We start from the raw sequence: 57,368 nt of genomic DNA, 5'->3' as shown, positions 1-57,368 counted from the left end.
CCTCCAGCCGCAGCTTTTCCGCCAACCAGCCAGCCGTTCCGGCACCTGCATCCAGCCGTTCCAGCCGGCGCGTCAGGGCGCGGTCCAGCAGGCCGATGGACTTATCCAGGCGCTCCAGCGCGGCGGTGAGGCTGTCCAAGGCGGGGCTCATTCAGGGCGGGTGGACGGATGCCGGCACCATATACGGCACAGACGACAGACCTTAGGGGCCGCCCTCCCCCTACGTCAACATTCGCACCGCGAAAAACGCTGGAATCCGCCTTTTGGACCACCCCCATGGCCGGGCATCCGCCATGCTTGGCTGTCGCTTGACCCCCCCGATGCTTTTGGCCAATTTGCGGCCACCATTCGGGGGGTATTGGCCGTCGGACCGGGACGGTTGCCGCCGCCCGTCCGTCCTGTTGCGACACAGCACCAAGTACAGCGCTTTGTTAGAGCAATGTCCGGCCAGACCCAAAGGCCGGCGCCCCGCATGAAAGGCCCTTCGCGCAATGTCGTCCGATCTGACCGCTGGCGTGTCCCACGCCGATCTCGCCAACGCCATCCGCGCCCTGTCCATGGACGCGGTGGAAGCCGCCAAGTCCGGACATCCCGGCATGCCGATGGGCATGGCCGACGTCGCGACCGTCCTGTTCACGCAGTTTTTGAAGTTCGATCCGAAGCGCCCCGACTGGGCCGACCGCGACCGGTTCATCCTGTCGGCGGGCCACGGCTCGATGCTGCAATACAGCCTGATGTACCTGACCGGGTATGAAGACATCACGCTGGACGAGATCAAGCGGTTCCGTCAGATGGGCGCGAAGACCGCCGGCCACCCGGAATTCGGCATGGCGCGCGGCATCGAGATGACCACCGGCCCGCTCGGTCAGGGCATCTCCACCGCCGTCGGCTTCGCCATGGCCGAGCGCATCCTGAACGCCCGCTTTGGCGACGATCTGGTCGATCACACGACCTATGTCATCGCCGGCGACGGCGACCTGCAGGAAGGCATCAGCCACGAAGCCTGCTCGCTGGCCGGCCATCTGGGCCTGTCCAAGCTGATCGTGCTGTGGGATGACAACCGCATCAGCATCGACGGTTCCACCGACCTGTCCTTCACCGAGGATGTGAAGGCCCGCTACGCCGCCTATAACTGGGACGTGTCCGCTGTTGACGGTCATGATCCGGTGGCGGTCGCCAAGGCCATTGCCGCGGCCAAGCTGACGGACAAGCCGTCGCTGATCGCCTGCCGCACCACCATCGGCTATGGCGCGCCGACCAAGGCCAACACCGCCGGCAGCCATGGCAGCCCGCTGGGCGCCGCCGAGATCGAAGGCGCGCGCAAGGCCCTGAACTGGCCGCATGCGCCGTTCGAGATCCCCGACGCCATCCTGCATGCGTGGCGCCATTTCGGTGACCGTGGCCATGTGGCCGTCGATGCCTGGGTTAAGCGTCTGGCGCGTTCGCCCAACCGTCTGGCCTTCAAGGCCGCCATCGCCGGCGACCTGTCGGCAGAGGCGCGCGCCGCCCTGCACGCCCATAAGAAGGCCGTGTCGGAATCCCGCCCGAAGATCGCCACCCGCCAGTCGTCGGGCAACACGCTGGACGTCATCGTCCCGCTGATGCCGGAAATGATGGGCGGTTCCGCCGACCTGACCGGGTCCAACAATACCCGCGTCAAGGCCCTGTCCAAGGCCGTGCAGAAGAACAGCTGGGATGGCCGCTACGTCCATTACGGCGTGCGTGAGCATGGCATGGCCGCCATCATGAACGGCATGGCCCTGCATGGCGGCATCATCCCCTATTCCGGCACCTTCCTGGCTTTCTCCGACTATAGCCGCCCGGCCATCCGCCTGGGCGCGCTGATGAAGCAGCGGGTCATCCATGTCATGACCCATGACAGCATCGGTCTGGGCGAAGACGGCCCGACGCACCAGCCGGTGGAACATATCCCCGCCCTGCGCTGCATCCCCAACCTGCTGGTCCTGCGCCCCGCCGACGCCGTGGAAGCGGCGGAAGCCTGGGAAATCGCGCTGGATGCCAAGACCCGGCCCAGCGTCCTGGCCCTGACCCGCCAGAACCTGGCGACAATGCGCGTGGAGCACACGGACGAGAACCTGTCCGCCAAGGGCGCCTATGTCCTGCGCGAGGCGACCGGCCCCCGCAAGGTCACCCTGCTGGCCACCGGGTCGGAGGTGGAGATCGCCTTCAACGCGCGCGAAAAGCTGGAGGCCGAGGGCATCCCCACGGCCCTGGTCTCCATGCCGTCCTGGGAACTGTTCGCTGAACAGCCGGAGGCCTATCAGAAGGCCGTGCTGGGCGATGGTCTGCGCATCGGCGTGGAAGCCATGGTCCGTTTCGGCTGGGATCGCTGGATCGGCGAAAAGGGCGTGTTCATCGGCATGCCCGGCTTCGGCGAAAGCGCGCCCTACCAGGAACTGTATGCGCATTTCGGCATCACGGCGGATGCCATCGTGAAGGCGGCGAAGGAGCGGCTGTAAACAACACACTTAATTCGCAACGGCGCCGGATTTTCCAATCCGGCGCCGTTCGCACTTTATAAGCATCACTTCAGCCAATACGCGACATCACCATGTCAGTCAGATAGCGGCATCCTTCGCCCTGTGGGTCAAGGTGATCGAAATCACCGAAATGTTCATATTGGAAAAACGGGTCGTCGTAGAAATCGACAATGTCGAAATTTCCGACAAGCTTGAACTGCTCACGAACCCAATGAAGCTCCTGAAAATAGCGGTTCTTGTCGTGTAGAACGGCCCTTAAATCATGCCGGCATGGCGGAATCACGACGAGAACACGATGCCCCATTTCACGGGCTTGCAGCAATATCCGCACTAAATGCAGCGCCTGACCTGCAGTCCGCTTACTCGTGAAATGATTTTCCGCGCGGCGCTCTACGCCATATTCGTTATTGAAGTATCGGCCATTGCCATATTGCTGCGTGAACCCGAACTGATCGTTCGGCGTTAGGTATCCGGATGACCAATTGGAAATAATTGGACTTATTGCGTCTATTTTTTCATCGTAATATTTATAATCTATATCAAAAACTTCCTTTATGGGCGCAACCCGCCAGCGGTCTTCTGATTTCTGCAAAAGAAAGTAAGAAGAAAAAACAGAATAGAAAATAACGACAGTTCTTAGCTTCGACAGATGCCGCGCACCCCAATCATAAACACACGCCGTATGAAACATATCCTGTGAAGTATAACATAAATTTACGGACCCTTTCGCCCTGATCGAGTCAAACGCATGATCGCCATGCGAAGAACCAATGACAAGATTAAATATTCCATCCCTATTGACCAGAGCCGATGATTTCTTGATATTCAGAATCTTCAAATCCTGAATAACACTACCAGCGATGCCAGCCTCAGGGCCAATGTTCTCAATTATTGATTTCTCAAAATTATTCCGGATATTTGCATCAGCGACATTAGCTTGCACGGCACGACGAAAGAACTCAAGGCCATCCCTGTAACCCAGAATTAACCCCAAATTATTAAGCGCACCGCTGTGATGCGGATACCGCTCAATGACAACTTGGTATTTTTGTGCAGCCTCGAAAAATTGCCCTTCGATATGCAATTTTATTGCACTTGCAAAAACATCCGCAACCATATTCGCCCTCCCCACAAGACAGACTAAATTTTTGCAGGTTTTCATTTTTCCCAGGGGGCATCAAGCGCGATCTGGAACGCGCCAACTCCTGCCAAATCTGAGGGATGAGTATTGTTACAAACGCCCGTTGACGCTAATCTGCCATTTCAATAGCTGACTTTACTGCATAAACCATCCCGGCAAAGAGTCATTCAGGTAACGCCGTTACCTGAATTGCGCCCTTCCTGCAAAAAAACTAAGCTGCAACCCGTGCGCTTCACGCATGGCGGAAGGGACGGTTGCGCCCTTGTATGCGGGGGGTTCAAGGGTTAATTCGGCTTTGGAACATGGGTCGTCACGCGGCCCATCGGCCCCCGCGCCAGAGCCGGCGCGGGCGTCGTTCAATCGGAGGAAAGCATGGCTGTCAAAGTTGCGATCAACGGGTTCGGGCGTATTGGCCGTCTGGTTCTGCGCGCGCTCATCGAAAGCGGCCGCAAGGATATCGTGGTCGTCGCCATCAACGATCTGGCCGACGCCAATTCCAACGCCCACCTGCTGAAGTATGACAGCGTCCATGGCCGCTTCCCCGGCACGGTCGAGGTTGTAGACGGCAATCTGGTCGTCAATGGTCACACGATCCGCTCCGTGCAGCAGCGCGACCCGGCCCAGCTGCCCTGGGGTGAGCTGGGTGTGGACATCGCGCTCGAATGCTCCGGCATCTTCACCAGCCGCGACGCCGCGTCCAAGCACCTGACCGCCGGCGCCAAGAAGGTGCTGATCTCGGCCCCGGCAACGGATGAAGACCTGACGGTCGTCTATGGCGTGAACCATGACAAGCTGACGGCCGATCACAAGATCGTGTCGAACGCGTCCTGCACCACCAACTGCCTGGCGCCCGTCGCCCATGTCCTGAACCAGGGCATCGGCATCGCCCATGGCTTCATGACCACCATTCACAGCTATACCGGCGACCAGAACACCGTGGACACGTTCCACAAGGATCTGCACCGCGCCCGTGCTGCCGCCCTGAACATCATCCCGACCAGCACCGGTGCGGCCAAGGCCGTGGGCAAGGTTCTGCCGGAACTGAAGGGCAAGCTGGACGGTACGTCGCTGCGCGTGCCGACCCCGAACGTGTCGGTCGTCGATTTCAAGTTCGTGGCCAAGCGCAACACGACCGTCGAAGAAGTCAATCAGCTGATCAAGGACGCCGCCGCCTCTGGCCCGCTGAAGGGCATCCTCGGCGCCTATGCCGAGCCGCTGGTTTCCACCGACTTCAACCATGACAGCCACAGCTCAATCTTCGCTCTGAATGAGACGAAGGTCATGGAAGGCAACTTCGTGCGTATCCTGACCTGGTACGACAATGAATGGGGCTTCTCCAACCGCATGGGCGACACCGTCATTGCCATGGCGAACGCGGGCTGATTTCCCGACTGGTCTTTGCCAGCGATCTGGTTATCCTGATCGCTGGCCGGATCGACAACAGGGGCGCCGTTCCGGCGGGAGCGGCGCCCCTGGCATTTTGTGAAACCTGCAAACCACAGCCACAAGAAAGGGCGGATGGACATGACCCCCAATGAAATCGCGCGGCTTCAGACCTATCTGCGCAAGAACTTCGGCAACGACAAGATCACCGTGAACCCGCCAGCCAAGAAGGGCCAGCCGGTCGAAGTGACCATCGGGGAGGAATTCATCGGCACCCTCTACCGCGACGAGGATGATGGCGACGTGTCCTACGCCTTCAACATGACGATCCTGTCGGAAGATCTGCCGAACATCGCACCGGCGAAGAAGTAAGGCCCGTGTTTTGTCGCATGCGCTTGCGCTTATGCGACCTACGAAAACGTATGCCGTCGTAGGTCGCATAAGGACGAAGCCCGCATGCGACATCCCGTTTACATCACACCCAGATCCTTGGCCGTGAGGTCCAGCGCCAGCTTGGCCAGCCGCGCCACCTCATCCGCCTCCTCCTTCATCATGGTGAGGGCGGGGGCGTAGACCAGACTGTCGCGGATGCCCCGCATGATCAGGTTATTGTGAAAACAATGGTCGCGCGCCATCAGGCCGACCTTGCCGCCGCCAGGGAACCGCTCCCGCGTCCGGCGGTCCTTTACAATCTCAATGGCGCCGATCATGCCTTCGGAGCGGATTTCACCCACGATTGGGTGACCGACCAAAGCCTCCTCCAGCTTTTCGCGCAAGTACGGCCCGATCTCCGTTCGCGCGCGGTCCACCAGCCCTTCCCGCTCGATCACCTCCAGATTGGCCAGCGCCACAGCGCAGGCCACGGGGTGACCGGAATAGGTGAAGCCGTGGTAGAACTCCCCACCTTCATTGATCAAGGTCTCCGCCACCCGGTCGCCGACCATAACGGCGGAGAGCGGCACGTAGCCGGACGTGATGCCCTTGGCCAAGGTCATGAAATCCGGCTTGATGCCGTACCGCTGGCTGCCGAACCAATGGCCCAGACGGCCAAAGCCGCAGATCACCTCATCCGCGATCAGCAGGATGTCGTGCTCCTTGCAGATGCGGTTGATCTCCGGCCAGTAGCTGTCGGGTGGGATGATCACGCCGCCAGCCCCCTGCACCGGCTCCCCGATGAAGGCGGCAACGTTCTCCGGCCCGATCTCCAGGATTTTCTCTTCGACCGCGCGGGCCGCCAGCCGCCCGAACGCCTCCGCGCTCATCTCCCCCTGCCCTTCGAACGGGTAGGGCGCCATGACATGGGTGAAGCCGGGCAGCGGCAGGCCGCCCTGTTCATGCATCACCTTCATGCCGTTCAGCGAGGTCGCGGCCATGGTGGTGCCGTGATAGCCATGTTCGCGCCCGATGAAGACGCGCTTTTCCGGCTTGCCCTCCAGCGCCCAGTAATGGCGGGCCATGCGCACGATGGTATCATTGGCCTCCGACCCGGAATTAGCGAAGAAGGCGCGGTTCAGGCCCGGCGGAGTCAGTTCCGCCAGCTTGGCGGCCAGCCGCACCGTCGGCTCCGTCGTGGTCTTGAAGAAGCCGTGATAGAAGCTGAGATCGGTCAGCTGACGATAGGCGGCATCGGCCAGTTCCCGCCGGCCATAGCCGACATTGACGCACCACAGCCCGGCCATGGCATCCAGGATGCGGGCACCCGTACTGTCGGTCAGCCACACCCCCTCGGCATGGGTGATGATGCGCGGCCCGCCCAGGGCGGCCAGTTCCTGATGGTCGGTGAACGGATGCCAGTGATGGGCACCCGAAAGGCGCTTCAACGCGTCGGTATCGATGGTGGACACAAGTCGTCCCTCCCCAGGATCAAGATGCAGATGACGGACAGGCGGCGACCGTCAGACCGGCGGGTTGAACCCGATCCGGGCGCAGAGCAACAGCATCACTTCCTTGGGGCACGGGCCATGATAGATCATGCAGAGAGCATAACGCCGACACACGCCGGCGTCACGGCCCCTCCTATCCGAAACAGCATTAGCTGCGCAGGCCCGGCGCTTCCTGTCCGGTGCGGGCCACATATTCGGTGTAGCCGCCGCCATATTGATGGATGCCGTCCGGCGTCAGCTCCAGCACGCGGTTGGAGAGCGTGGCCAGGAAGTGCCGGTCGTGCGACACGAACAGCATGGTGCCTTCATAATTGGCCAGCGCGGTAATCAGCATCTGCTTGGTGTCGAGATCGAGATGGTTTGTCGGCTCGTCCAGGACCAGGAAATTCGGCGGGTTGTACAGCATCATCGCCATCACCAGCCGCGCCTTCTCACCCCCTGACAGCACCCGGCAACGCTTTTCCACATCATCGCCGGAAAAGCCGAAGCAGCCGGCCAGCGCCCGCAGCGAACCCTGGCCCGCCTGCGGGAAGGCGCTTTCCAAGGCTTCGAAAACGGTCTGCTCACCATCCAGCAGTTCCATCGCGTGCTGGGAGAAATAGCCCATCTTCACGCTGGCGCCGACATTGACGGTCCCGGTATCGGGCCGGTCGGCGCCAGCGATCAGCTTCAGCAAGGTCGACTTGCCAGCGCCATTGACGCCCATGACGCACCAGCGTTCTTTACGGCGGATGGTGAAGTCGAAGCCCTTATAGATGCTGCGGCTGCCATAGCCCTTGTGGACATTCCGCAGGACCGCGACGTCATCGCCCGAGCGTGGTGCGGGCGGGAAGTCGAACATCACCGTCTGGCGCCGCTTGGGCGGCTCGACGCGTTCGATCTTGTCCAGCTTCTTGACGCGGCTCTGCACCTGGCTGGCGTGGGAAGCGCGGGCCTTGAACCGCTCGATGAACTTGATTTCCTTGGCCAGCATGGCTTGCTGGCGTTCGAACTGCGCCTGCTGCTGCTTCTCGTTCAGGGCGCGCTGCTGTTCATAGAAGGTGTAGTCGCCGGAATAGGAGTTCAGCGACCCGCCATCGATTTCGATGATCTTGTTGACGATCCGGTTCATGAATTCCCGGTCGTGAGAGGTCATCAGCAGGGCACCCTCATAGCCCTTCAGAAACCCTTCCAGCCAGATCAGGCTTTCGATATCCAGATGGTTGCTGGGTTCGTCCAGCAGCATGGCATCGGGCTTCATCAACAGGATGCGGCCCAACGCCACGCGCATCTTCCAGCCGCCTGACAGGGCGCCGACATCCTTGTCCATCATCTCCTGGCTGAAGCTGAGGCCGGCCAACACCTCGCGTGCGCGGCCCTCCAGCTCATAGCCGCCCAGCTCGTCGAAGCGCGCCTGCACCTCGCCATAACGCTCGATGATCGCGTCCATCTGGTCGGCCTGATCGGGATCGGCCATGGCTTCTTCCAGGCTCGCCAGTTCCTTGGCAACCTCGCTGACCGGCCCGGCGCCGTCCATCACTTCCTGGACCGCGCTGCGACCGGACATCTCACCGACATCCTGGTTGAAATAGCCAATGGAAACCTGCTTCTCCACCGACACTTGGCCGGTATCCGGCTGTTCCTCACCCGTGATCATCCGGAACAAGGTGGTCTTACCAGCCCCGTTGGGTCCCACCAGACCCACCTTCTCCCCCCGGTTCAGGGCCGCGGAGGATTCCAGGAACAGAATGCGGTGACCATTATGTTTGCTGATATTTTCAAAGCGGATCATGGGGCCGGGTTCCAAGGGGCGTGTTCGGCCCCCTTATGCCACAAGATGCCGGGCGCGACAGTGGTCTGATCAGCCCTTATGCCGACTGACGATGCAGGCCTGCCAAGCGCATGACCAGAGCTACGCGGTTGATCCGCCGCGCGTGGAGACGACACCTGCGGGTCGTTTTTAAGTGAGGTTGAGGTTTTGGATTTCGCCTAACCACAAACACCACGCCTGTTGACACTAGCATGTAATTGCAGAACCATATGGCCATGCAATCATCGATCGCCCCCCTCACCTATGCCGAGCGTATCGACCGTGTCCGCCTGATCCGGGCGGAGAATGTCGGGCCGGTGACGTTCCTGCGGCTGATGGAACGGTTCGGGACCGCCACCGCGGCCCTGAACGCCCTGCCGGAACTGGCCAGGCGCGGCGGACGGACCGCGCCCTTGCGCATTCCGGGTAAGGCAGAGGTGGAGCGGGAGGCCGTGGCGCTGGACCGGATTGGCGCGCGGTGGCTGTTCCGGGGAGAGGCTGAGTATCCGGGGCCGCTGGCCGTGCTGGATGATGCGCCGCCGGTGCTGACCCTCCTGGGCTTTCCGGCGTTGCTATCACGACCCTGCGTGGGGATTGTGGGTGCCCGTAATGCCAGTATTGTGGGCCGCAAGATGGCGGAAAAGCTGGGCCGCGATCTGGCCGAGGCTGGGTTTACAGTGGTGTCGGGTCTGGCGCGCGGCATTGACACGTCGGCGCATCAAGGCGCCCTGGCCGGTGGGGCAACGGGTGGCGGGACGGTGGCCGTGGTGGCCGGCGGTGTCGACATCATCTATCCGCCAGAAAATGACGGCTTGTACCGGGAGATTGCGACGCGCGGTGCCATTCTGGCCGAATCACCCCTGGGCACGGAACCGCAGGCGCGTCATTTCCCCCGGCGCAACCGCCTGATTTCCGGCCTGTCGCTGGGCGTAGTGGTGGTGGAGGCGGCGGTGAAGTCAGTATCCCTGATCACCGCCCGGTTTGCCGGCGAACAGGGGCGCGAGGTGTTTGCCGTGCCGGGATCACCGCTGGACCCGCGCGCCCAGGGCTGCAACCGCCTGATCAAGGAGGGGGCGGGGCTGGTGGAGAATGCTGATGATGTCATCAACCACCTGCAAGGAGCCCTGCGCCGCCCCTTCAGCGAACCTAGCAGCGGGCTGTTCCGCCCCACCACACCGGCCCGCGAAGACGAGATCGAACTGGAAAAAGCGCGCCGTCTGGTGGCCGAGTGCCTGTCCCCCTCCCCGGTTCTCATTGACGAAGTGGTCCGCGGCTGCCAATTGTCTGCCGGAGTGGTGTTGACTGTCCTGCTGGAACTGGAACTGGCGGGACGGCTGCAGCGTCATCCCGGTGGGCAGGTCAGCCTGATCTGATCCTGTTCTGCCGTCCGGTCGTCCATCGTTCTTGCAAAGGCGGGTCCTTCAGTGGCTGGCAGTGTCGTCATCGTCGAATCCCCGGCCAAGGCCAAGACCATCAACAAATATCTGGGGTCGGACTTCACCGTCCTCGCCAGCTTCGGGCATGTGCGCGACCTTCCGCCCAAGGATGGGTCGGTGCGCCCCGAAGAGGATTTCGAGATGGATTGGGAGCTGGGTGACCGCTCCAAGCGCCATGTCGACGAGATCGCCCGCGCCGTGCGCGGTGCAAACCGTGTCTTCCTGGCCACTGACCCGGATCGCGAAGGGGAAGCCATCGCCTGGCATGTGCATGAGCTGCTGAAGGAAAAACGGCTGGCCGGCAAGGCGGAAATCCGCCGCATCACCTTTAACGAGATCACGAAAAGCGCCGTCCTGGACGCTATTGGCAAGCCGCGCGATGTGGATCAGGAACTGGTTCAGGCCTATCTGGCCCGCCGCGCCCTGGATTATCTGGTGGGTTTCAACCTGTCGCCGGTTCTGTGGCGCAAGCTGCCGGGGTCGAAATCGGCGGGGCGTGTGCAGTCGGTGGCCCTGCGCCTGATCTGTGAGCGTGAAGCCGAGATCGAAGCGTTCAAGCCGCAGGAATACTGGACCATCGAGGCGGAGTTCAAAACGCACGACGGCTCCACCTTTACCGCCCGCCTGACGCAGTTGGACGGCAAGCGACTGGAGAAGTTCAGCCTTGGCAACAAGGCCGCTGCCGAGGCTGCCCTGGCCCGCATCCGCCCCATGCTGTTCAAGGTGGGCCGGGTGGAGCGCAAGGAGGTGAAGCGCAACCCCTATGCGCCCTTCACCACCTCCACCTTGCAGCAAGAAGCCAGCCGCAAGCTGGGCTTTGGCGCCGTCAAGACCATGCGCACCGCCCAGAAACTGTATGAGGGCGTGGATATCGGTGGGGAGACGGTCGGCCTCATCACCTATATGCGTACCGACGGCGTGTCGCTCAGCCAGGAAGCCATTGACGGGTCGCGGCGCCTGATCGACCAGACTTGGGGCGACAATTACGTCCCCGAAAAGCCCCGCATCTATAAGACCGCCGCCAAGAACGCCCAGGAAGCGCACGAGGCCATCCGTCCCACCGACCTGTTCCGCCGCCCCGATCAGTTGACCCGCTATCTGGATAAGGATGAGTTGCGGCTGTACGAGCTGGTCTGGAAGCGCACGGTGGCCAGCCAGATGGCCAGTGCCGTGCTGGATCAGGTCACGGTCGACATCATGTCGAAGGGTGCGGAAGCCGTGTTCCGCGCCACCGGTTCCATCCTGAAGTTCGACGGCTTCCTGAAGGTCTATCAGGAAGAGAAGGATGATGACGGGGAGGAGGAGGAGAACCGCCGCCTGCCGCCCATGAAGGATGGCGACGACCTGACGCGCGGCGCCCTGAAGTCCGACCAGCATTTCACCCAGCCCCCGCCCCGCTATACCGAGGCCAGCCTGGTGAAGAAGATGGAGGAGCTGGGTATCGGTCGCCCCTCCACCTATGCCTCCACCCTGCAGGTGCTGCAGGAGCGCAATTATGTGCGGCTGGAGAAGCGGCGGTTTGAGCCGGAGGACCGGGGCCGGCTGGTCACCAGCTTCCTGGAGAATTTCTTCAACCGCTATGTCCAGTATGATTTCACGGCGGCCCTGGAAGAGAAGCTGGACGATATTTCCGGCGGGCGCGTCTTCTGGAAGGATGTGCTGCGCGAATTCTGGAAGCATTTCCACTCGGCCATCGACGAGACCAAGGACCTGACTATCACACAGGTGCTGAATGCCCTGGATGATGCACTGGGGCCGCATTTCTTCCCCGACCGGTTCGATGCCGAGGGGCACAAGATCGATGTGCGCGTCTGCCCCACCTGCGGGGCTGGGCGGCTGTCGTTGAAGCTGGGCAAGACGGGCGCCTTCATCGGCTGTTCCAATTACCCGGAATGCCGCTATACCCGCCCGCTGGCCGTGGCCGGTGAAGAGGCGGAGGCGGATGCCGACCGCGATCTGGGCGTCGATCCCGAGACGAACCAGAATGTGGTGATGAAGCGCGGGCCCTATGGCGTCTATGTCCAGTTGGGCGAGGCGGCGGCCAAGGGGGAGAAGCCAAAACGTGTCTCCCTGCCCCGCGGCCTGAACCCGCAGGATGTGGACCTGAATACGGCGCTGGCGCTGCTGTCGCTGCCGCGTTCGCTGGGCATGCATCCGTCGTCGGGCCAGGAGATCCAGGCCGGCATCGGACGCTTCGGCCCGTATCTGAAGCATGGCGATGCCTACAAGAACATCCCGCCCGATGATGACGTGCTGACCATCGGCTTGAACCGCGCGGTCGTCCTGCTGGGCGATGGGCCGGTGAAAAAGGCGGTGGCAGGGCGCGAGCTGGGTAACCATCCCAAGGATGGCAAGCCCATCTCCATCGGGTCCGGCCGTTTCGGTCCCTATGTGAAGCATAACAAGCTGTTCGCCAGCATTACCAAGGCCTACAACGCCGACACGCTGACCCTGGAACAGGCGGTGGAACTGCTTGCCGCGAAGGCCGCCAAGGACACGGCCAAGAAGGGGGCCGCATCGGAGGCAGAGGCTGAAGAAAAGCCGAAGAAGGCGCCCGCCAAGAAAGCCGCCGCACCAAAGGCGGCAGCGGCAAAGAAGCCAGCGGCGAAGACGGCAACGACAGCGGCAAAGAAGCCAGCAGTGAAAAAAACCAAGGCGTGAACTTGCAAACAGCGATAGGGTGAACCATGTTCAGCCGTATAAAGGGTATCAGCACCCTGGAGGGCCCCATGCGCACCCTGTTTCTGACCGGCCTGGTTTTGTCGATCATCGCCCTTTCCGCAACGGCGGAGGAACAGGCAGCGCCCGCATCGGCCCCGGTCAATACCTTCACCCTGCTGGAAAAGAAGCCGGAGCCGCAGCCGGTGAGCGGTGGCCCCACGGCCCGCACGGTGCCCGATTACAGCCAAGGCGTACCGGTGGCACAGGCGCAGCAGGCCGAACAGGAAGCCAAATGCCGCGTGCGCAAGACAGTGGAGGCCGGCGTTGCCATGGGCGGCGTCAGCGGCACCTATGCCGGTGCGCGCCTGGATTATGGCAAGGATGACAAGGCCCTGGCTCGTGGCTATGCCCCCAACCCGTGCCCCGATACCGGCTTTGCCATGTCGCTGGCCGTGTCAAGCAGCGACATGGAGGTGAAGCGCCGGGGTGAACGACGCCCGATGCAGATGGACGAAGACGGGCGGCCAGACCTGATGGAACGGTAAGGCCCCTGCCCTATTTCCCGTTCAAGGTCCGTTCGATATTCAAACCGATGGTCAACCCGCCCAGGGACGGTGCGGAGGGATCGCCGCCGACGGCAAAGCTGATCTGGACGCTGAACTGACTGGTCGATTGATCGAAGGCGATATTGTCGATGAAGGCGGTATCAGGGCCTTTGGCAACGGTCATGGAGAATTTCCTTTCATCCGCCTGCCAGAGATCGCTGGATAAAGGGTCGGACGCCACCGCCATGCCGGCCCCGTCAAACAGCAGGATTTCCGATACCATGCCGCCCGATGCGGCCCGTAGCCGGTAAAGTGCCGCTGACAGCGGATGATCGCGCAGTCCGGCAACCAACGGGTCATCAGTCTGGTCGCGATGCGCCTGATAACGACGATCCTCCATCATGATCTGCTGCACCGGCTTTGACCCGTTCACCTGCCATGCGGCGGCGAGGGCCGGTAGAACGGTCGGATCGGCCAGAAGCTGATCACGCACCTTATGTGCAACGGCCAGGGCCGTACGGCGTTCAGCCGATGAGAGAGCCATGTTGGCGGCGGCGCAATGCGGGACCTGGGCGTTGAACCGTTCCAGAAAACCCGGATAAGCCTTCAGAAAGGCGGCGGAGAAATAGACGCCCAATGGCATGTAGCGTTCAAACGCGATGGTCAGACCGGTAGCGTCGATGCCCGCCTCCCGCCGGGCGGAAGCCAGTTCCGCCTCATCCATCAGGACAGCGGCGACACGGCCACCGACCAGCATACGCAGAAGCTGTGCTCCGCTGCGTGCGGCGCCATCGACATTGGCCTCATGAGCCTGCAGCCATTTCAACTGATTGGAACCCAGCACCGCCGCCACGGGCAGTCCCGTCCGCACCTGGGCGGGGATTGCACCGGCCGGAGCCGTCGTAACCCATACCCAGCGCTCCAGCGCCAGCGGAAGGGACAGGCGTCCGGCATCGGTATCGCGCGCAGCATCCGGGGCCACAGAAAACACGCCCTGCGCCAGCCCCTGACGCACCTGTTCATGAGCGCGTAGCCAGGGGGAAAGGGCCACCTGATAGCGCTGGCCCAGCCGGTCCATGACGCAGTCGAAGGCACGCATGGAGGTGCCATCCAGGTTGTCGCCCACCATTTCCTGATAGGGCGGCGCAATGTTGGTAAGGAACCGCGGTATCTCTGCGGCTGACGCCCGCGCAGCGGGAACCAGCAGGGCCAAGGCCCCCAGCAGCAGACGCCCCGCCATGGTGACAAGGCGCATTTCACTCCCTTCTCGCCGATCTTGGTATCGGCGGACAGGGATCAGTCTAGGCCCGTTCATGCCCGCACGAACATCTATACGGAAGGTTCTGAAATAGATCGTGGACCAACTTAATTACCGCATGCCGCATCGGGCGCAACCGGTCAGCGGGGGCCGCCCTTAGCCCCACAGGCGGAATGGCAACAAGCCGGCGACAGCCAGCACAGTCAGCCATTGCAGGGTGGCCAGGGAAGCCAGCCGGTCCAACCAGGGCAAAAGCCCGGTGCGGCGGCGGTCCAGAAACAGGGTAGCCAGAAGGGCAATCGGCAACAGTCCCGTCACGACGGCCAGCAGCACACTGCCCACCGTGGCATCTCCCAGGGCCAGGAAGGACTGCCCCCAGATCAGGAACGGTGCGGGCAGCATCAAGGCCAGCAGGGCGGAAATGCTGACCATCCCGCCCAGGCTGCGCGGACCAAGGACCAGCCGCCAGAGACCGATCAACAGCAACCAACCAAGTCCCAGTAAACCCGCACCAACCGAAAGCCAGCCCAACCAGAAGCGCCATGCCGGCACACGCTGATAGCTTTGCCCGCCATCACTGAAGGAGACGCCATCGGCATCTTCCATGAACACATGCGAGGCGATGGTGCGGTCCTGCTGCCGGAACAGACCGTTACCCAGGGGCAGCAGCATGCGATCCGGCCTTTGCATGTTGGTCAACAAAAGACCATCGGGGACCGCCATCACCATTACCGTCGCCGTCAACCCGTCCAGATAGGCGAACTGATCGAAACGGTTGGGCAATGGGGTGTAGATGCCCTGCCACTTTGCCCTTTCCGGATCCGCAGCCGTGGGCAGCGGGGTCACGGGTGGCAAACTCAGGGCACGGATCAGGATAGCATCCAGGGCAGGGTAACTGGCCGTCTCACTGTCGGCATTGACGCTGATGAAGAAAGCCTTTCCCTGATCGGGGTACAGGCACAGCATGGCGCGGTAGCCGACGATATTGCCGGAATGGCAAAGGCCCACCACCCCATGCCGGTCGCGGATTTGCAGGCCCAGCGCATAGCCGATGGGCAGGCCCGCCCTGGCCGCCGCCGTGCCCGTCTGCCGCCCCATGGTGCGCAACAGGTCCGAGGCAATGAACGGCACCCCATCGATCATGCCATCGCCCATCAGAAACTGCGCCAGCCGCGCCATATCGGCGGCACTGGTCGTAAATTGTCCAGCGGGGCGGGTGAACCAAGGGATGGCAGCCTGGGTCGACCCATCATCGAAATGGCCCATGGCAAGCCGGGGATCGGCACCCGGCCCCGTCTGGGTCACAAAACCAAAGGTACTGTCACGCATGCCCAGCGGCGTCAGGAACGCGCGGTCCAGCCACGCCTCATACCGCTCCCCCGTTACCGCCTCCACCACCATGCCCAGCAACGTGTAACCGGTGTTGGAGTAGGAGAAGCGCTGCCCCGGCGGCCAGCGCAAGCGCAGTGCCTGGCCGTCACGGGCAATGCCCTGCATCAGCGGCGTGTCGGCAACGGGCCGCCGGCTGAACACCTGCCACAGCCGCGCATCATCCAGGCCCGATGTGTGGTCCAACAGATGGCGCAGGCGCAGCGGATGGGTCGCGGCCCAGGGATTATCGATGGCGACAGTGGGGAGGATATCGGCCAGCGGCTGATCCAGGGACAAGTGCCCCAGCGTAACGAGACGAAGCACACCCGTGGCCAGCACCGTCTTGGTCACCGACCCCATCTGCACCCGGTGGTCGGGTCGCATGGCCGCACCGGTACCGGCATCGGCCAGACCGGCGGCCCCAGTTGCCACCCCTTCCGGCGTGACCAAGGCCCAGACGGCGCCCGTCAGCCCCTGTTCACGCAGGGCCGCCGCCATCTCGCCTGCAACCTCCGCCCGCGCCGGAAGGGTGGTGGCGAGCAGGAGGAGGAAGCAGAGGAGCAGGCGCATTCAGGCGATCAATCGGTGAACTTGTTGTTCCGGGGGAAGCCGGTGGGCGGTAGCTTGCCCTGGGTGCCACGGAAGGCGACCCAGCCGGACAGTTCGGGCATGGTGACGCTGCGCACCCGGCCTTCCGCCCCGCCCATCTTCCAGGACAGACCGTCGGCCAGGTTGAAGGTCTTCACATCCGACAGGCTGGCATCCTTGTATTTCTGCAAGGCCACGCCCTTGCCGCGCGTCATCAGCGGCAATTCCTCCAGTTTGAAGACCAGCAGCTTGCGGTTATTGCCGATGACGGCCACGGCATCACCCTCCACCGGAAGCACCAGGGCCGCAACCCCGCCATCAGACGGGTTCAGCACCTGTTTGCCCGCGCGGGTCTGGGCCACCACCTCGTCCGCTTCCACCTGGAAGCCACGGCCATCGCTGCTGGCCACGATCAGTTTCTGGCCCGGTACATGGGCAAACAAGGCCACAATCTCCGCCTCGCCGAAATCGGCCATCAGGCGCACCGGCTCCCCGAACCCACGCCCGCGCGGCAGCTTGTCCGCCCCCAGCGTGTAGAATTTTCCGTTGGACGCAAAGACCAGCAGCTTGTCCGTGGTCTGCACGCGCAGGACAAAGCGTTCCTGGTCGCCATCCTTATACTTTGCATCCGCCACCTCCGCTGCGGTCAGGTGGCGGGAAACGGCGCGGATCCAGCCCTTTTCCGACAGGAAGACGGTCAGCGGCTCCCGCTCGATCATCGCCTCGACCGGCACCACGATGTCGGCGGGCGCATCACCCACCTCCGTCCGGCGTTCGCCCAGCGCGGTGGAGCGACCGAACTTCTTGTCCATCTGCTGCACTTCGGCGCGGATGGATTTCCAGCGCTTGCCCTCATCCTCCAGCAGTTCGGTCAGCTTGGACTTTTCCGCCGACAGGGCGTCATGTTCCTTTTTGATCTCAAACTCTTCCAGACGACGCAAGGAGCGCAGCCGCATGTTCAAGATGGCTTCGGCCTGAACGTCGGTCAGCTGGAAGGTGCGCATCAGCTCCTTCTTGGGCTCATCCTCCTCACGGATGATGCGGATGACCTCGTCCAGGTTCAGGTACGCGATCAGGTAGCCGCCCAACACCTCCAGCCGATGCTCAATCTCCGCCAGACGGAAGCGGGAACGGCGGATCAGCACATCCTGGCGGTGGGCCAGGAAGGCGTTCAGCACCTCATGCAGGGTCATGACGCGCGGGATGGTGCCGCCATCCAGCACATTCATGTTCAGGCTGAAGCGGATTTCCAGATCCGTGTTGCGGAACAACTGTTCCATCAACACGGCGGGATCGACATTCCGGCTCTTGGGGATCAGGACGAGGCGGATATCTTCGGCCGATTCGTCGCGAACATCGTCCAGCAGGGGCAGTTTGCGTTCGGCCAGCAGCTCCGCAATCTTTTCAACCAGACGCGATTTCTGCACCTGATAGGGGATTTCGGTGACCACCACCTGCCAGGTCCCCTGACCCATCGCCTCCTTGGTCCAGCGGGCACGCAGGCGGAAGGCACCGCGTCCGGTGCGATATGATTCGATGATGCTGGCGCGGCTCTCCACTAGCACGCCACCCGTCGGGAAGTCAGGTCCGCGCACCCAGCTGACCAGTTCATCCACCGTCACGGGCCGGCGCTTTTCCGGGGCGGGCAGCAATTCGCGTTCGATGATCAGGTTCAGCGCGCCGCAAATCTCACCGACATTATGCGGCGGAATGCTGGTCGCCATGCCGACTGCGATGCCAGCAGAGCCATTGGCCAGCAGGTTGGGGAAAGCCGCCGGCAGAACCACCGGCTCCTGCCCGTCACCATCATAGGTGGGGCGGAAATCGGTCGCATCCTCGTCCAGGCCCTGCATCAGGGCCTTGGCGACCTCCGTCAGCTTGGCCTCGGTATATCGCATGGCGGCGGCGTTATCACCGTCGATATTGCCGAAATTCCCCTGGCCTTCGACCAACGGATAGCGGCTGGCAAAATCCTGCGCCAGACGGACCAAAGCGTCATAGACCGACTGGTCACCATGGGGGTGGAATTTACCGATCACGTCACCGACCACACGCGCCGACTTTTTCGGCATCGTGTTGGGGTCCAGCTTGAGCTGGCTCATCGCGAACAGAATGCGCCGATGCACCGGCTTCAACCCGTCGCGCACATCAGGCAGCGAACGGGAGACGATGGTGGAGAGCGCGTAGGACAGATAGCGTTCACCGAGGGCTTCGGCCAGTCGCTTGTCCAGGATTTCATAGGCGGCGTCGGTCATGCCCTATCCATACCAGATGTGGTAGGGGCATGGGTACTGGCTTCTATACTGGCCTTTGGGGATAGGGGCTATGGCTGGCGACCGGCATAGAGCAGGCGGGCGATAACTACTTCCGCGTCGGTGACACGGAAATGGATGCTGACACGTCGTTCAAAACCGATGACGCGGACATTACCATTCGCATCATCAAGGAAATGGCCGCGTTTCGGGAAGGTCTGAAGGCTGAAGCAGCAGGCTCTCAGTCGTTGAATGTAACTTAACGCAACAGCCGCCCCTTGATCATGCTCAATCAACCTAGCGAGCGCTTTGATATCGCGGCGCGCCTGCACGGAAAAGATAACAGGGTATGTCCGGATCATCAGAGGCGGGAACGCAGTTCTGCCTCCAACGTACGGAACACCTCCTCCATTGGCGTGCCCGTTGACGGGTCACGATCATACTCCTCCAAGGCCGGCAGGACCTGTGCGCGCAGCCATGCGGGGTCCGCGTCGGCGAAGGGGCCGAGGTCGGTGTCATCAATCTCAATGGCTGGCTTGCCGTCCATGATATGCCCGCCTCAAATCGGTTGATGACAAGAGGATAACATCGCGCACCCGCCCTGTCACCCTCTCCCCCTCCCCGTCACTTGATCGGGTTCGGCCCCGGAAAGACGGCACGCAGGGCCGGCAGGGCAGCGGGGTGATAGACGGAATGGTGGCGCTCACTGGGCAAATCCTGGAAATCCCAGGTGAGGCCCACCGGCGCCCCCACCTTCAACGCCGCCATCACCCGGTCCACACCGCCGCGCATGCCGCCGCCCTCATTGCCGATGGCCAGATGCAGGCTGCGCGTTCCGGGCCTCTGCGCCTTCAGAAGGTCTGCCGCCTGATAGGACAAGGCCTCCTTGTTCCACCACATTGACGGGCTGATGGCGATGTAATGGCTGAACATATCCGGCTGGTGCAGGAAGGTTTCCAGGATGAACAGGCCGGCCAGACTTTCGCCGATCACGCCGGTTTCGCCATCGGTGCGGAAGTTCTTCTCGATGAAGGGCTTCAGTTCCACCCCCAGGAAGCGGCGGAAATTGTCGGCCCCGCCATGGGTGGGCAGTTCCTTGATATCCAGCGGGTCCTGGGAGGGGGAGGTCAGATCGCGCTTGCGGTCCGTCCCCTCAATCCCCACCAAAATCACTTCCTTGGTGACACCGTTCAACTCTCCCAGTTGCACCAGACCCGCGATATGGAACCAATCCTCCTTGGTGCCGCCATCGATCAGATACAGCACCGGGTAGCTGTGCTTGCCATCGGCATAAGAGGCGGGCAACAGCACATTGATGCGCCGCTTTTCCTTCAGAACAGCGGAGTCCAGGCTGTAGGCGATGCCGAACTGGATTGCCTCACTGGCGCCAAGGCCAGGCGCATCCGTCGCCTGCACCGGTATCGGGGCGAGAATGCAAGTGGCCAGCAGGGCATAAGTCAGGAGCTTCTTCATTTCATATCCCGGATTGCAGCAATTTCGGTCTTCAGCGCATCCCAGAGGCGGTCGGCCAGCGCCGTCAGTTCATCGCCGCCATAGGCAGCGCTCAGGCCACGGCCCCAGACGGGACCGGGCCAGGCGGGATCGTCGCGGCGGCGTGCGATGATATGCATGTGCAACTGCGTCACGACATTACCCAGGGCGCCGGTGTTGATCTTGTCCGGCTGGAACAACCGCTCCAGCACACGGGCCGCAGCAGAGGTCTCCCGCGTCAGCAAGACCTGATCGGCGGGCGACAGGCGGTGGATTTCCACGGCCCCCGCCCGGCGAGGCACCAGGATCAGCCAGGGGAACAGGCGATTGCGCATCAGCAGCACACGTGACAATGGCCAGTCACCCAGCGTGACCGTATCCGCCGCCAGACGCGCATCCAGATCGAAGCCGGTTTCCATCACCTTCCCCTGCCCTGCCATTCTGCCCGGTCTATACCAAGATGGGCCGCCTGCGCTATGCTCAGCCCTGTCAGAACGGATGGCCATTGCGCTTTTCACAAAAATAACAGAAACGGCTGCCAGAGATTGACCCGCCGCCATTCCTGGCGGTCGGTGTTCCAGGGGCAAGACAGGAACGATGGGCAAGATTTTGAAGATGCGGGCTTCGGCTTGGGGTGTGCTGTTGCTGCTGGTCCTGGGCAATATCGGGGCCTGGGCCCTGTCCAACCGCCCCACGACGCCCGAGAAACTGTGGTCGGGCACGATATCCGGCGTCGCCTTCAGCCCCTATCAGGAACATCAGAATCCGCAGGATGGCCGGCATCCGTCGCGTTCAGATATTGAGCGCGATGTGGCCGTCGTCGCCCCCTTCGTCCGCTCCATCCGCACCTATACGGCCACAGACGGGCTGGAGGTGACGCCGGAGATCGCGGCCAAGTACGATCTTGACGTGACCGCCGGCGCCTGGATCTCCGGCGATCTGGGCAAGAATGAGCAAGAGATCAACTCCCTGGTCCGCCTGACCCGCGCCAACAAGAACGTGACGCGCGTCATGGTCGGCAACGAGGTGATGTATCGCGGCGATCTGGAGGTCGAGGCGCTGATCGACTATGTCCAGCGCGTGAAGCGGCAGATGGATGTCCCCGTCTCCACCGCCGAGCCGCCCTATGTCTGGATCAAATATCCCGAGTTGGCTCAGGCCGTCGACTACATCACCATCCACCTGCTGCCCTATTGGGAGAAGGTACCGATTGAGCAGGCCATGGAGCAGGTGCGCCGAGGCTATGACGAGGTGCGCGCCAAGTACCCTGACAAACATATCCTGATCGGCGAGGCCGGCTGGCCGTCCGACGGCCCCTATCGCGGCGGCGCCCAGGCCAGCCTGGTCAACCAGGCGCAGTTCATCCGCAACTTCCTGAACCTGGCCGGTGAGAACCGCTGGGACTATTACATCATGGAAGGCTTCGACCAGCCATGGAAGCGGGAGATCGGTGGCGAGGCGGAGGCCAACTGGGGCATCTGGGACACCCATCGTCAGATGAAATTTCCCATGGAAGGCGGCGTGTTCGAGGTGCCGGGCTGGCCCGTGCTCTGCGCCATCGCCACGCTTCTGGCCTTTATCCCCATGTTCTGGTTCGTGCTGGCGCGCGACGATCTGAAGCCCGCCGGGCAGCTTTTCTATGGCGCGCTGATCCAGGGGATCGCGTCGGGTCTGGTCTGGACCGCGACGGAGGCGATGACGACGGGCATGAACACCATGTCCTTCGTGGCCTTCCTGATCCTGATCTGTGCCCAGATATTGCTGCTGATCGTCGTGCTGATCGACGGGCTGGAACTGACCGAGGTGGTGTGGACCGACCGCTGGAAGCGCAAGTTCAATCCGGTGAAGGTCAATACCAGCGGCTATTACCCCAAGGTTTCCATCCATGTGCCCTGCTACAACGAGCCGGCGCATATGGTGATCGAGACGCTGAACGCGCTGGCGAAGATGGATTATCCCAACTTCGAAGTGCTGGTGATCGACAACAACACCAAGGATGAGGAAGTCTGGAAGCCGCTGGAGGCGCATTGCGCCAAGCTGGGTCCGCATTTCCGCTTCTTCCATCTGGCCAAATGGCCGGGATACAAGGCCGGCGCCCTGAATTTCGGTCTGGCCGTGACGGCCCCGGATGCCGAGGTCGTGGGCGTCATCGACAGCGACTATCAGGTCACGCCGGACTGGCTGTCTTCCACCATCCCCTATTTCGAAAGCCAGAAGGTCGCCTTCGTCCAGAGCCCGCAGGATTACCGCGACTGGCACATCCATCCCTTCCACCGGATGATCAACTGGGAATATCAGGGCTTTTTCCATATCGGCATGGTGCAGCGGAACGAACGCAACGCCATCATCCAGCATGGCACCATGACCCTGATCCGCACCTCCATCCTCAAGCGCGTGGGCTGGTGGGCCGAATGGTGTATCTGTGAGGATGCGGAACTGGGCCTGCGCCTGTTCGAGGAGGGGCTGGAAAGCGTCTATATGCCCGACAGCTTCGGCAAGGGCCTCGTGCCTGACAGCTTTGCCGGGTACAAGACCCAGCGCTTCCGCTGGGCCTATGGCGCGGTACAGATCATCAAGCGGCATTGGCGGGAATTCCTGCCGTCGGGCAAGACCCTGACCTTCGGGCAGAAATACCATTTCGTCACCGGCTGGCTGCCCTGGTTCGCCGATGCGGCCCATATGCTGTTTGTGGTCGGCGGTATCTTCTGGTCGCTGGGCCTGCTGTTCGCCCCGCGCTATTTCGAGTTTCCGCCGACGGTCTTCATCATGCCGACCCTGGGCGTGTTCTTCTTCAAGGTGGCGTGCGGCCTGTGGCTGTACGCGGCACGGGTGAAGTGCGGCTTCCTGGACAAGGTGAACGCCGCCGTGGCCGGCATGGCCCTGACCCATACGGTGGGCCGGGCGGTGTGGACGGGTCTTTTCACCGAAGGCCGCCCGTTCGTGCGCACGCCCAAATGCGAGGATCAGCCGGCCCTGATCCAGGGCTTCCTGCATGCCAAGGAAGAGGTCATGCTGATGCTGGCCCTCTGGGTCACGGCCTTTGCCGTAGGCTGGAAGGAAGGCGGCGACAATCGCGACGCCTATATCTGGTCGGCCATGCTGGTCGTCCAGTCCCTGCCCTACATCGCAGCATTGGCCGTGGCCACCATCAATGGCCTGCCCATGCCCAAGCAGGAACAAGAACCGACAGCCCCGGCGGCGGCGGAGTAAGCGTCGGGAAACCGGCAAAGCAAAAGGGGCGGTCCCGATGGGACCGCCCCTTTTTCATTCCGCCACCACAGAGCGGAAGAACCGGTCCCACCAGCCGCCACCGGGACAGACCAGGCCGCCCTCGGCCGAACAGCCGCTGCGCGTGAAGGCAACGGTGGAGACGCGGCCCAGGACGCGTTCCAAGGGGACGTAGCCGACATCGTTCAGGAAGCGGCTGTCGCCGGAATTGTCGCGGTTATCGCCGGCCATGAACAGATGGCCGTCGGGCACCCGATATTCAGGCGTGTTGTCGGCCATGCCCGCGTCGGTGTTCTCCAGGATCAGGTGGCGGCGGCCACCGGGCAGGGTTTCCTGATATTCGGTGGCGGTGACGACGGCCCCGGATTGGGCGCGGTAGGTGATGTCGCGCAGCTTTTCCCGCGCGACCAGCTCGCCATTGATATAGAGGCGGCCCTGCACCCATTGAAGCCGGTCGCCGGGCAGGCCTACCACCCGCTTGACCAGATCATTCTCCTCCCCCGCCTTGCGGAAGACGACGATGTCGCCGCGCGCCGGCACATCGCCCAGCACGCGACCGGACCCGACGGGCAAGGGGATGAAGGGCGTGGAGAAGCGGCTGTAGCCATAGGGATACTTGGCCGCATAGAACTGATCACCCACGGTCAGGGTGGGCAGCATGCTTTCGGAGGGGACGTAAAAACCCTGGTAGAGGAAGGTATTCACCACCAGCACGACACCGGCGAAGGTGGCGATGGAGCCGGCCCATTCACGGGCCTTCGACTTCACCGCCGCGCTTGAGCCCGCCTCCCCCGTCATCAGTCTGCCGCCACCCAGCGGAACAGTCGGTCGGACCAGCCGCCGCCGGGGCAGATCAGGCCTTCTTCTGCGGTGCAGGACTTGCGTGCGAAGGCCACCATGGAGACACGGCCCAGAACGCGTTCGACAGGGATATAGCCGACCTGACGCAGGTAGCGGCTATCCTGGGAATTGTCGCGATTATCGCCCATCATGAACAGGTGGCCTTCCGGCACCTTATATTCGGGCGTGTTGTCGGCAAAGCCGTCATCGCGCTGTTCGATGATCAGATGCTTGCGGCCATTGGGCAGGGTTTCGGTATATTCCGTGACCTGCACCACCATGCCGCCATTGTCGCGGTAGGAATAGTCGCGGTTCTTTTCACGCGGCACCACCTGACCATTGATATAGAGCAGGCCTTCGCGCACCTGGATCGTATCACCGGGCAGGCCGATAAGGCGCTTCACATAATCTTCTTCCGTGCTGGGCAGGCGGAAGACCACGATGTCGCCGCGTTCGGGCGTGATGTCCGGGAAGCGGGTCGCGCCGCCAAAGGGCAACGGCACGAAGCTGGTGGAGAAGCGGCTGTAGCCATAGGCGTATTTGGCCGCATAGAACTGATCTCCCACCTTCAAGGTGGGCAGCATGCTTTCCGATGGGACATGGAAACCCGCAAACAGCAGCGTATTAATGACAAGGTAGAAGCCGGCAACAAAACCGATCAGACCCGCCCATTCCTTAACAACTGCGCGCAAAGCCATCACTCCTCACGGAAAAACGCTGCCGACACCATGCCCGCCGCCCCGTTTGCGGTCAATCACCACCCTGAGTGTCAGGGGTGGGGCCAATTCACGCGGTGGCTTCTTCGGTCGCCGCGTCCCCGTCCTCCACCGCTGCTTCCTCTGCTGCCGCTTCCTCCACCGGGGCATCGGCGCGGCGTTCCAGGACGGCGGCGAAGAAGCCATCGGTATCGTGGCGCAGCGGCGTCAGGCGCAGCATGTCGGTGGTCACCGGCGGCTTGCCCCAGGCAGCGGGCCAGGCGGTCGGCACGGGCACCAGGGTGAAGTCGGGATGCGACGCCAGGAACGCCTCCACCTGGCCCTCATTCTCCTCCCGCAGGACGGAGCAGGTGGCATAGATGACGCGGCCGCCGGGGCGGACCAGACGGGCAGCACTGTCCAGGATGCTGGCCTGCAACGGCACCAGTTCGGAAAGGCCGGGACCCAGGGGGCGCCAGCGGCTGTCAGGATTGCGGCGCCAGGTGCCGGTGCCCGAACAGGGCGCATCCACCACCACGCGGTCGAACTTGCCCTTATGCCGCTTCACCCAGGGGTCGCGTTCGGTCTTGATGGCGCGGGTTTCGATATTGTGCAGGCCGGCGCGGCGGAACCGTTCCTTGGCGCGGGTCAGACGGCCTTCCAACACGTCGGTCGCCACCACGCGGCCCTTGTTCTCCATCATGGCGGCGATGGCCAGGGTCTTGCCACCGGCACCGGCGCAGAAATCCACCACCTGCATGCCGGGCTGCGCATCGGCCATGAAGGCCACCAGCTGCGAGCCTTCATCCTGGATCTCGATCATCCCGGACTTATACGCGTCGAGCGCCATGACGGGCGCACGACCCGCCAGACGCAGGCCCACGGGCGACAGGTCGGTGGGCGTGGCCTTGATCCCGGCATCAGCCAGGGCCTTCATGGCCTCTTCCCGCGTGCCCTTCACCGGGTTGACGCGCAGGTCCAGCGGCGCCTCACCCAGCATGCCCGACGCCTCGGCCAGGAAACGCTCGCCAAAGGTGGCGCGCATCGGCGCCTCCGCCCATTCCGGCACCTCGCCCTGCACGGCTTCCGGCTGGTCGGGGTGGTTCAGGGTGCGGGTGTCGAGCGCGCGGATCAGCTTGCGTTCGCGGTCCGACAGGGGGGCCGGCGCGAACTTGGCCCCGTTGAACAGGCCGGCCACGGCATCGGCGGTACGGCCACCGGCCAGGATGCAATCGGCAATCACCAGGGCGCGCGGATCGGGCATGTGGTTCACCCGCTCCAGCCACCAATGCAGCCGCGCCCAATGGCGCATGACGCCATAGACCAGCGACGCAATCTCCCCCCGGTCCTTGGCACCGATATAGCGGCGGGCGCGGAAAAAGGCGCTGGTGACCGCATCGGCCGGACGCGGGGTGTCCATCACCTCGGCAAGCAAATCGGTCGCGGTGGCCAAACGGGCGGCGGGGGTCATGGCGTGTCTTCTCGATACTGTCGGCGCTGGTAAAGCCGGCGACTATAGGGCCGAGACGGGTGCTGTGGAAGTGCCGGGCTGCCATGGCTGCCCCTCCCGTGCGGGTGGGGTGGTGGTGGCGATGTGGCTCCCTCACCCTCCCAAACGCTGGCGCGTTCGGGCCCCTCCCTCTCCCATGTTTGTGGGCGAGGGGCGAAATGGCATCGAGAGCGGTCTTCGCTGCTAACCCCTCAATACCCATCCTCCTTCTTCGACCAGCGGGGTTGTGAAACATTGTGCACCGGCCTTTCTTCACGGTTACACAGGTCCATGGGCAGCTTGTCGCCCCAGGCCAGCCAGCGGGCCCGCATGGTCCAGCGGGCCGCCGACAGGCCGGGCGCGCCATCAACCCCGTCGGCCAGCGGCAGGCTGTTATGGAGAATCCAGAACAGCAGCCGCACCGCCGGACGCGCGCGCAGGCGGTAGGAGCCGCGCTTCAGACGCAGTGATGGGCCGTCATGGAGCGGGGCCGGCGGGGCCGATGCCTTCACCTTGCCGCGCGGACGGTTGCGCCAGCGCAGTTCCTTTGGGAAATCGGGCAATGGGTCGCCTGACTGTCCCATCGGATCAGCGTTGATAGGCGGCAGTGCCGGCACAGGGTCGGGTGCAAGGCCGGCAGCGGGGCTGGTTTCAGGTGTCAGGTTGGGAACCGGATCAGGAATGATGCCCGCCAGATCGGGATTGAAGGGTTCGGGGGCGGGATCGGGAAGCAATGGCGGCGCGGAGGCAGTGACGGCACCGGCGGACAAAATAGGACCCCGGCGGCGGGGCGTGGACGGGGGCGGGGCGGGTCGCGAGGGTTCGGGAACGGGCAATGGCACCTTCGTGCCCGGCGGTGCCGACAGATCGGCCCTGATCACAGCTTCCGGGTCCAGCGCCGTCATCCAGCCATCGGGGATGCGGGCATAGCCGGGCTTTGGCGGCTTCTCCGCCTGTTGCAGCAGCTCCGCCCCCAAACCCAACCGGTCGGCAGCCCAGAGGGTGGCGCGCATGTTGCCGTCGGCAATGGCGCGGTAGAGCGTATCGACGACCAGTTCGCGCATGGCCACGAAGCGGCTATCCGCCTCCCGCCGCATCAGGGCGCGTTCTTCGGCCACGCGGCGGCGCAGATTGTGCGATTGGGACAGCGCCCGCCAGATGGTGGTGCGCGACAGCTTGTAATGTTCGGCGATTTTGATGATGGGCACGCCAGCGGCCAGATGGAAGGCGATCTTGGCCCAGGTCACCTCATCGGCCTTTCGGGATTTATATCCTTCCAGCAGATGTCCGCAGGAGGCGAAGCTGACATCGTCCGTAAAGGGGCGGACATGCCGGTCGGACGAGCCACGCCACCAGGCTTCCGCCTGTTCCTGCGCCGTCAGGGTGGGATGATCAGTGTCATAGGGGTTATGGCTGAGCGAGGGCATGGGCGGCTCCGACTTGAAGGGGTGGGGACCATAATCCTAGCTGTTTATGGGAATATATTCCATAGTTGGAGTGGGTGTGGGTGCGTGGTTCCCTCACCCTCCCACGCCTACCGGCGCGGGCCCCTCCCTCTCCCGCAAGGCGGGCGAGGGGCGAAACTTCACCCCTTGCCCCTTCCCCCCACCCCGCCTATTTTGACACCGGTTTCCAACTTGTCATACAAGTTCAAGGGAGGATGAAGATGCGGTACTGGATGATCCCGGCCCTGGCGGCGCTGCTGCTGTCGGCCCCGGTGGCGATGGCGGAACGCATTTTCATTGCCGGTGACAGCACCGCCGCCAACTATGGCCCCGACCGCTATCCGCAGATGGGCTGGGGCATGGTGCTGGCCTGTAATCTGGACGGGTCGGTGGCGGTGGAGAACCGGGCCATGGGCGGGCGCAGCACCAAGAGCTTCATCGCCGAGGGGCGGTTCGACGCCATCGCCAGGGATATTGCCGCCGGCGATACGCTGCTGATCCAGTTCGGGCATAATGATGCCAATCAGGCGAAGGAGGAGCGGTATACGCCCCTGCCCGATTTCCGCGTCAATCTGCTGCGGTTCATCTCCATGGCGCGGGAAAAGGGCGCGCAGGCGGTCCTGCTGACGCCCGTCGCGCGGCGCAGTTTCAAGGAAGATGGCAGCATCAATGACAGTTTCCCCACCTATGCCGAGGTGACGCGGGCCGTGGCGCGGGAGACGGCAACGCCGCTGATCGACCTGGGCTATGACAGCCGCGTCTATGTCCATGGGCTGGGCGCCGAACCGGCAAAAGCCTATTTCCTGCATTACAGCAAGGAACAGGCCCAGGCCGCCGGCTATACCCGCTGGCCCGACGGCATTGCCGATGACACGCATTTCAGCGAGATCGGGGCGCGGGCCATGGCGTCGCTGGTGGCGGGGCGGTTGAAGGAACTGAACCTGCCAGTTTCCACACATGTGACGCCGCGCCCAGCGGCCAACCCACCCAGCCTGGGTGGTCCCACCTGTCCGTAACACTTACGCTAGCGGCACGAAATCATGACCGATGGTCAAGATTTCGTGCCCCTCAATCGCCGGCGGGCGCATCCGCGCCCTTGGCTACGCCGCATGGGCGGCGCGGCGGCAGTCGCCGCCGTACCATCGGTCATAAGTAATGACCGATGGTATTCGCCCGTGATCCTCTGATTACCTTCGTTGTTGCCCCCCGTCTGCGTTTCCCCTACATTCAAACAAACGTTTGAGAAGCGGCCGGCACGATCCGGCGCGTGCATCCGGGAGGGAATGATCATGGTGGGACGCCTGCAGGACAAGATCGTCCTGATCACGGGGGGCGCTTCGGGCATCGGGCTGGCTACGGCGCGGGCGGCCCTGCGCGAAGGGGCCAAGGTGGTGATCACCGACCGCAATGTGCAGGGCGGCGAGGCCGCGGTGGCCGACCTGGGCGACGGGGTGGAATTCCTGGCCCAGGACGTGACCAAGGAAGATCGCTGGGTCGAGGTGATCGGCCATGTGGTCCAGAAATATGGCCGGCTGGACGGTCTGGTGAACAATGCCGGCTGCGGGTCGCTGCATAATATCGAGGATGAGACGCTGGACGGCTGGCGCTTTGTCCATGCGGTGAATGTGGAGAGCACCTTCCTGGGCTGCAAATACGCCATCAAGGCCATGAAGCAGACGGGCGGCGGCTCCATCGTCAATGTCTCCTCCGTCGCGGGCCTGCTGGGTGCGGCGGATCTGGCGGCCTATTGCTCCGCCAAGGGGGCCGTGCGGTTGCTGACCAAGTCGACGGCGAAATGGTGCGCGCAGCAGAATTACAATATCCGCTGCAATTCCATCCACCCGTCGTTCCTGTACACGCCGATGGTACAGCAGATGATCGACGCAGCCCCCGATTCTGAAAAGATGCGTCGCCGGTTGGAGCGCACGGCGCCGCTGGGCCGCATGGGCAAGCCAGAGGATGCGGCCAATGTCGTGCTGTTCCTGCTGTCGGACGAAAGCCCGTTCATCACCGGGGCCGAATATGCCATCGATGGCGGAACGACGGCTTAACAGTTCGCGTTCCCTTACGCGCCGGCTTCCAGCGGTCGGGAAAGACCGCTGGTATCAGGTCCTTCAGAACCCCATAAGGAAGAATGTAAATGACCGTTCATCCCCTGTTCGACCTGTCCGGCAAGGTCGCCCTGATCACCGGGTCCTCTCGCGGGATCGGCAAGTCCATCGCCCAGGAATATGCCCGCGCCGGGGCCAAGGTCGTCATCTCGTCGCGCAAGATCGATGCCTGCAATCTGGTGCGGGACGAGATCATTGCGGCGGGTGGCGAGGCGATTTCGGTCGCCTGCAATATCGGCCGCAAGGAGGATTTGCAGGCCCTGGTCGATGCCACGCTGGCGCAGTGGGGCCGCATCGACATCCTGGTCGCCAATGCCGCCATCAACCCCGTCTATGGCCCGCTGGCCAGCGTCAGCGATGATGCCTGGGACAAGATCATGGGGTCGAACCTGCGCAGCACCTGGCAGCTGTGCAACATGGTGATCCCCGGCATGGCAGAGCGCAAGGACGGGTCGGTGATCATCCTGTCCTCCATCGCCGGCCTGCGCGGCAATCCGGTCATCGGCGCCTATGGCGTGTCCAAGGCGGCGGAGGCGGCGCTGGTGCGCAATCTGGCCGTCGAACATGGCCGCGCCAATATCCGCGTCAACGGCATCGCACCCGGCATCGTGGAAACGGATTTCGCCAAGGCCCTGACCGACAATCCCGACATCGCCAAGGCCGTGATGCGCCGTGCGCCCCTGGGCCGGTTCGGCAAGCCCGAAGAGATTGCGGGCGTGGCCCTGATGCTGGCCGCACCCGCCGGTGCCTTCGTTACGGGGCAGTTGCTGGTGGCCGATGGCGGTGCGACCATCGCCGATCCCACGATCCTGTAAGCGGGGACCGGATATGAGCGAGGGCAAGGGCGCCGCCATTCTGATCGATGTGCTGCCGCAGCACCGGTTCGATGAGGCCGCATTGCAAACCTATCTGTCGGCCCATCTGGACGGGTACCAGGGGCCGGCGACGGTGCAGCAGTTTCAGGGCGGGCAGTCCAACCCCACCTTCCTGATCAGCGATGCGGCGGGCGCGCGGTACGTGCTGCGCAAGAAGCCGCCGGGCAAGCTGCTGCCCAGCGCGCACATGGTGGAGCGGGAATTCCGCGCCATGCGGGCGCTTTCCGGCAGTGCAGCACCCGTGCCCAATGCCCGCCTGCTGTGCGAGGATGCGGGTATCATCGGCACGCCCTTTTACGTCATGGACCATATTGACGGGCGCGTCCTGTCGGATGTGGCGCTGGACGGGTTCAGCAATGGCGATCGGGCCGCCATCTATGACGGCATGAATGCCACGCTGGCGGCCTTGCACAGCGTCGACTGGCGGGCGGCGGGCCTGTCGGATTTCGGCAAGCCGGAACAGTACATTCAGCGGCAGGTCGAACGCTGGTCCAAGCAGTTCGTGGCGACCAAGGGCGACAGCGACATTCCCGCCATGGAACGGCTGATGGAATGGCTGCCGCGGGCCGTGCCGGCGGGGGAAGAGGTCACCATCGTGCATGGTGATTTCCGCCTGGGCAATCTGATGCTGGACCGGACGGAACCGCGCGTCGTCGCCATCCTGGACTGGGAACTGGCGACACTGGGCCACCCCCTGCCCGATCTGGCCTATAATTGCATGGCCTATCACCTGCCGGCGGGCATCAGGCAGTTTCCGGGGCTGAAGGGCATCGATCTGGCCGGGACGGGCATCCCGTCAGAGGCGGAGTATGTCGCCGCATACTGTCAGCGTACCGGACGAGCCGGCATTCCCGACTGGCCCTATTATCTGGCCTTCGCCTTCTTCCGCATCGCCGCTATCTGCCAGGGCGTCTATGCCCGCGCGCTCGCCGGCAATGCCGCCGACCGCAAGGCCTTGGCCTATGGCGAGGTGGCGCGGGCGGCGGCGGAGACGGGCTGGCGGTTCGTGTCGGACAAGACGTGACACTCCCGGAGCCGTGGTTCACGGAACTGCTGATTTCAATTGAAATCGTCATGATATTGCGTCCTCATGGTTGGGTTATTGCCGATCATGAGGACGATCTTGGCGCAATCAAAGGCCCTGCTGCTCAACCGCCGTGACGTGATGGCGGGGGCAGCTGCCACCGCCATGCTGCTGCCCACGCTGTCCCGAACGGCGATGGCGGCGGATACGCTGGTCGACGATGCCAGCCACATGAACCAGACGCCGGTCTTTTCCCACTGGGTCACCAAACCGTCGGACAAGGCCACCCTGATCGATCGGCTGCGCGGGGAGTTGAAGGAGGCGAACGCAGCGGGCCGGCCAGTGGCCGTGGCGGGTGCCCGCCACTCGATGGGCGGGCAGTCAATCCCCAAGGATGGCCACGCCATCCAGCTGAATATCCCTGATCTGGAAATCGACCGCGCAGGTAAACGCTATCACGTGGGCGCCGGCGCGCGGTGGGATCAGGTGGTAGCGGCCCTGGATCCGGCGGGCCTGTCGCCGCTGATCATGCAATCCAATGATGATTTCGCGGTGGGCAGCACCCTGTGTGTCAATGCCCATGGCTGGCCCATTCCGCATGGGCCGTTCGGCGACAGTGTCCGGTCTTTCCGGCTGATGCTGGCCGATGGGGAGATCGTCACCTGTTCGCAAGCGGAGAATACCGAGCTGTTCCAGGCCGCCATCGGCGGCTACGGTCTGCTGGGCATCGTTCTGGATCTGGAACTGGACGCGGCGGAAAACACCCTGCTGGAAGCCCAGGCGCAGTTGATGCCGTCCGAACAGTTCGGCACGGCCCTTCAGGCCGCCGCCCGCGCCGGCGGCAAGGTTGAAATGGCTTATGGCCGCCTGTCCCTATCGCGGGAGAATTTCCTGCGGGAGGCGCTGCTGGTCACCTATGGCCGAAAGCCGGGGGCCGAAACCCCGCCACCGGCAACTGCGGGCGGGTTCATCAGCAATGTTTCCCGCCATGTTTTCCGTGCCCAGATCGGATCCGATTTCTGGAAGCGGCAGCGCTGGACAATTGAACGCCGTTTCAAGCCTGGCACCGACACGCGCAACACCCTCCTGAACGAACCGGCTTCCAGCCTGGGACCGGCAGGCCAGGGGCGCACGGACATCCTGCATGAATATTTCGTGCCGCCGGCGCGGTTCGCCGACTTCATGGCCGCCTGCCGCCGGCATATTCCAGGTTCCGGTCAGGACCTTCTGAATGTCACGCTGCGCTATCTGGCCCCGGATCGGCGCAGCGTGATGGCCTATGCGCCCGAAGAACGCGTGGCCGCCGTCATGCTGTTTTCCCAGACGCGCGACGCACCAGGGGATGCCGCCATGGCCCGCATGACCCGCGCCCTGATCGACGAGGTCCTGGCCATCGGCGGCTGCTACTACCTGCCCTACCGGCTGCACGCCACGGCGGAGCAGATGCGCAGGGCCTATCCGGGGCTGGATCGGTTCCTGGCCCTGAAGCGGCAGCATGACCCCGGCCTGCTGTTCAGTAACCGCATGTGGGACCATTATCTCGCCGCCACCTGACGCAGGGATGCACACAGCATGGATGTGAACCGGATCGGCTGTATCGCCTATTTCGTGATCCTCGGCATTGTCACCAGCCTGAACTATATTCCCGGCCTGACCGATGCGGAGGGACGGACCTTCGGCATCTTCGCGCTGGATATCTATGACGACGCATTGCATGGCGCATCGGCCCTGTGGGCTGGCGTGTCGGCCCTGAATGCGCGGGCGGCGCGGTTCTACATGCGGACCTTCGGCGCGCTTTACCTCAGCGACGGGCTGATGGGCCTGATCTTCGGCGTCGGGTATCTGGATCTGGCCATCATCACGCTGGGGCCGCAGGACATGCCCCTGCTGTTCAAGTTCCTGGCCAACCTGCCGCATATCGCGCTGGGCGCCATCGCCCTGTTCCTGGGCCTGCGCCGGCAGGTGGCGTAATGCGCCGGCGCTGGAAATATGCCCTGGCCACTGCCGGCATCCTGGTAGGCGGGCTGGCGCTGGCCATCGGCGGGCCCATCCTTTACGTGGAAAAGGCCTGCCGGGCGGATACGGCGCCAGCACCCGCGACCCCGTCACGGCTGGCGGCCCTGGGCTATGGCACCGAGGTGCGACCGGCGCTGGACACCTACCTCTCCTACCCGGAATGGTACATCGTCCATGCCTATGAGGATTTCGCCCATACGCTGTCCGTCGGCGATGAAAGCGCCTTCGCCTATGGGCGCAGCGTCGCCACCTACTGGTCCACGCTGTGCCACCTGAACCGGTTCAGCAGCGCCAAGGGTGAGGCGACGTTCAACGTGAAGGCGATGCTCTACACGATCGGCCACAGCTTCGCGTTGGAAATGGGGGCGAAGGCCGCCTACGAGAATACGCTGGGCGCCCTGTCGGAATGGATACGAGGACCGGAAAAGACCGAACAGGACCGGCTTTCTGCGGAAATGGCGGCCGACTATGTCGGCTTCCTCTATCTGAAGCCCTGGTACATGTATGACTTCACGGCCTGGGCGGACAAGCTTTCGGCCCTGCCGACCGATGCTCCCCCCTCCCCCTTGCGCAGTTGGGAACGCAAGATCGGCATCGGCCTGGAACTGCGTGCCAAGGCGGCCTATGCCGGCATGATCGGGGCCGCCGCCGCCGCGGGGGGAGAAGTGCCGCGCACCACCCTGTCGATCATCCGCTTCACGACCGGTGACCTGCCGCCAGCAACGACGCTGGAGAAGGACCTGGGTGACGGCGAACTGCTGATCCGCACCGCGCGGTACCGACCCCTGACCGACATCATGCGCCAGATCGCGCTGGCCGGTGGCGATGCGGTGGAGATCGCGGGCAATGACAAGGGCCTGGCGACCCTGATCGTTCCCGCCGACTATCCCGACGCGAAGCTGCCTGGCACCGTCATCTTCACCATCCCCATCGCGGCCCGACCGACCATGAAGCGGATCGGCCTTGACATGGCACTCGGTGATCTGGGGCCGTTGTTCCGGCAGTTGCAGGCGGACGGCGCGGCGGTCGAGCATTTTTATGATTACTGACAGGCGGCAACAGGCGGTCTGGGCCGGCATCGCCGTGCTGCTCCCCGCCGCCTGGGTCGCCGTGCTGGGTCTGCTGACCCTGGCGCTGGAGCCGGGCCGGCAACTGGTACTGATCGGCGATCCACGGTCGAACATGGATATCGCCATCAGGGCCGGCGGATTGCTGGTCGATATCGGGGCGAACACGGTCACGGTCATGTCCAGCGACCCGGACTTCGTATCCGCCCTGTACCGCGCCGGTGCGCCGCTGGTGCTGCTGCGCCCGAACCCCGCCGGATGTCTGTCGCCGACGCTGCTGAAACGGTTCGGCAAGGATTGATGCCGTAAAATCGCGATAACCGATTTTCGGCCTTGTGCATGACCATCTGTAATGCTACACGCTGTAGCACTATGAACGATAGCACTACACAAGATCACAATCCGTCGGACCTGGGCGATCTTGAAAGAGAGATCATGGACCTTGTCTGGCGGCGGGGGCCCGTCAACGCCGATGCGGTGCGAGAGATGCTCAGCCGCCCGTTGAAGGAGTCCACGGTCCGCACCGTCCTGAAGCGTCTGGAGGAGAAAGGATATCTCACCCATGACGTAGAGGGCCGGACCTTCATCTATCGCGCCGCGGAAGGACGCGACCGCGTTGCCGCACGCGCCGTGAAACGCATCGTCGACTGGTTCTGCGGCGGATCGGCGGAAGATGTCGTGGTCGGCATGGTCGAAACCGACATGCTGTCGCCCGAACAGCTTCAGGCCCTGGCCGAGAAGATCGAAAAAGCGCGAAAGAAGGGGGCGTGATGCTGCCGCTGCTGCTGGAGGCCGCCTTACGGTCGGCTGTGCTGATGGGGTTGGCCTGGGGCGTCCTTCGGCTGCTGCGGGTCGCCAACCCGTTCACGCAGATGGCCGTCTGGGTCGGGGTCCTGGGCTTTTCACTGGTCATGCCGGTCCTGATGCGGCTGGCCCCGGCGGAGACGCTGGTGGTGCCGATGGATGGTATCCGGCTGTGGCTGCGGCCTGCCGTTGCGCTGATGGAGACAGCGCCGGCGGCGGCAGCGGAAGCCGGAACCATTGAGATCGACAGGCTTGCCTGGATGGACTGGCGGGCGGTGGGATTTACGCTCTACCTGGCGGTGACGGGTGCCATGATGCTGCGTCTGGCGGCAGGGACCCTGGTCAGCCTGCGGCTGCGCAACAGCGCGATGGTGCTGTCCGCCGCCTGGACGGGAGGGCGCGATGTGCGGATTTCCGACAAGATCACGGTGCCGCTGACCATCGCAGGGACCATCCTGCTGCCGCCCGATCACGGTCGCTGGACGGATGCCAAACGCCGGGCCGTCCTGGCGCACGAAACCTCGCATGTTGAACGGGGTGATTATTACACGCTGCTTCTCGCCACTGCGCACCGGGCCATCTTCTGGTTCAGCCCGGCTGCCTGGTGGCTCAATAATCATCTCGCTGAGCTTGCCGAGGCCAACAGCGATACCGACGCTCTTGAACAGATGGAGGATCGCTTGAATTACGCAGAAATCCTGGTGGAGATGGCCGCCAAGGCAAGCCGCCTGCCCGCCGGTCTGGCCATGGCCCGGCCCGCCACCGTTGCCGCCCGCGTCGACCGTATCCTGCAAGGCGGCACCCTGCCGCTGCGCATGAATGCCCGGCGCTGGGCCCTGATCCTGGCGCTGCTGGCCCCCGCCGCCGTCGCCACCGCCGGCACCACCGGCATGGACAAGGTCGATCCCATGGTGGCCGAGCGTATGGCCGAGCAGCAGAAGCCGCGCAAAGCCATCGCCATGGACCCGGCGGCGTACGACAAGTTCTTGGGCTATTACGAAATGCCCTTCGCCAAGGCCCGGCCCGTGAAGGTCTATCGCGATGGCGACCGCTTCATGGCCAATGTCATCGGCCAGAACCCGATGGAGTTCCTACCCGAAAGCCCGACCAAGTTCTTCTCCAAGGATATGCCCATGCAGGGCAGTTTCCAGGTCGATGCAGCGGGCAAGGTGACGGGTGTGGTGCTGCACCAGAACGGCCATGAACTGCCGGCCCCGCGCATCGACGATGCCACCGGCAAATCCCTGGAAACGGCGCTGGCCGACCGGGTCAAAGGGAACAAGCCCCTGCCCGGCAGCGAGGCCGCCCTGCGCGCCCATATCGCCCAGATCAAGGCGGGCAAGATCGACCGTGACAGCATCCTTGCCGACCGCGCCGATGGCGTGATCGCCGTGCTGCCCAAGATCCAGAAGGAGATGCTGCCGCTGGGCGATCTGAAACAACTGGAGTTCCGGCGCGTGGATGCGGGCGGCATGGACGTCTATCGCGCCACCTATGAAAAGGGTGTCCGCGACTGGTGGGTCCTGGTCACGCCTGACGGAAAGCTTGACAGCATGTGGTTCGGCCCAGCCGCTTGACCCTCGATCCCCATCGACGTGAAACGGCTGTTCCTTGGGCGCCCCCGCAACGGGGCGCCCCTTTTCCGTTGCGGTTCAATGGCCTTGCCCTTTGGGGCGTGATCCTGGCACCCTGGCGGCAAAGCCCAGGGGGAAACAATGACCGCAGCCAAGCGTATCGGTATCCTGACCAGCGGCGGCGACTGCGCCGGCCTGAACGCGGTCATCCGCGCCGCCGTCCATCGCGCCGCCCATTATGGATGGGAAGTGGTGGGGATCGAGGATGGGACCCAGGGGCTGCTGTCCCGGCCCGTCCGCTATGTGAACCTGGATGTGAACCGCGTGGATGGCGCCATGATGCGCCAGGGCGGCACCATCCTGGGCACCACCAACAAGGGCGATCCCTTTGCCTATCCCATGGCCGACGGGTCGAAGAAGGATCGCAGCCACGAGATTATCGGCGGCTTGCGCGAGCTGGGTGTGGACAGCCTGATCGGCATCGGCGGCGACGGGTCCATGGCGATCCTGCGCAAGCTGGCGCATATCGGCGGCATCAAGCTGATCGGCATCCCCAAGACCATCGACAATGACCTGGGCATCACCGAAATGTCGGTCGGGTTCGACACGGCGGTGGCCGTCGCGACCGAGGCCCTGGACCGGTTGCAGCCGACCGCCGCCAGTCATGCCCGCGTCATGGTGCTGGAGGTCATGGGCCGCGATGCCGGGCATATCGCCTTGTCGGCGGGCATTGCCGGCGGGGCGGATGTCATCCTGCTGCCGGAGCTGGCCTGGTCGGTGGCCGGCGTGGCCGACAAGATCAGGCGCGTGCAGGCGGGGGGCCGCAACTTCGCCCTGGTGGTCGTGTCGGAAGCCGTCCGGACAATGGAAGGCGTGAAGGCCCAGCAGGAATTCACCGACGGGCAGAAACGCTATGGCGGCATCGGCAATTATATCGGCCATCTGATCGCCGAAGCCACGGGGGCGGAAACCCGCGTCACCGTGCTGGGCCATGTGCAGCGCGGCTGCCCGCCGGGCCACAACGACCGGGTGCTGGCATCGGCCTTTGGCGTCGCCGCCGTCGATCTTCTGGCCGAGGGCAAGAGCGACCGTCTGATCGCCTGGTCCAACCGCCGCGTCATCGACATCCCCATCGAGGATGCCATCGCCACCTATGCGGCGGTGGATATCAATGGAACGCTGGTGAAGACGGCGCGCGGATTGGGGATTTATGTGGGGGATGCGTGAACAGCCCCAGCCACGACCTCTGGTCCTTCTGCCTCTCTCTCTACGCCGCACCCGGTGTTGCAGAGGCCTGTCTGACGGCGCAGGACAGGCACGGGGCCGATGTCAATCTGCTGCTCTGGGCCGTGTGGCTGGCCGTGCAGGGGCATGATCTGACGGCGGCGGAGGTGGCAGACGCCGAGGCCGCCACGAGGCCCTGGCGGGAAGAGGTTGTCTGGCCATTGCGGGCCGTGCGGCGGCGGTTGAAAACCGGTCCCCTGCCCGCCCCCGATGCGAACACGGAGTCGCTGCGCACACAGGTGAAGGCAGCGGAACTGGCGGCGGAGAAGGTGCAGCAATCGCTGCTGCAAACCCTGCCCGCGCACCGACGCACAGGCGGACCTGTTGCCGATCTGCTGCGCGCCAACCTGTCGCTGTTGCCGGGCGGCGACGTTCTGGCCGCTGTAACAATCCCGTTACATGCCGACCTTCGCGATGGGTCGGGCGCGGTGTTAGGGTCGCCCGCATAAACAGACCGCCCCAGAAGGCGGCAGCTCAACACATATCGTCGATCAGACGGGGGACCCCACATGGCAAGCAAAGGCTTGTTCCTGACCGTATCGCTGTTGGCCGTGGCGGCCATCGGTGCCGGCAGCTATTACACGCTGAAAAGCAATCAGCAGGCGAAGGAGGCGGCGGAAGCCGCCCGCATGAAGCTGGTCCTCGATCAAGAGGTCAGCCCCTGCGATGATTTCTTCCTCCATGCCTGCGGGCCGTGGATCAAGGCCAACCCGATCCCGGCCGACCGGTCGCGCTGGGGCACCTTTGATGAGTTGCAGCAGCGCAACCAGAACGTGCTGCACGACATCCTGGAAAAGGCCGCCAAGGGCAATGAGGCGGGCACCGCCAAGATCGGCGCCTTCTATGCCGCGTGCATGGACGAGGCCGCCGCCGATGCCGCCGGTGTGGCCCCGGTCAAGCCGCTCTTGGACCAGATCGCCGCCGTGAAGGACAAGGCCGCCCTGGGCGCCCTGATCGCCACGCTGCACAATGCCGGCGTCAACTCCCTGTTCGGCTTCGGCGCGCAGCAGAGCTTTGCCAAGGCCGAAGATACGATCGCCGCCTTCGACCAGGGCGGCCTGGGCCTGCCCGACCGCGACTATTACTTCAAGGATGACGAGCGCTCCACCAAGCTGCGCGACGCCTATGTGAAGCATGTGTCGGCCATTTTCGTGCTGGCCGGTGACGCCGCCGATGTAGCGGACAAGAAGGCCGCCGCCGTCATGGCGTTTGAGACCAAGCTGGCCACCGGCACCATGGGCAAGGTGGACCGCCGCGACACCGCCAAGCTGAACAATCCCACCAGCTTCGACGCCTTCACCGGCAGCGCCAAGGGCGTGGATTTCGCGGCCTATGTCCGTGAGGTCGGCGCGCCCGCCTTCACCGACATGAATGTCAACGATCCGGGCTTCTTCGCGGGTCTGGACAAGGCCCTGGCCGAGACCAGCCTGGACGATATCAAGACCTACCTCGCCTGGCAGTCCCTGCGCGCCACGGCACCCTGGCTGTCCAAGGGCTTTGTGGACGAGAATTTCGGCTTCTATGGCAAGACCCTGTCGGGTGCCGCCGAGAACCGCCCACGCTGGAAGCGCTGCACCACGGCGGCAGACAATGCCCTGGGCGAAGATTTGGGCAAGCATTTCGTCGAAGCCGCCTTCGGGCCTGAGCATAAGGCCCGCATGCTGGTCATGCTGGATGATCTGCGCGCGGCCTATGCCGAGGATATCAAGCAGCTGGACTGGATGAGCGAGGAGACCAAGGCCAAGGCCCTGGAGAAACTGTCCGCCATGGCGCAGAAGATCGGCTATCCGGAAAAGTGGCGCGACTATGCGGCGCTGGAGGTCAAGAAGGACGAGCTGATCGGCAACCAGTTCCGGTCGGCAAAGTTCGAAAACGCCTATCAGATGGCCAAGATCGGCAAGAAGGTGGACAAGAACGAATGGTTCATGACCCCGCCGACCGTGAACGCCTATTACGATCCCAGCCAGAACAACATCAACTTCCCCGCCGGTATCCTCCAGCCGCCCTTCTTTGACTTCAAGGCGGATGACGGCCTGAATTATGGCGCCATCGGTGCAGTGATCGGCCATGAGATGACGCACGGGTTCGATGATGAGGGCCGCGCCTTTGACGCGGTCGGCAATCTGAAGGATTGGTGGACAGAAGAGGACGGCCACAAGTTCGAGGCCAAGGCCCAGTGCCTAGTGGACCAGTATGGTTCCTATCAGGTGGCGGGTGACACCAACCAGAATGGCAAGCTGACGCTGGGCGAGAATACCGCCGACAATGGCGGGTTGCGTCTGGCGCTGATGGCGCTGAAGAACCGCAAGGGCGGGGAAGCAGCACTGGCCGCAAAGGACGCCAATGGCGTGACGGCGGAACAGAAGCTGTTCTATGGCTGGGCCAGCGTCTGGTGCTCCTCCTCCAAGCCGGAGAATGAGCGGCTGCGCGCCCAGACCGACCCGCATTCGGCCCCGCGCCACCGCGTGAACGGCACCGTCGCCAACATGCCGGAATTCGCCAAGGCCTTTAACTGTAAGCCGACGGACAAGATGGCCCGGGGGGATAAGGCCTGTAAGGTCTGGTGATGGATTGAGGGGCGGGGTTGCCCTCACCCTCCCAAACGCTGACACGTTCGGGAACCGTCACAACCCTCACCCTCCCAAACGCTGACGCGTTCGGGCCCCTCCCTCTCCCACGTTCGTGGGCGAGGGGCAAAATTTAGGCCCTCGCCCGCTTGCGGGAGAGGGAGGGGCCCGTTGGCGCCAGCCAACGGGAGGGTGAGGGAACGACGACCCCCCATTACAAGAACGAAAGGGGTGGCCCATGTGGCCACCCCTTTTTTCATGGCGCAACCATTGCGCAACACGCATTTACGCAGGCGTTACAAAGCGATGCCGGAACCCGACCGGCGCCCGTGATAATTTCACATGCATAAGCAACAGGCCCCAAAAGGGCCGCATCCTGCACATAGATCAAAAACAAGGGTTGAGATGATGAAACGGATCGGGATGGGCGCCAGCAGCCTGCTGGCGTTGGGATTGTCGTTCATGCTGTCGGGCACCGCCATGGCCGAAGCGCCCACGCAGGTGGCCCAGGCGGCCCCCGCCGCGGCCAAGGCCGGCAAGCCGCCGGCACCGGGCCTGCCGGTGCTGGATGACGCGGTGTCGCCTTGCGACAATTTCTTCCTGCATGCCTGTGGCGTGTGGAAGCGTGAGAACCCGATCCCGGACGATCAGGCGCGCTGGGGCAATTTCAACGCGCTGGCCGACAAGAACCTGACCCTGCTGCGCGATATCCTGGATCAGGCCGTCGCCAAGCCCGATCCGAAGACCGCCCGCATTGCTGATTTCTATGCGTCCTGCATGGATGAGGCGGGGGTGGATGCCAAGGGGCTGGCCCCGCTGTCGCCCCTGCTGGACCGGATCAATGGCCTGACGGACAAGAAGGACCTGGGCGCTGTCGTCGGCTATCTGCATGACCAGGGCGTGAATACCCTGTTCGGCTTTGGCCGCATGCAGAAATTCAGCGACGCGGTGCAGACCATCGCGGCGGCGGGCCAGGGTGGCCTGGGCCTGCCCGACCGCGATTTCTATTTCAAGGATGACGCCAAGTCCAAGGAACAGCGCGCCGCCTATGTCGCGCATGTCGCGAAGATGTTCGAACTGTCGGGCACGCCGGCGGACGCCGCCAAGGCCAAGGCCGATGCCGTGATGGCGTTCGAAACGGCGCTGGCCGAGGCGTCGATGACCCGCCTGGAACGCCGCGACCCGCAGAAGCAGAACAACCCGACCGTCCTGGCCGATTTCGCCAAGAGCGTTCCGGCCATCGACTGGACCGCGTACATATCCGCCATCGGCGCGCCGGCCTTTACCGAGATGAATGTCGGCCAGCCGAAATTCTTCGAGGCGATGAATGCCAAGCTGACCCAGGCCAGCCTGGATGACATCAAGACCTACCTGACCTGGCATGTGCTGCGCGCCAATGCGCAATGGCTGCCCAAGGCGTTCAGCGAGGAAGCGTTCAATTTCTATGGCCGCACCCTGAACGGCACCAAGGAACAGCGCCCGCGCTGGAAGCGCTGCGTGGCCGCCACGGATAATGCCCTGGGCGAGGATCTGGGCAAGTATTTCGTGGAGAAGGCGTTCGGGCCGGAACACAAGAAGCGCATGCTGACCATGGTCGGCGATGTGCAGGCCGCCCTGAAGGACCGGATCAGCAATCTGGAATGGATGGGGGCCGAAACCAAGGCCAAGGCGCATGAAAAACTGGCCAACATGCCCAACAAGATCGGCTATCCCGACAATTGGCGCGATTATTCGGCGCTGACCATCGTGAAGGGCGACCTTCTGGGCAATGTCACCCGTGCCGACAGCTTTGAACAGCGCCAGCAGCTGTCGCGCATCGGCAAGCCGCGCGACAGTTCGGAATGGGGTATGACCCCGCCGACGGTGAATGCCTATTACTCGCCGCAGCAGAACAATATCAACTTCCCCGCCGGCATTTTGCAGCCGCCCTTCTTCGATTTCACGGCAGACGACGCCTATAATTACGGCGCCATCGGTGGGGTGATCGGGCATGAGATCATCCATGGCTTTGACGACCAGGGCCGCAAATTTGCCGGCGATGGCAATCTGGCCGATTGGTGGACCGAGGATGATGCCAAGCGCTTTACCGAGCGCGCGCAGTGCCTGATCGATCAATATTCCGGGTTCCAGGCCGTGGAGGGCGTGAACCTGAACGGCAAGCAGACGCTGGGCGAGAACACCGCCGACAATGGCGGCCTGCCGGTGGCGCTGGACGCGCTGAAGCGCCGGCTGGGCGAAAAGGGCATGAAGAAGAAGATCGGGGGCCTGACCGCCGAACAGCGCTTCTTCTATGGCTGGGCCAATGTCTGGTGTGCGCAAGAACGGCCGGAGTTCCGCCGGTTGCAGGCCCAGACGGGCGTGCATTCCCTGCCCGAATACCGCGTGAACGGCACCTTGTCGAACATGCCGGAATTCGCCAAGGCCTTTAACTGCCAGCCCACGGACAAGATGGTCCGCGGGGACAAGGCCTGCAAGGTCTGGTAATTCGCTGGACGGTGAAGGGACGGCCCCCAAAGGGTCGTCCCTTTTTTTATGAGCTTTTTGTACGGCCTACACGGGCAGGTCGGTTCGGCACGGTATCGACAATTCCTTATTCTGCGGCGACCTGACCAGAGTGGAGGCCACACAAACACCGCAGAACAGAACCAAACCGTAAAGCGCCAGGATCACCTGTGCCGGCACAACAAAGTTCAACTGCGGCACGGCACCCAGCAGCATGGCAGCGTACCAGGACACGCCCGACAGGATGCCAACCGACAAGAACAGGAGCTGACGCTGCGGGGTTTGGCTGGAAAGGAATACGCACCCAACAGAGGCCCGCAACTGAGGCAAGACCACGGCATGGATGAAAAAGCCGTTTATGGACAGGACCATCACAATGGCGATCTTTGCCCAAACCTTGGGATTTTCCAGGCGCGGCGGATCGAACGCCGCGTAGAAGCACAGAAACCCCAGCCCCGTCAGCCACAAGATGGCCAATCCAGCCGTTACCATGGAACCAGCCGTCTCGGCCAATTCGGACAGGGCCGGCGTCACCGGACGATGACGCGAGCGCACAAGGAACACATCCAGCAATGTCGCGCTGCCAAGGCCCAACACGAGGCCGACGAAATGCAGCACCCGAAGGCCGATATGTAATGCCTGAGACAGGTCAGGAGAGACCGCGGCGAAATTGGCGTCGAACATGACCACCCTCACTTTCTAGACCTGTGACAATTCTGGCCAGATTGACCAACCGTGCCGCTTCTGTTGCTGTACGGCGGGTAGGTCACTGGGACATATGGATTAGCACTGTCAGGAAGTTGCTTAACAAGCCGCTGGGATTGCATATCGTCATGAAGCCAATTCATAGTCCGGCGCTGGACCTGAACCTTGTCAAAGTCTTCGATGCTCTGCTCGAGACGCGCAATGTGTCCCGCGCAGCAGAACTTCTGGGGGTCAGCCAATCGGCGGTCAGCCATTCTCTGTCACGGCTGCGCATCATGATCGGCGATCCCTTATTCGTGCGCGCCGGCAACAGGATGGAACCCACCGCCCGGGCCCAGCGGCTGGCCGAGCCCCTGCGCGACGTCTTGCTGGGTGCCGCCAAAGCGCTGACGGTGGAGGAGGATTTCAGCGCGGAGCGGGAAGAAAGGACCTTCACCATTGCCGCGCTGGACAGTCTGCTGGCACTGCTGCTGCCGGGTGTGGTGCAGGACGCGGCGCAGTTGCGCGTGTCCATCCTGGTGAAAAGCCTGTCACCGATGGACACGCTGGAAGGCCTGGATGAGGGGACGATTGATCTGGCCATTGGCCCGTTCCCCCGGCTGCGACGCTGGCATGAATCACATTTCCTGTATCAGGATAATCAAATCTGCCTGTTCGACCGGCGACTGGTGCCGGTTGAAACGCCGATCAGTGCGGCGGACTATGTCCGCTATCCCCATATCATCCCGTCCATCGGCGATACGCTGACCAGCTTTGTCGATGAGAAGCTGGCCAAGCTGGGACTGCGCCGGCAGGTGGTGGCGGGATGCACCCAGTTTCTGGCCATTCCCTTCCTGTTGACCCAGGCCCCGACCATTGCCACCCTGCCCGCCCGTCTGGCACAAATCGCGGCCCCTGCGCTGGGCCTGACCGTCAGCCCGCCACCCTTCCCGTCGGAACCCGTCGATGTCCTGATGGCCTGGCATCGCCGCCATAGCGGCTCTCCCTCGCATTTGTGGTTGCGCAAACGTATCCTGCAAACGGCATCCGGCATGGAAAGCCTGGAAAGCGCTTCTTCCTGATCGCTGGATTGAACATCCCAACCGAACGGCCTCCCGATGACAGCTGCCGATATCCGCCTGTCCACCCCTGCCGATATTGCCGCCACCCACCGCGTCTGGCGGGCGGCGGTGGATGCCACGCATGGCTTTGTCGCGGCGGCGGATATCGCGTTCTATGAGCATCTGCTGACCACGCTGTACCTGCCGCACAAGCCGCAATGGCTGGCCCTGTCGCCGACAGGAGAGGTGCAGGGCTTTATCGGGCTGGAGGGGCCGAAGATCGAGGCGCTGTTCGTGCATCCCACTTGGCACCGGCATGGCGTGGGCCGGCGGCTGATCACCCATGCCGTGGCGTTGAACGGGCGGTTGATGGTGGATGTGAACGCGCAGAATCCGGGGGCCGTAGAGTTCTATGCGGCGCTGGGTTTCATGGAGATCGGCCGGTCGCCCGTCGATCAGGCTGGAAAACCCTATCCGCTCATCCATATGGCAAGGGTGTGAAACGGAGGGCGCGATGACACAGACATTTCCCATCACCCGCAGCGACGAGGAATGGCGCCGCATCCTGACGCCCGATCAATATCGGGTGATGCGGGCGCATGGGACGGAACGGCCCGGTTCCTGCGGCCTGCTGCGGGAAAAGCGGCCTGGGCGGTTCTGCTGTGCCGGCTGTGGCCAGGCTTTGTTCCAGTCGGGGGACAAGTTTGAAAGCGGCACCGGCTGGCCCAGCTTCAACGACCCGTTGCCGGGATCGGTCGGCTCTACCGTCGACCGGTCGCACGGCATGGTGCGGGTGGAGGTGCATTGCAGCCAGTGCGGTTCCCACCTGGGGCATGTGTTCCCGGATGGGCCGCCGCCCACCTATCAGCGCTATTGCATCAACGGCGTGGCGCTGGATTTCGTGGCGGATTGAGTTTTTCCGCCGCTTCGCGGATCAGGTCGGCGGCGTCGATCAGGCCACGGTCGCGGGCCGCCTGTTCGGCACTGATGCCGTCCTTGTTGACGGCGCGGGGATCGGCACCGTGGGCCAGAAGGAAGTCGGCCATAGCGGCTGCTTCCTCCTCCCCCTCCGGCAGAGCGAACAGGGGCAGGATGGCGAATTTGGGGTGCGGGGCGTTGACCAGATCCGGTTCAGCGGCGAACAGGTCCGTTAGCCGGTCCACCATGCCTAGATAGACCAGTTCCGACACTTCCCGGCTGAGCGGAGCCAGGAAGGCGGCAATGTCGCGCCGACCGAAATGCGCGGCAAAGCCCATGGCGCCGCCGCCATAATCCGTGGCCGTGGGCCGGTCGACATCCGCCCCGCGCGCCACCAGCAGCTTCACCATCTGCAACTTGCCGCCCATCACGGCATATTGAATGGCCCGCTGTTCCTGCCTGTCGCCCAGATCGACCGGCATGCCCAGATCCAGCAGCAGTTCCACCACACCCAACCGGCCCTGCTGTGCCGCGCTGTGAAGCGGGGCCGGGTCGTGAAGGACTTGCGGGTGCGACAGGGCCAGGACGCGCGCCCGATCCCGATCCAGGGCCATGGAAGCTGCCTGGAATGCCATCGCCGGTGACAGATCAGGTTGGGGCGCGCCGTGGCGGGACAGAAGATCGGCCATGGCGCGGTGGCCATGGACCAGCGCCTCCACCATCAGCGGACGGCCCGAATAGGCATGGATGCCACCGGCATCCGCGCCATGGTCCAGCAGCCAGGCGGCCCGGCGCAGGTGATTGTACGCCACGGCATTGCCCAGCAGATAATCGATCACGGGCAGCGGGAAACGGCCCCCGATCCGGGGCTTCTCCAGCCGTTCCAGCCAGGCCGGCGTCAGGTCGCGTGCCGCACAGGCAGACCAGATGACATCCAGCCATTCCAAATCGTCCCGGCAGATGGAGGTGTTGTACAGCGCCTGCACGTCAAACGGGTCGGCACCGCGTTCCACCAGCAGGGCCGCCAGGGCACGGGCGTCGGGATGTGGGGGGCGGTCGCCCTCCCCCTGCCCGATCAAGCCGGTCAGAACCGTGAAGGCATTGCCCCAACCATCGTCGAAACGGGCATCGGGATTGGCACCATGGTCCAGCAGCAGGCGCGCCATCGCCACTCCCGCCCCGCCCGGCAGCCGCGCATAGGCGAGATAGAGCAGCGGTTCCCAGTTCAGCGGCCCCGCCCTGCGGTTCACCATTTCGGAATCAACGGTCAGCCGCCGTGCGACGGCATCGATGCGCCCGTGCAGAATATCCATCAGGAAATCCCCCGCACCGACATCGGGCCAGCGCGCCAGGATGCGGGCCGCTGCCGCCCGGTCGCCACCATCCCAGGCAGCGCGCAGGATGGTGTCCACCAGCGACGCCTGCGACTGCCTTGTGAACGTGAAGTCGGCCACGGCCTGTTTCAGGCCGGTCCAGCCCGACAGGCCATATTCGCGGGCCAGGGCGAACTGCACATCGCGCAGACCCGGATCGGATGGGGCCTGAGGCGTGATCGCGGTCAGGCGGGCGTGGGCGGCGGCATCGCCGGCGCGGATGGCCTTCAGCCAGCGCTTGGCCTCACGCCGCAAAATGTCGAGACTGGTTGCTGGGGTCAGCTTGCGGGACATGGTTCTTCCTTCCCATGACGCCCTTGTCCGCTGAAACGGGCGGGAGGAAGCGGATCGACAGCGCGAACCACTTTCACTTGGGTGGAAGCTTGCTTCCTTGCCGCGGACAGGAGGCGCCCCAGCGCGCACTGTCCCCAGCATCGGGGATCATACGGGCGCCGTCAACGGTCTGACGACGCCCGCAGAGCCTCACTTCGTGCGCAGCACGCCGCTGATCGGTTCAGGCAGCACATCGACCCACTGACCATAGGTCGGGTTAGGGATGACAATCCAGCGGGTGTTCCACAGATCCTCATGCTCCGCCGCGATACGGGCGCGGGCGGCGCTGTCATCCTTGCGCGTCACGCTCATCATGTCGCTGAACTGATCACCGAAGGACATGACGATGCGGTGGGTCTTGATGACCTCCTGACGGCGCGGGGCCTTGTCACTGGGCCAGCCATTCTGGCCTTTCAGCATCAAATCTTCCGGCGCCACGGGCCCCAGGCCGACAGCGTTCAGGTTGGCCAGCGTGTCGGCATGCTGCGGGCACGGATCGCCGGGGCTGGCGGCGCGGGGACGGCATTCGCGGTTGGTGATATAGACCACACGCACCTTGTTGCGGCGCAGTTCCTTCACGAAATCGACGGCACCGGCCATGGGCGTGGCGGCGCGTTCGCCAACCCACTGATCCCACTGGCCCAGATCAAAATTGCGGGTACCGGACAGGATGGCGCGGGCCTGATGCGGGCTGTTGTCCAGCACCGTCTCATCCACGTCGAAAATCGCGGCGGGCGGCTTGCCCTTGCCGCCATCGGTCTGTTCCAAGGCCGACGATCCCGGCTTCTTCAAGGCTGCCGGCAGGCGGATGGCGGCCAGGGCATAAGCCTGCTTCGACAGGCGGCGCAGTTCCTCTGCCTGCTGCATATACAGCGTGGCCAGCAGGCGCGGATCATCCTCCGGCCCCGGCTTGGCCACCACGGGCGCCGGCGGCGGCGCGACCGCGACGGGGGGCGGCGGGGCCTTACCGTCGCGGGCGGCGATATTGACGGAACAGGCGGACAGGGCGACGGCGGATGCCGCCAGCAGCAGGACGCGGATGGATCGCATGTTCATTGCACTTTTATGACGGTCGATTGATCGCCGACAATGCCGCGCCCATCCGGCCCTGTCCAGTATCCTGGACCGTCAAATCGCCTTGCTGTGGCGCCCCCCATCTGGGTCCAGATGCCGGTCGAACAGGGCCGCCACGGACCGTACCAGCGGTCGTGCCGCGTCCGGAACGACCAACCGCGTGCCATGCAGATGGGCGACCCCGTCACCGGCCAGATCGGCCAGGGCGCGGGCGTCGGGCATGATGGCCTCCTGCGTTGTGTCAAAGGCAGCAGCCACCTTGGCCAGATCGACATCGAAACGACACATCAGCGCCTCGATCACGGTGGCCCGCAACTTGTCATCCAGGCTCATCCGGTAACCGCGCGCGGTCGCCAGACCATCGGCCTCAATGGCCTTCAGATAGGCCGGCAGGGCCAGGATATTGGCGACATAGCCCTGCGGCAGCTTGCCGATGGCCGACGCACCGAAGGCCAGCAGCATATCGGATTCATCCGTCGTATAGCCCTGGAAATTCCGGCGCAGCGTGCCCTGTTCGGCGGCGATGGCAATGGCATCGTCGGGGCGGGCGAAATGGTCCATGCCGATACGGTCATAGCCCAGCGCCATGACCGCCATCTCCATGGCCCGCAACTGCGCCACCCGTTCATCGGCATCAGGCAACGTTTCGATATCGATCCGGTTTTGGTGTGCCTTGAAACCCGGCATATGGGCATAGCCGAAGATGGACAGACGGTCGGGGTTCAGGCTGATCGCCTGTCGCACCGTTTCCACACACGACGCCACGCTCTGGCGTGGCAGGCCATAGATCAGGTCCAGGTTGATGCCCTGGATACCGGCGGCGCGCAGGCTGGTAACCGCATTCTCCGTCATGCCGAAGGGCTGAATGCGGTTGATGGCGGCCTGGACGTCAGGATCGAAGCTTTGCACGCCCAGCGAGGCGCGGGTGACGCCGACATCGGCCAGCGCCTCCACCATGTCGGCACTGAGCGTGCGGGGATCGATCTCGATGGCGATTTCCGCGTCAGGCGCAATACGGAAGCGGGTGCGCAATTCGGCCATCAGAGCGCGAAACCCCTGTACCGGCAGCAGGGTCGGCGTGCCGCCGCCAAAATGCACATGCCGTACGACGGGACCGTCTGGCAGCAGGGCCGCCACGCTGCGCAGTTCCGTCGACAGGGCCGCCAGATAGGACCAGATCGGGTCCTCGTGCCGCACCACACTGGTGTGACAACCGCAATACCAGCACATGGATTTGCAGAAGGGCAGATGCAGGTAGAGCGACAGGGACGAACCGGGGTCCGTCTCCCGCAGCCATTGCCGATAGGTATCCGCCGTCACGGCATCGGTGAAATGCGGGGAAGCCGGATAGGAGGTGTAACGGGGCACGCGCTGGTGACGGTATTTGGCGACAAGGTCGGGACGCATGACGGAACCTCTGGTGCGGCTTCGGTCGGATCGCGGATGGGCCGAACATTGCGCCCGCCGCACCGATGACGCTTTGATCCATCGCAAATGCGGGCACTTCGCGCGGCATGACGGCCTTGCGCAGAAAGCCGGCTTTTGCCACACAGGGTGCCATGCCTGATCTTTCGCACGAACTTCGCCTGGGCCATGGCCCGGATTTCCTGGTCTGCGGTGTGGACGAGGCGGGGCGCGGCCCGCTCGCCGGTCCAGTTGTCGCCGGTGCCGTCCTGCTGCCCCATGACGCCATCCCCGACTGGTGTGCCGGCATCAATGACAGCAAACAGGTCAAGCAGGCGCAGCGCGAGGCGATGTTCGAACGCATCATCGCCAATGCGCCTTTCGGCGTCGGCATCGCGTCGGTGGAGGAAATCGACGCGGTGAACATTTTACAGGCCACTTTCCTGGCCATGGCCCGCGCCGTGGACGAACTGGCCGCGAAAACCGGTCGCATGCCCTCACTGGCCCTGGTGGACGGAAACCGTCCGCCCAGGCTTCGTTGCCAAGTGGAAACACTGGTCGAAGGCGATGCGCTGTCCCTGTCCATCGCGGCGGCGTCCATCGTCGCCAAGGTGACGCGGGACAAGATCATGGGGCAGTTGGCGCTTCAACACCCCGGATATGGTTGGGAACGCAATCAGGGCTATGGCACCGCCGCCCACCGTGCCGCCATCAAAAGCTTAGGTCCGACGCCCCATCACCGGCGTTCTTTTGCACCAGTTTCCGAACAACTCGCTCTAACTCTCTGACTCTTCTGACTCTTCCAAAATTTTTCTGTTGACGGCGACTCGGGGCCGAATCATTGTCGGCGAAATTCCCCTCCCGAGTCGGCGGCCAAAATCATGAATGATAAACTTGCGACCAACCGGATTCTTGTCGGTGATTGCGTTCAGCTGATGCGGGATATGCCCGCCGGTTCGGTCGATGTGGTCTTCGCCGATCCGCCCTATAATCTGCAATTGAACGGCGACCTGATGCGCCCCAACCATACCCGCGTCGACGGGGTGGACGAGGACTGGGACCGTTTCCAGGATTTCCAAACCTATGACCGCTTCACCCGCGACTGGCTGGATGCGGCGCGCCACACGCTGAAAGATGACGGCACCTTGTGGGTGATCGGCTCCTACCACAATATCTTCCGTGTCGGCGCCATTCTGCAGGACCTGGGTTACTGGGTGCTGAACGACATCATCTGGCGCAAGTCGAACCCGATGCCCAATTTCAAGGGCCGCCGCTTCGCCAATGCCCATGAAACCCTGATCTGGGCGTCCAAGTCCAAGGACAGCAAATATTACTTCGCCTATGAGGCGATGAAGGCGCTGAACGAGGATTTACAGATGCGGTCCGACTGGACCCTGCCGCTTTGCACGGGTGGGGAGCGGTTGCGCGACGAGACGGGCCAGAAGGCGCACCCGACGCAGAAGCCGGAAAGCCTGCTGTTCCGCGTGCTGATGTCCTCCACCAAGGTGGGCGATACCGTCCTGGACCCGTTCTTTGGCACGGGCACCACCGGCGCCGTGGCCAAGCGCCTGCGCCGCAAATGGATCGGCATTGAGCGCGAGCATGAATATGCCCGCCTAGCCAATGACCGCATCGCCCAGGTCGAAGAGGTGGCGGAGCCGGAGCTGCTGGAGGTCACCAACAAGCGCAGCCAGCCGCGCGTGCCGTTCGGCAACCTGATCGAACGCGGCTTCCTGAAGCCCGGCACTATGCTGTTCGACAATCGCCGCCGCCATATCGCCAAGGTCCGCGCCGACGGCACCCTGGTGGCACAGAACCATCTGGGCGAACATAAGGGTTCCATCCATCAGGTGGGTGCCGCCATGCAGGGCCTGCCGGCCTGCAATGGCTGGACCTTCTGGCACTTCCAGCGCGAGGGTGCCCTGGCCCCCATCGATGTGCTGCGCCAGCAGGTGATCAGCGAGAAGCACTGATTTAAATAGAGGCTACGGGCCCAAAGCCCGTCCCCTCCCCCTATTTCATCCAGTCATTATTGCCATTCCACCCCCGCCGGCCCGCGCCGGCGGGGGTTTTTGCATCTTATGCATACCTGCATCGCTATGTGATGCAAATCACGCATGCCAAGTCAGGACAGGCGTAAATCGTTCGTCAGCGGACATCCCGGCCCCGATCCTTGTCCATTTCCGGACAGTCGCCGCCCCGATGTTGTCGCAATCCAAACCACTTATCGCCAAATTCACCACTATCTAACCATCAAAGCTTCTCGACTGCCCGTGTATTTTCCAGAATGTGCCAAAATCCCACTTGGCACGCCCTTTGCTGATACAGGGTCATCGAGAGACACGAACCTACGGAGATGAAAATGACCGACCTGACCAACAAGATCGAAGCCGCCGACGACAACATGCTGAGCAGCTTCCTGGCCTCCCTGCCGGCAGTTTCCGACCTGATCGAAGCCACGACGGCCCTGGCCATTGGCGCCCTGCTGACGCTGGCCCTGCACACGATGCTCTGATCCGCCGCCCCGCACACATTCCTGAAAGAAAGAGAAAACCATGTCCGCCTATCTCAACGCCGCCGCCCACGACACCAACGACGTTCTGTCCGGTTTCCGCGCTTCCCTGCCCACGCTGAACCATGCGGTTGAAGCTGTCGCCATCATCGCCGTCGCCGGCTTCATGGCTGTCCTGCTGAACGCCCTGTTCTGATCCCCCCCACCCGCCTGAAGGAGAATTTCCCCATGTCCGCCATGATCAACGCCGCCGCCCATGATGCCGATGAAGTCCTGTCCGGCTTCGGTGCCTTTCTGAAGGATGGCGTCAGCGCATTCGAAGCCGCCACGGTCCTGTCCGCCGCCGCCTTCCTGACTGCGATGCTGAACGCCCTGCTGTGATCCCCTCCCTCCCCCCTGCATTCAGCGGACGGGGGGAAGGGAGTGGCCGGGATGGCCCGGCCCGATGGAACCGCTGACCGCCGCATCGCCGGCACCGGGGCAGCCTCAAGGCGCCCACCCACCAAAGCCCCCATCCTGCGCGACCGCCGATCACGGCCCTTCCGCGCAGCCGCACAGCCCGCCCATCCGGCGGGCTTTTTGCGTTTCAGGACCGTTGCGACGCGAACACATGGCCGGCCTGCATCGACATCCGTGTAGCGGAAAACGGCTGCCCCACCAGCAGCGTCCACAGGCGGACAGGGCCGCCATCATCGCTGTTCATTTTCGGACAGCTCAAGCCCATATCCGGTCGCAATTTCGACCACTTATCGCCTTGTACGCCATTTTGTGGGCTGAACTGCGCCAATCACCCGTTTTATTTTCCAGAATGTGGCCAAAACGCACTTGGCACACCCTTTGCTGATACAGGGTTACCGAAAGACACGAACAGATGGAGATGAAAATGACGAACCTGACGAACCAGATCGACGCCGCCGACGACAGCATCCTGAGCACCCTGTTCGCCTCTCTGCCCACGGCGGCCGATCTGATCGAAGCGGCGACGGCACTGGCCATCGGCGGTCTGCTGACCCTGGCACTGCACACGATGCTCTGATCCGCAGCCACGCGAAACACCACCGGAATTACGGAGAAACCCCATGTCCGCCTTTATCAACGCCGCCGCCCATGACGCCGATGAAGTCCTGTCCGGCTTCGGCAACTTCATCAAGGATGGTGCCAGCGCCTTTGAGATTGCCACAGTCCTGTCGGTTGCCCTGTTCCTGGCCGCCACGTTCAACGCGCTGGTGTGATATCCATCTCCGCGCCTGCCGGCATGGGCAGGAAGCTGGTCGGGATGTGACCCGACACCTCGCGCGGGATGCGCAGAATGGCCACGGTGCCGCGCCCCGGCACACTGTCGATGACGATATTGCCGTTCAAACGCTGTGTAACCTGGTTGAACGCGACATGCAGACCCAGACCCATGCTGCCCGATGCGCGGCGGGTCGTGAAGAACGGGTCGAAAACCTTTGGCAGGATATCGGGCGGAATGCCGGCCCCATGATCCTGCACCGCAATTTCCACCACCATTGAATCAAGCCGCCGCGCCTGCACCAGGATGCGGCCCGGACGGTCGGGCGCATAGGCATGGTCGGCGACATTGGTCACCAGATTGGTGAGCACCTGCGCCAGGGCGCCGGGATAGGTGTCCATCTGAACCGAGGCGACATCCAGCTCCAGCCGATTGCCATTGCCGGTGACACGGGCCCGGACCAAGGACATGATCTCGGTCAGGTAATCATCCAATTCAAAGATGCGGCGTTCGTCACTGCCGTGATCAACCGCGACACCCTTGAAGGTGCGGATCATGTCGGCGGCGCGGACCACGTTGCGCTGGGCCAGGGTCGCCAGATCCTGGCCATTGTCCAGCGTTTCGGTCAGGATCGCACGGGTCAGGCTGCCCCGCTTGATCAGGTCGCGCAAATGACGGACGCTGTCATTCAGCTGTGACACAGCCGAAAGCGTGACACCCAGCGGCGTGTTCACCTCATGCGCCACCCCGGCGACAAGCTGGCCCAGGGCCGCCATCTTTTCTTGCTGCACCAGGCGCTGCAACGCCTCCCGCGTTTCGGCCACAGCCCGGTCCAACTGTTGATACGCCTCCGCATTGGCCATGGCGATGGCGCCATAGGCGCAGATGGTGCGGAAAATCAGTAATTCGCGGGGGCCATAGGCATCGGGCTTGTCGCTCTGCACCGACACCACCCCCAGCACCCGATCCCCCAGGGTCAGGGGGCGGAACAGGACCGTGCGCATATGGCGGGTTCCGGGCACGGAGTTGGGGTTGTTCCGCTCCCCCCAGGCCACCAGGATTTCCTCGCTGTCGCGCACGCAGCGCGCGGACAGATTGTCGGATGCCAGCGGCACCTGACGCGACGGCAGGCGCCTGCCATCCTCCATCCGGTACCGGATGTCGATGACCTCGTTGGCCTCGTCCTTCAGGCCCACGAACAAGGTGCTGGTGGGCATCAGGTCGTGCAGATGGCGCGACAATGTTGTGAAGACAGACTCGCTGTCCAGCCGCGCCGTGATCTCCTGTCCGATGACGCCCAGGCGGGCCAGCGTCTGGTTGGCACGGTCCAGTTCGGTGGCGCGGGCCGCCTCCGCCTCTGCCAGACGGCGTTGGTTCTCCGCCTCAGCCTTGGCCTGGGCGGTATCGAACCGGATCTGCATGGCCTGAATCCGATCGGCATTCTGCCGGTCGAAATTGCGCTGCCAGTTCTCGCGGGCTCGCCGCTCATAGGATAGCGCCTTGCGGAAATCTCCCACCGCCTCATAGTCGCTGGCCAGTTCGGTATAGATCTCGGCCCGGATCAGCAGCCCACTGAGGCTTTCGCCCAGCGCGATGGCCTCCTCCATGGTCGCGATGACGGCCTGCATGTCCGGCGTCGCGGCGGCACGCCGCACAGCGGCACGCACGCAGATCGCCTCAATCTCATAATAGGGGTTCTTCTGATCGGCCGCCTGCTGTCGCACATGGTCAGCCATCGCGGCGGCCGCTTCCAACTGACCTGACTGCAATAAGGCGGTGGCGACCCCCACCCCATGCGGCAGTTCCAGATCGGGATGGCCCAGTTGCCGCGCGATGGCCAGCCCCTTTTCGAACCAGGACAACGCCTCTTCCGGGGCCTTCATCTCAAGGCACAGACCGCCCAGGGCATTGTAACTGATCACATGCCGCCGGATGCTGCGCAGCGGCCCCAGATAAACCAGGGCATCCTGAAACAGGCGGCGCGCACGCTCATGCTGGCCCAGACCGGTGGTCGTTTCCGCCATCGAGGCCAGGGAATTTCCGATCACCTCCGGCCAACCCGTGGGGGCGGCAAGGCTGTAGGCCTTCTCCTTCCAATCCAGCGCCGTGGACAGGTCGTAAAGATTGGCAAAGGCCGAGCCGGTCATCATGGCCAGATGCACGGAAAGCCAGACGGCCCCCGCCGCGCCGGCATTTTCAAACCCGGCCTGCCAAATACGGATGGCGGCGGGAAAATCACCCCGCAAAAAGGCGACCCCGCCACGGAACGCCGCCATATAGGCCAGCACGCCCGGATGCGCCGGCAGCAGTTCCTCCTGCAACACATCCAGCCATTGCCGGGCGGCATCATCAAGGTCTTCATATTGCCGCTGATAGGCCAGCCGGCATTTGACGGCGGCAAGCCGCAGATGATCATCCGCCGCTTCGTAAAAGCTGATCGCGGCGTTGAATTCCTTATGGGCCTGCGCATTCGCGCCGGACATCAGATGGATTTCAGCCCGGATAAAGGCGCTGTCGCCACGACCACGCTGATCCCCGAAGGCAGCGAAACACTTGTCCGCCTCATCAACGGCGTCCATCGCCTCGTCAAAGCGGGCCTGCAGGCGCAGACATTCGGATTTGGTAAGCAGCAGCCGGCCGTCATAGGGCTCAGGCGTGGGGCCGGGACGTGGGGGCACCGACAAGAGCAGTTCCTGGGACCGCGATGGGTCCCGCTGCCGCAGATACCAGGCAAGGACGACAACATCCAGCCAGCCAGCGCCTGCTTCACCCGCACGCAGTTCTGCCGCAGCCACGTCGCTCGGCAAGCCGAAAAAATCAATCTGCATGCCGGAAACAAAGTCGCGCACAGATCAGGTACCCCGATATTTCACGTTCTGATCACTTCAATGCACTGGCTTTAGCAGGCGTTTCATCTGGCCTCCAACGCGCAAGATGGCGCGGGAACAGGTTTAA

At 63.4% G+C, this 57,368-nt stretch carries 51 protein-coding genes (1 of these 51 only partly in view); 31 read left to right on the top strand and 20 right to left on the bottom strand.

Annotation, left to right across the window (positions count from 1 at the left end):
• Nucleotides 1-139: the 5' portion of a hypothetical protein gene (locus ACT6Q8_RS07730; RefSeq protein ID WP_156344781.1), read on the bottom strand. It extends 116 nt beyond the left edge of the window; the window shows 139 of its 255 coding nt (coding positions 1-139); the start codon lies at nt 137-139; its stop codon lies beyond the left edge, outside the window.
• 352 nt (nt 140-491) lie between these two features.
• Here ACT6Q8_RS07730 and tkt point away from each other — a divergent pair, with 352 nt between their 5' ends.
• A complete protein-coding gene (gene tkt, locus ACT6Q8_RS07725) occupies nt 492-2,480 on the top strand; it encodes a transketolase (RefSeq protein WP_444734805.1) in 1,989 nt (662 codons plus the stop codon).
• A 70-nt stretch (nt 2,481-2,550) separates the two neighbouring features.
• Here tkt and ACT6Q8_RS07720 read toward each other — a convergent pair whose 3' ends face one another.
• A complete protein-coding gene (locus ACT6Q8_RS07720; protein WP_444734804.1) occupies nt 2,551-3,618 on the bottom strand; it encodes a tetratricopeptide repeat protein in 1,068 nt (355 codons plus the stop codon).
• A gap of 396 nt (nt 3,619-4,014) precedes the next feature.
• On the opposite strand from ACT6Q8_RS07720, the gene gap reads away from it, so the two are divergent.
• Both gap and ACT6Q8_RS07710 read left to right on the top strand, forming a co-directional pair.
• Nucleotides 4,015-5,025 (top strand): type I glyceraldehyde-3-phosphate dehydrogenase, encoded by a 1,011-nt coding sequence (gene gap, locus ACT6Q8_RS07715; RefSeq protein ID WP_054169667.1) that lies wholly within the window; start codon nt 4,015-4,017, stop codon nt 5,023-5,025.
• Between the two features lie 141 nt (nt 5,026-5,166).
• Nucleotides 5,167-5,397, top strand: a complete 231-nt coding sequence (locus ACT6Q8_RS07710; protein WP_082372584.1) for a DUF3126 family protein — start codon at nt 5,167-5,169, stop codon at nt 5,395-5,397.
• A 98-nt stretch (nt 5,398-5,495) separates the two neighbouring features.
• On the opposite strand, the gene ACT6Q8_RS07705 is transcribed toward ACT6Q8_RS07710, so the two are convergent.
• Both ACT6Q8_RS07705 and ACT6Q8_RS07700 read right to left on the bottom strand, forming a co-directional pair.
• Complete coding sequence (locus ACT6Q8_RS07705; RefSeq protein WP_444734803.1) at nt 5,496-6,869, bottom strand: aspartate aminotransferase family protein; 1,374 nt, start codon at nt 6,867-6,869, stop codon at nt 5,496-5,498.
• 187 nt (nt 6,870-7,056) lie between these two features.
• Nucleotides 7,057-8,679 carry an ABC-F family ATP-binding cassette domain-containing protein gene (locus ACT6Q8_RS07700; RefSeq protein WP_444734802.1) on the bottom strand — a complete coding sequence of 541 codons (1,623 nt, stop codon included), beginning with the start codon at nt 8,677-8,679 and terminating at the stop codon, nt 7,057-7,059.
• A gap of 248 nt (nt 8,680-8,927) precedes the next feature.
• Between ACT6Q8_RS07700 and dprA the strand changes: the two genes are divergently transcribed.
• From dprA to ACT6Q8_RS07685, 3 genes are all read left to right on the top strand, one after another.
• Entirely contained in the window at nt 8,928-10,070 is a 1,143-nt protein-coding gene (dprA, locus tag ACT6Q8_RS07695; RefSeq protein WP_444734801.1) for a DNA-processing protein DprA, read from the top strand.
• A 51-nt stretch (nt 10,071-10,121) separates the two neighbouring features.
• Complete coding sequence (topA, locus tag ACT6Q8_RS07690) at nt 10,122-12,794, top strand: type I DNA topoisomerase (RefSeq protein ID WP_444734800.1); 2,673 nt, start codon at nt 10,122-10,124, stop codon at nt 12,792-12,794.
• 68 nt (nt 12,795-12,862) lie between these two features.
• On the top strand, nt 12,863-13,339 hold the full coding sequence (locus tag ACT6Q8_RS07685; protein WP_444734799.1) for a hypothetical protein: 477 nt from the start codon (nt 12,863-12,865) through the stop codon (nt 13,337-13,339).
• A 10-nt stretch (nt 13,340-13,349) separates the two neighbouring features.
• On the opposite strand, the gene ACT6Q8_RS07680 is transcribed toward ACT6Q8_RS07685, so the two are convergent.
• The 7 genes from ACT6Q8_RS07680 to ACT6Q8_RS07650 form a co-directional block, all read right to left on the bottom strand.
• Entirely contained in the window at nt 13,350-14,594 is a 1,245-nt protein-coding gene (locus ACT6Q8_RS07680) for a substrate-binding periplasmic protein (protein WP_444734798.1), read from the bottom strand.
• Nucleotides 14,595-14,753: 159 nt separating this feature from the next.
• Entirely contained in the window at nt 14,754-16,538 is a 1,785-nt protein-coding gene (locus ACT6Q8_RS07675) for a serine hydrolase domain-containing protein (RefSeq protein WP_444734797.1), read from the bottom strand.
• A gap of 8 nt (nt 16,539-16,546) precedes the next feature.
• Nucleotides 16,547-18,811 (bottom strand): DNA topoisomerase IV subunit A, encoded by a 2,265-nt coding sequence (parC, locus tag ACT6Q8_RS07670; RefSeq protein WP_054169674.1) that lies wholly within the window; start codon nt 18,809-18,811, stop codon nt 16,547-16,549.
• 68 nt (nt 18,812-18,879) lie between these two features.
• Nucleotides 18,880-19,170 carry a type II toxin-antitoxin system RelE/ParE family toxin gene (locus tag ACT6Q8_RS07665; protein WP_444734796.1) on the bottom strand — a complete coding sequence of 97 codons (291 nt, stop codon included), beginning with the start codon at nt 19,168-19,170 and terminating at the stop codon, nt 18,880-18,882.
• Nucleotides 19,170-19,355: a hypothetical protein gene (locus tag ACT6Q8_RS07660; protein ID WP_054169676.1), complete on the bottom strand. Its 186-nt coding sequence runs from the start codon at nt 19,353-19,355 to the stop codon at nt 19,170-19,172. Before ACT6Q8_RS07660 ends, ACT6Q8_RS07665 begins: the two co-directional genes overlap by 1 nt.
• A gap of 77 nt (nt 19,356-19,432) precedes the next feature.
• On the bottom strand, nt 19,433-20,281 hold the full coding sequence (locus ACT6Q8_RS07655) for an alpha/beta hydrolase (protein WP_444734795.1): 849 nt from the start codon (nt 20,279-20,281) through the stop codon (nt 19,433-19,435).
• On the bottom strand, nt 20,278-20,718 hold the full coding sequence (locus ACT6Q8_RS07650) for an HIT domain-containing protein (protein ID WP_054169720.1): 441 nt from the start codon (nt 20,716-20,718) through the stop codon (nt 20,278-20,280). Before ACT6Q8_RS07650 ends, ACT6Q8_RS07655 begins: the two co-directional genes overlap by 4 nt.
• A gap of 196 nt (nt 20,719-20,914) precedes the next feature.
• Between ACT6Q8_RS07650 and ACT6Q8_RS07645 the strand changes: the two genes are divergently transcribed.
• Nucleotides 20,915-23,509: a glycosyltransferase gene (locus ACT6Q8_RS07645; protein WP_054169721.1), complete on the top strand. Its 2,595-nt coding sequence runs from the start codon at nt 20,915-20,917 to the stop codon at nt 23,507-23,509.
• Between the two features lie 54 nt (nt 23,510-23,563).
• Here the strand turns inward: ACT6Q8_RS07645 and lepB (ACT6Q8_RS07640) are convergent, their stop codons facing one another.
• From lepB (ACT6Q8_RS07640) to ACT6Q8_RS07625, 4 genes are all read right to left on the bottom strand, one after another.
• Entirely contained in the window at nt 23,564-24,325 is a 762-nt protein-coding gene (lepB, locus tag ACT6Q8_RS07640) for a signal peptidase I (RefSeq protein WP_444734793.1), read from the bottom strand.
• The gene (gene lepB, locus ACT6Q8_RS07635) at nt 24,325-25,065 is read right to left on the bottom strand and encodes a signal peptidase I (protein ID WP_054169679.1); all 741 of its coding nucleotides are present in this window, start codon (nt 25,063-25,065) and stop codon (nt 24,325-24,327) included. Before lepB (ACT6Q8_RS07635) ends, lepB (ACT6Q8_RS07640) begins: the two co-directional genes overlap by 1 nt.
• Before the next feature lie 88 nt (nt 25,066-25,153).
• Nucleotides 25,154-26,533 carry an RsmB/NOP family class I SAM-dependent RNA methyltransferase gene (locus ACT6Q8_RS07630; protein ID WP_444734792.1) on the bottom strand — a complete coding sequence of 460 codons (1,380 nt, stop codon included), beginning with the start codon at nt 26,531-26,533 and terminating at the stop codon, nt 25,154-25,156.
• 230 nt (nt 26,534-26,763) lie between these two features.
• Nucleotides 26,764-27,978, bottom strand: coding sequence for a hypothetical protein (locus tag ACT6Q8_RS07625; protein WP_444734791.1), 1,215 nt, complete (start codon nt 27,976-27,978; stop codon nt 26,764-26,766).
• Between the two features lie 239 nt (nt 27,979-28,217).
• On the opposite strand from ACT6Q8_RS07625, the gene ACT6Q8_RS07620 reads away from it, so the two are divergent.
• The 14 genes from ACT6Q8_RS07620 (at nt 28,218) to ACT6Q8_RS07555 (ending at nt 43,802) form a co-directional block, all read left to right on the top strand.
• Entirely contained in the window at nt 28,218-29,012 is a 795-nt protein-coding gene (locus ACT6Q8_RS07620; RefSeq protein ID WP_444734790.1) for a rhamnogalacturonan acetylesterase, read from the top strand.
• Nucleotides 29,013-29,285: 273 nt separating this feature from the next.
• Entirely contained in the window at nt 29,286-30,047 is a 762-nt protein-coding gene (locus tag ACT6Q8_RS07615; RefSeq protein ID WP_444734789.1) for a glucose 1-dehydrogenase, read from the top strand.
• Nucleotides 30,048-30,136: 89 nt separating this feature from the next.
• Nucleotides 30,137-30,922, top strand: coding sequence for an SDR family NAD(P)-dependent oxidoreductase (locus ACT6Q8_RS07610; protein WP_444734788.1), 786 nt, complete (start codon nt 30,137-30,139; stop codon nt 30,920-30,922).
• 13 nt (nt 30,923-30,935) lie between these two features.
• Entirely contained in the window at nt 30,936-32,006 is a 1,071-nt protein-coding gene (locus ACT6Q8_RS07605; protein ID WP_444734787.1) for a phosphotransferase, read from the top strand.
• A gap of 87 nt (nt 32,007-32,093) precedes the next feature.
• On the top strand, nt 32,094-33,560 hold the full coding sequence (locus ACT6Q8_RS07600; RefSeq protein ID WP_444734786.1) for an FAD-binding protein: 1,467 nt from the start codon (nt 32,094-32,096) through the stop codon (nt 33,558-33,560).
• Nucleotides 33,561-33,578: 18 nt separating this feature from the next.
• Entirely contained in the window at nt 33,579-33,977 is a 399-nt protein-coding gene (locus ACT6Q8_RS07595) for a hypothetical protein (protein WP_444734785.1), read from the top strand.
• Nucleotides 33,977-35,071 carry a hypothetical protein gene (locus ACT6Q8_RS07590; protein WP_444734784.1) on the top strand — a complete coding sequence of 365 codons (1,095 nt, stop codon included), beginning with the start codon at nt 33,977-33,979 and terminating at the stop codon, nt 35,069-35,071. The genes ACT6Q8_RS07595 and ACT6Q8_RS07590 overlap by 1 nt, the downstream gene beginning before the upstream one ends.
• On the top strand, nt 35,061-35,390 hold the full coding sequence (locus ACT6Q8_RS07585; RefSeq protein WP_444734783.1) for a hypothetical protein: 330 nt from the start codon (nt 35,061-35,063) through the stop codon (nt 35,388-35,390). Before ACT6Q8_RS07590 ends, ACT6Q8_RS07585 begins: the two co-directional genes overlap by 11 nt.
• Nucleotides 35,391-35,428: 38 nt before the next feature.
• Entirely contained in the window at nt 35,429-35,860 is a 432-nt protein-coding gene (locus ACT6Q8_RS07580; RefSeq protein ID WP_444734782.1) for a BlaI/MecI/CopY family transcriptional regulator, read from the top strand.
• Nucleotides 35,860-37,470, top strand: coding sequence for a M56 family metallopeptidase (locus ACT6Q8_RS07575; protein ID WP_444734781.1), 1,611 nt, complete (start codon nt 35,860-35,862; stop codon nt 37,468-37,470). The genes ACT6Q8_RS07580 and ACT6Q8_RS07575 overlap by 1 nt, the downstream gene beginning before the upstream one ends.
• Before the next feature lie 138 nt (nt 37,471-37,608).
• A complete protein-coding gene (locus ACT6Q8_RS07570; RefSeq protein WP_444734780.1) occupies nt 37,609-38,694 on the top strand; it encodes an ATP-dependent 6-phosphofructokinase in 1,086 nt (361 codons plus the stop codon).
• Nucleotides 38,691-39,200: a TIGR02444 family protein gene (locus ACT6Q8_RS07565; RefSeq protein WP_444734779.1), complete on the top strand. Its 510-nt coding sequence runs from the start codon at nt 38,691-38,693 to the stop codon at nt 39,198-39,200. Before ACT6Q8_RS07570 ends, ACT6Q8_RS07565 begins: the two co-directional genes overlap by 4 nt.
• 60 nt (nt 39,201-39,260) lie before the next feature.
• Nucleotides 39,261-41,318 carry a M13 family metallopeptidase gene (locus ACT6Q8_RS07560; RefSeq protein WP_444734778.1) on the top strand — a complete coding sequence of 686 codons (2,058 nt, stop codon included), beginning with the start codon at nt 39,261-39,263 and terminating at the stop codon, nt 41,316-41,318.
• Nucleotides 41,319-41,723: 405 nt separating this feature from the next.
• Nucleotides 41,724-43,802 carry a M13 family metallopeptidase gene (locus ACT6Q8_RS07555; RefSeq protein ID WP_444734777.1) on the top strand — a complete coding sequence of 693 codons (2,079 nt, stop codon included), beginning with the start codon at nt 41,724-41,726 and terminating at the stop codon, nt 43,800-43,802.
• 66 nt (nt 43,803-43,868) lie between these two features.
• Here ACT6Q8_RS07555 and ACT6Q8_RS07550 read toward each other — a convergent pair whose 3' ends face one another.
• Nucleotides 43,869-44,504 carry a hypothetical protein gene (locus ACT6Q8_RS07550; protein ID WP_444734776.1) on the bottom strand — a complete coding sequence of 212 codons (636 nt, stop codon included), beginning with the start codon at nt 44,502-44,504 and terminating at the stop codon, nt 43,869-43,871.
• Nucleotides 44,505-44,653: 149 nt separating this feature from the next.
• Between ACT6Q8_RS07550 and ACT6Q8_RS07545 the strand changes: the two genes are divergently transcribed.
• Genes ACT6Q8_RS07545 through msrB form a run of 3 tightly spaced genes read left to right on the top strand, consistent with a single transcriptional unit; the run spans nt 44,654 to nt 46,478 of the window.
• Nucleotides 44,654-45,586, top strand: coding sequence for a LysR family transcriptional regulator (locus ACT6Q8_RS07545; RefSeq protein ID WP_054169725.1), 933 nt, complete (start codon nt 44,654-44,656; stop codon nt 45,584-45,586).
• A gap of 36 nt (nt 45,587-45,622) precedes the next feature.
• On the top strand, nt 45,623-46,066 hold the full coding sequence (locus tag ACT6Q8_RS07540; protein WP_444734775.1) for an acetyltransferase: 444 nt from the start codon (nt 45,623-45,625) through the stop codon (nt 46,064-46,066).
• Between the two features lie 13 nt (nt 46,067-46,079).
• Nucleotides 46,080-46,478, top strand: coding sequence for a peptide-methionine (R)-S-oxide reductase MsrB (gene msrB / locus ACT6Q8_RS07535; RefSeq protein ID WP_444734774.1), 399 nt, complete (start codon nt 46,080-46,082; stop codon nt 46,476-46,478).
• On the opposite strand, the gene ACT6Q8_RS07530 is transcribed toward msrB, so the two are convergent.
• From ACT6Q8_RS07530 to hemN, 3 genes are all read right to left on the bottom strand, one after another.
• Complete coding sequence (locus ACT6Q8_RS07530; protein WP_444734773.1) at nt 46,444-48,150, bottom strand: ankyrin repeat domain-containing protein; 1,707 nt, start codon at nt 48,148-48,150, stop codon at nt 46,444-46,446. The genes msrB and ACT6Q8_RS07530 overlap by 35 nt on opposite strands.
• Nucleotides 48,151-48,339: 189 nt before the next feature.
• On the bottom strand, nt 48,340-49,239 hold the full coding sequence (locus tag ACT6Q8_RS07525; protein ID WP_444734772.1) for a 5'-nucleotidase, lipoprotein e(P4) family: 900 nt from the start codon (nt 49,237-49,239) through the stop codon (nt 48,340-48,342).
• A 78-nt stretch (nt 49,240-49,317) separates the two neighbouring features.
• Nucleotides 49,318-50,670, bottom strand: coding sequence for an oxygen-independent coproporphyrinogen III oxidase (hemN, locus tag ACT6Q8_RS07520; protein ID WP_444734771.1), 1,353 nt, complete (start codon nt 50,668-50,670; stop codon nt 49,318-49,320).
• Nucleotides 50,671-50,822: 152 nt separating this feature from the next.
• Here hemN and ACT6Q8_RS07515 point away from each other — a divergent pair, with 152 nt between their 5' ends.
• From ACT6Q8_RS07515 to ACT6Q8_RS07485, 7 genes are all read left to right on the top strand, one after another.
• A complete protein-coding gene (locus ACT6Q8_RS07515) occupies nt 50,823-51,455 on the top strand; it encodes a ribonuclease HII (RefSeq protein ID WP_444734770.1) in 633 nt (210 codons plus the stop codon).
• 93 nt (nt 51,456-51,548) lie between these two features.
• Entirely contained in the window at nt 51,549-52,640 is a 1,092-nt protein-coding gene (locus tag ACT6Q8_RS07510) for a site-specific DNA-methyltransferase (protein ID WP_054169695.1), read from the top strand.
• Nucleotides 52,641-53,029: 389 nt separating this feature from the next.
• A complete protein-coding gene (locus ACT6Q8_RS07505) occupies nt 53,030-53,182 on the top strand; it encodes a hypothetical protein (RefSeq protein ID WP_156344790.1) in 153 nt (50 codons plus the stop codon).
• 40 nt (nt 53,183-53,222) lie between these two features.
• Entirely contained in the window at nt 53,223-53,375 is a 153-nt protein-coding gene (locus tag ACT6Q8_RS07500; protein WP_444734769.1) for a hypothetical protein, read from the top strand.
• Nucleotides 53,376-53,407: 32 nt separating this feature from the next.
• On the top strand, nt 53,408-53,560 hold the full coding sequence (locus ACT6Q8_RS07495; RefSeq protein WP_444734768.1) for a hypothetical protein: 153 nt from the start codon (nt 53,408-53,410) through the stop codon (nt 53,558-53,560).
• Between the two features lie 502 nt (nt 53,561-54,062).
• Nucleotides 54,063-54,215: a hypothetical protein gene (locus ACT6Q8_RS07490; protein ID WP_156344793.1), complete on the top strand. Its 153-nt coding sequence runs from the start codon at nt 54,063-54,065 to the stop codon at nt 54,213-54,215.
• Nucleotides 54,216-54,258: 43 nt separating this feature from the next.
• The gene (locus tag ACT6Q8_RS07485) at nt 54,259-54,411 is read left to right on the top strand and encodes a hypothetical protein (protein ID WP_444734767.1); all 153 of its coding nucleotides are present in this window, start codon (nt 54,259-54,261) and stop codon (nt 54,409-54,411) included.
• Here the strand turns inward: ACT6Q8_RS07485 and ACT6Q8_RS07480 are convergent.
• Nucleotides 54,395-57,241, bottom strand: coding sequence for an ATP-binding protein (locus tag ACT6Q8_RS07480; RefSeq protein ID WP_444739364.1), 2,847 nt, complete (start codon nt 57,239-57,241; stop codon nt 54,395-54,397). The genes ACT6Q8_RS07485 and ACT6Q8_RS07480 overlap by 17 nt on opposite strands.
• Between the last annotated feature and the right edge of the window lie 127 nt (nt 57,242-57,368).

The sequence above is a fragment of the Niveispirillum sp. genome, assembly GCF_052437035.1.
Classification (GTDB): domain Bacteria; phylum Pseudomonadota; class Alphaproteobacteria; order Azospirillales; family Azospirillaceae; genus Niveispirillum.
This window is presented reverse-complemented; position numbering and strand designations above follow the sequence as displayed.

Coding starts and splice junctions, on each gene's coding strand:
- tkt (WP_444734805.1), top strand. CDS start 492: ATGTCGTCCGATCTGACCGCTGGCGTGTCCCACGCCGATCTCGCCAAC.
- ACT6Q8_RS07720 (WP_444734804.1), bottom strand. CDS start 3,618: ATGGTTGCGGATGTTTTTGCAAGTGCAATAAAATTGCATATCGAAGGG.
- gap (WP_054169667.1), top strand. CDS start 4,015: ATGGCTGTCAAAGTTGCGATCAACGGGTTCGGGCGTATTGGCCGTCTG.
- ACT6Q8_RS07710 (WP_082372584.1), top strand. CDS start 5,167: ATGACCCCCAATGAAATCGCGCGGCTTCAGACCTATCTGCGCAAGAAC.
- ACT6Q8_RS07700 (WP_444734802.1), bottom strand. CDS start 8,679: ATGATCCGCTTTGAAAATATCAGCAAACATAATGGTCACCGCATTCTG.
- dprA (WP_444734801.1), top strand. CDS start 8,928: ATGGCCATGCAATCATCGATCGCCCCCCTCACCTATGCCGAGCGTATC.
- ACT6Q8_RS07685 (WP_444734799.1), top strand. CDS start 12,863: ATGCGCACCCTGTTTCTGACCGGCCTGGTTTTGTCGATCATCGCCCTT.
- ACT6Q8_RS07680 (WP_444734798.1), bottom strand. CDS start 14,594: ATGCGCCTTGTCACCATGGCGGGGCGTCTGCTGCTGGGGGCCTTGGCC.
- ACT6Q8_RS07675 (WP_444734797.1), bottom strand. CDS start 16,538: ATGCGCCTGCTCCTCTGCTTCCTCCTCCTGCTCGCCACCACCCTTCCG.
- parC (WP_054169674.1), bottom strand. CDS start 18,811: ATGACCGACGCCGCCTATGAAATCCTGGACAAGCGACTGGCCGAAGCC.
- ACT6Q8_RS07665 (WP_444734796.1), bottom strand. CDS start 19,170: ATGATCCGGACATACCCTGTTATCTTTTCCGTGCAGGCGCGCCGCGAT.
- ACT6Q8_RS07660 (WP_054169676.1), bottom strand. CDS start 19,355: ATGGACGGCAAGCCAGCCATTGAGATTGATGACACCGACCTCGGCCCC.
- ACT6Q8_RS07655 (WP_444734795.1), bottom strand. CDS start 20,281: ATGAAGAAGCTCCTGACTTATGCCCTGCTGGCCACTTGCATTCTCGCC.
- ACT6Q8_RS07650 (WP_054169720.1), bottom strand. CDS start 20,718: ATGGAAACCGGCTTCGATCTGGATGCGCGTCTGGCGGCGGATACGGTC.
- ACT6Q8_RS07645 (WP_054169721.1), top strand. CDS start 20,915: ATGCGGGCTTCGGCTTGGGGTGTGCTGTTGCTGCTGGTCCTGGGCAAT.
- lepB (WP_444734793.1), bottom strand. CDS start 24,325: ATGACGGGGGAGGCGGGCTCAAGCGCGGCGGTGAAGTCGAAGGCCCGT.
- lepB (WP_054169679.1), bottom strand. CDS start 25,065: ATGGCTTTGCGCGCAGTTGTTAAGGAATGGGCGGGTCTGATCGGTTTT.
- ACT6Q8_RS07630 (WP_444734792.1), bottom strand. CDS start 26,533: ATGACCCCCGCCGCCCGTTTGGCCACCGCGACCGATTTGCTTGCCGAG.
- ACT6Q8_RS07625 (WP_444734791.1), bottom strand. CDS start 27,978: ATGCCCTCGCTCAGCCATAACCCCTATGACACTGATCATCCCACCCTG.
- ACT6Q8_RS07620 (WP_444734790.1), top strand. CDS start 28,218: ATGCGGTACTGGATGATCCCGGCCCTGGCGGCGCTGCTGCTGTCGGCC.
- ACT6Q8_RS07615 (WP_444734789.1), top strand. CDS start 29,286: ATGGTGGGACGCCTGCAGGACAAGATCGTCCTGATCACGGGGGGCGCT.
- ACT6Q8_RS07610 (WP_444734788.1), top strand. CDS start 30,137: ATGACCGTTCATCCCCTGTTCGACCTGTCCGGCAAGGTCGCCCTGATC.
- ACT6Q8_RS07605 (WP_444734787.1), top strand. CDS start 30,936: ATGAGCGAGGGCAAGGGCGCCGCCATTCTGATCGATGTGCTGCCGCAG.
- ACT6Q8_RS07600 (WP_444734786.1), top strand. CDS start 32,094: ATGAGGACGATCTTGGCGCAATCAAAGGCCCTGCTGCTCAACCGCCGT.
- ACT6Q8_RS07595 (WP_444734785.1), top strand. CDS start 33,579: ATGGATGTGAACCGGATCGGCTGTATCGCCTATTTCGTGATCCTCGGC.
- ACT6Q8_RS07590 (WP_444734784.1), top strand. CDS start 33,977: ATGCGCCGGCGCTGGAAATATGCCCTGGCCACTGCCGGCATCCTGGTA.
- ACT6Q8_RS07585 (WP_444734783.1), top strand. CDS start 35,061: ATGATTACTGACAGGCGGCAACAGGCGGTCTGGGCCGGCATCGCCGTG.
- ACT6Q8_RS07580 (WP_444734782.1), top strand. CDS start 35,429: ATGACCATCTGTAATGCTACACGCTGTAGCACTATGAACGATAGCACT.
- ACT6Q8_RS07575 (WP_444734781.1), top strand. CDS start 35,860: ATGCTGCCGCTGCTGCTGGAGGCCGCCTTACGGTCGGCTGTGCTGATG.
- ACT6Q8_RS07570 (WP_444734780.1), top strand. CDS start 37,609: ATGACCGCAGCCAAGCGTATCGGTATCCTGACCAGCGGCGGCGACTGC.
- ACT6Q8_RS07560 (WP_444734778.1), top strand. CDS start 39,261: ATGGCAAGCAAAGGCTTGTTCCTGACCGTATCGCTGTTGGCCGTGGCG.
- ACT6Q8_RS07555 (WP_444734777.1), top strand. CDS start 41,724: ATGATGAAACGGATCGGGATGGGCGCCAGCAGCCTGCTGGCGTTGGGA.
- ACT6Q8_RS07550 (WP_444734776.1), bottom strand. CDS start 44,504: ATGTTCGACGCCAATTTCGCCGCGGTCTCTCCTGACCTGTCTCAGGCA.
- ACT6Q8_RS07545 (WP_054169725.1), top strand. CDS start 44,654: ATGAAGCCAATTCATAGTCCGGCGCTGGACCTGAACCTTGTCAAAGTC.
- ACT6Q8_RS07540 (WP_444734775.1), top strand. CDS start 45,623: ATGACAGCTGCCGATATCCGCCTGTCCACCCCTGCCGATATTGCCGCC.
- msrB (WP_444734774.1), top strand. CDS start 46,080: ATGACACAGACATTTCCCATCACCCGCAGCGACGAGGAATGGCGCCGC.
- ACT6Q8_RS07530 (WP_444734773.1), bottom strand. CDS start 48,150: ATGTCCCGCAAGCTGACCCCAGCAACCAGTCTCGACATTTTGCGGCGT.
- ACT6Q8_RS07525 (WP_444734772.1), bottom strand. CDS start 49,239: ATGCGATCCATCCGCGTCCTGCTGCTGGCGGCATCCGCCGTCGCCCTG.
- hemN (WP_444734771.1), bottom strand. CDS start 50,670: ATGCGTCCCGACCTTGTCGCCAAATACCGTCACCAGCGCGTGCCCCGT.
- ACT6Q8_RS07515 (WP_444734770.1), top strand. CDS start 50,823: ATGCCTGATCTTTCGCACGAACTTCGCCTGGGCCATGGCCCGGATTTC.
- ACT6Q8_RS07510 (WP_054169695.1), top strand. CDS start 51,549: ATGAATGATAAACTTGCGACCAACCGGATTCTTGTCGGTGATTGCGTT.
- ACT6Q8_RS07505 (WP_156344790.1), top strand. CDS start 53,030: ATGACCGACCTGACCAACAAGATCGAAGCCGCCGACGACAACATGCTG.
- ACT6Q8_RS07500 (WP_444734769.1), top strand. CDS start 53,223: ATGTCCGCCTATCTCAACGCCGCCGCCCACGACACCAACGACGTTCTG.
- ACT6Q8_RS07495 (WP_444734768.1), top strand. CDS start 53,408: ATGTCCGCCATGATCAACGCCGCCGCCCATGATGCCGATGAAGTCCTG.
- ACT6Q8_RS07490 (WP_156344793.1), top strand. CDS start 54,063: ATGACGAACCTGACGAACCAGATCGACGCCGCCGACGACAGCATCCTG.
- ACT6Q8_RS07485 (WP_444734767.1), top strand. CDS start 54,259: ATGTCCGCCTTTATCAACGCCGCCGCCCATGACGCCGATGAAGTCCTG.
- ACT6Q8_RS07480 (WP_444739364.1), bottom strand. CDS start 57,241: ATGCAGATTGATTTTTTCGGCTTGCCGAGCGACGTGGCTGCGGCAGAA.